The 57,671-nt window shown below is 63.7% G+C and carries 41 protein-coding genes and 7 tRNA genes (1 of these 48 running past the window's edge); 38 read left to right on the plus strand and 10 right to left on the minus strand.

Annotated features, from left to right (window positions below):
* The first annotated feature begins 131 nt into the window (after positions 1-131).
* The gene (locus tag ACT8II_RS01540; protein ID WP_443812864.1) at positions 132-5,576 is read left to right on the plus strand and encodes a glycosyl hydrolase family 95 catalytic domain-containing protein; all 5,445 of its coding nucleotides are present in this window, start codon (positions 132-134) and stop codon (positions 5,574-5,576) included.
* A gap of 81 nt (positions 5,577-5,657) precedes the next feature.
* Here the strand turns inward: ACT8II_RS01540 and ACT8II_RS01545 are convergent, their stop codons facing one another.
* A complete protein-coding gene (locus ACT8II_RS01545) occupies positions 5,658-7,142 on the minus strand; it encodes a glutamate synthase subunit beta (protein WP_443812865.1) in 1,485 nt (494 codons plus the stop codon).
* Positions 7,135-11,856 carry a glutamate synthase large subunit gene (gltB, locus tag ACT8II_RS01550; protein ID WP_443812866.1) on the minus strand — a complete coding sequence of 1,574 codons (4,722 nt, stop codon included), beginning with the start codon at positions 11,854-11,856 and terminating at the stop codon, positions 7,135-7,137. The genes ACT8II_RS01545 and gltB overlap by 8 nt, the downstream gene beginning before the upstream one ends.
* Before the next feature lie 362 nt (positions 11,857-12,218).
* Here gltB and ACT8II_RS01555 point away from each other — a divergent pair, with 362 nt between their 5' ends.
* From ACT8II_RS01555 to ACT8II_RS01565, 3 genes are all read left to right on the plus strand, one after another.
* The gene (locus tag ACT8II_RS01555) at positions 12,219-14,309 is read left to right on the plus strand and encodes a glutamine synthetase III family protein (protein ID WP_294122438.1); all 2,091 of its coding nucleotides are present in this window, start codon (positions 12,219-12,221) and stop codon (positions 14,307-14,309) included.
* 25 nt (positions 14,310-14,334) lie between these two features.
* Positions 14,335-14,411 (plus strand) — tRNA-Glu (locus ACT8II_RS01560).
* A gap of 266 nt (positions 14,412-14,677) precedes the next feature.
* On the plus strand, positions 14,678-15,202 hold the full coding sequence (locus ACT8II_RS01565; RefSeq protein ID WP_118654338.1) for a biotin transporter BioY: 525 nt from the start codon (positions 14,678-14,680) through the stop codon (positions 15,200-15,202).
* A gap of 65 nt (positions 15,203-15,267) precedes the next feature.
* Here ACT8II_RS01565 and ACT8II_RS01570 read toward each other — a convergent pair whose 3' ends face one another.
* The 6 genes from ACT8II_RS01570 to ACT8II_RS01595 form a co-directional block, all read right to left on the minus strand.
* Positions 15,268-17,469 carry a MurT ligase domain-containing protein gene (locus ACT8II_RS01570; protein WP_304292703.1) on the minus strand — a complete coding sequence of 734 codons (2,202 nt, stop codon included), beginning with the start codon at positions 17,467-17,469 and terminating at the stop codon, positions 15,268-15,270.
* A gap of 84 nt (positions 17,470-17,553) precedes the next feature.
* A complete protein-coding gene (locus tag ACT8II_RS01575; RefSeq protein ID WP_199588939.1) occupies positions 17,554-18,348 on the minus strand; it encodes a hypothetical protein in 795 nt (264 codons plus the stop codon).
* 3 nt (positions 18,349-18,351) lie between these two features.
* Positions 18,352-18,804, minus strand: coding sequence for an FKBP-type peptidyl-prolyl cis-trans isomerase (locus ACT8II_RS01580; protein ID WP_118654336.1), 453 nt, complete (start codon positions 18,802-18,804; stop codon positions 18,352-18,354).
* A gap of 75 nt (positions 18,805-18,879) precedes the next feature.
* The gene (locus ACT8II_RS01585; protein WP_443812867.1) at positions 18,880-19,905 is read right to left on the minus strand and encodes a hypothetical protein; all 1,026 of its coding nucleotides are present in this window, start codon (positions 19,903-19,905) and stop codon (positions 18,880-18,882) included.
* Complete coding sequence (locus tag ACT8II_RS01590) at positions 19,905-20,990, minus strand: hypothetical protein (protein WP_118654334.1); 1,086 nt, start codon at positions 20,988-20,990, stop codon at positions 19,905-19,907. Before ACT8II_RS01590 ends, ACT8II_RS01585 begins: the two co-directional genes overlap by 1 nt.
* A 195-nt stretch (positions 20,991-21,185) precedes the next feature.
* Entirely contained in the window at positions 21,186-21,602 is a 417-nt protein-coding gene (locus ACT8II_RS01595) for a NusG domain II-containing protein (RefSeq protein ID WP_302741376.1), read from the minus strand.
* Between the two features lie 280 nt (positions 21,603-21,882).
* On the opposite strand from ACT8II_RS01595, the gene ACT8II_RS01600 reads away from it, so the two are divergent.
* From ACT8II_RS01600 to lysS, 18 genes are all read left to right on the plus strand, one after another.
* On the plus strand, positions 21,883-23,097 hold the full coding sequence (locus ACT8II_RS01600; protein WP_118654332.1) for an iron-containing alcohol dehydrogenase: 1,215 nt from the start codon (positions 21,883-21,885) through the stop codon (positions 23,095-23,097).
* Positions 23,098-23,797: 700 nt separating this feature from the next.
* Positions 23,798-24,751 (plus strand): hypothetical protein, encoded by a 954-nt coding sequence (locus ACT8II_RS01605; RefSeq protein ID WP_443812868.1) that lies wholly within the window; start codon positions 23,798-23,800, stop codon positions 24,749-24,751.
* A 456-nt stretch (positions 24,752-25,207) separates the two neighbouring features.
* Complete coding sequence (argC, locus tag ACT8II_RS01610) at positions 25,208-26,275, plus strand: N-acetyl-gamma-glutamyl-phosphate reductase (protein ID WP_294158139.1); 1,068 nt, start codon at positions 25,208-25,210, stop codon at positions 26,273-26,275.
* A 26-nt stretch (positions 26,276-26,301) separates the two neighbouring features.
* Complete coding sequence (gene argJ, locus ACT8II_RS01615; protein WP_118654329.1) at positions 26,302-27,591, plus strand: bifunctional glutamate N-acetyltransferase/amino-acid acetyltransferase ArgJ; 1,290 nt, start codon at positions 26,302-26,304, stop codon at positions 27,589-27,591.
* A 9-nt stretch (positions 27,592-27,600) separates the two neighbouring features.
* Entirely contained in the window at positions 27,601-28,599 is a 999-nt protein-coding gene (gene argB / locus ACT8II_RS01620; protein ID WP_118654328.1) for an acetylglutamate kinase, read from the plus strand.
* 18 nt (positions 28,600-28,617) lie between these two features.
* Positions 28,618-29,901 (plus strand): aminotransferase class III-fold pyridoxal phosphate-dependent enzyme, encoded by a 1,284-nt coding sequence (locus ACT8II_RS01625; RefSeq protein ID WP_118654327.1) that lies wholly within the window; start codon positions 28,618-28,620, stop codon positions 29,899-29,901.
* A 23-nt stretch (positions 29,902-29,924) separates the two neighbouring features.
* A tRNA-Val gene (locus ACT8II_RS01630) sits at positions 29,925-30,000 on the plus strand.
* Between the two features lie 463 nt (positions 30,001-30,463).
* Positions 30,464-31,387, plus strand: coding sequence for an HAD family hydrolase (locus ACT8II_RS01635; RefSeq protein ID WP_118654326.1), 924 nt, complete (start codon positions 30,464-30,466; stop codon positions 31,385-31,387).
* A 92-nt stretch (positions 31,388-31,479) separates the two neighbouring features.
* Positions 31,480-32,358, plus strand: coding sequence for a glutamate racemase (gene murI, locus ACT8II_RS01640; RefSeq protein WP_294122419.1), 879 nt, complete (start codon positions 31,480-31,482; stop codon positions 32,356-32,358).
* Positions 32,359-32,530: 172 nt separating this feature from the next.
* Positions 32,531-33,265, plus strand: coding sequence for a ribonuclease PH (gene rph / locus ACT8II_RS01645; protein WP_118654324.1), 735 nt, complete (start codon positions 32,531-32,533; stop codon positions 33,263-33,265).
* Positions 33,266-33,359: 94 nt separating this feature from the next.
* A complete protein-coding gene (gene rdgB / locus ACT8II_RS01650) occupies positions 33,360-34,025 on the plus strand; it encodes an RdgB/HAM1 family non-canonical purine NTP pyrophosphatase (protein WP_118654323.1) in 666 nt (221 codons plus the stop codon).
* A 1-nt stretch (position 34,026) separates the two neighbouring features.
* Positions 34,027-34,473 carry a D-aminoacyl-tRNA deacylase gene (gene dtd, locus ACT8II_RS01655; protein WP_443812869.1) on the plus strand — a complete coding sequence of 149 codons (447 nt, stop codon included), beginning with the start codon at positions 34,027-34,029 and terminating at the stop codon, positions 34,471-34,473.
* A gap of 258 nt (positions 34,474-34,731) precedes the next feature.
* On the plus strand, positions 34,732-35,028 hold the full coding sequence (locus tag ACT8II_RS01660; RefSeq protein WP_118654321.1) for a Veg family protein: 297 nt from the start codon (positions 34,732-34,734) through the stop codon (positions 35,026-35,028).
* Complete coding sequence (gene ispE / locus ACT8II_RS01665) at positions 35,029-36,012, plus strand: 4-(cytidine 5'-diphospho)-2-C-methyl-D-erythritol kinase (RefSeq protein ID WP_199588938.1); 984 nt, start codon at positions 35,029-35,031, stop codon at positions 36,010-36,012.
* Positions 36,013-36,048: 36 nt separating this feature from the next.
* A tRNA-Pro gene (locus ACT8II_RS01670) sits at positions 36,049-36,125 on the plus strand.
* Positions 36,126-36,382: 257 nt separating this feature from the next.
* Positions 36,383-36,634 (plus strand): Sec-independent protein translocase subunit TatA/TatB, encoded by a 252-nt coding sequence (locus ACT8II_RS01675; protein ID WP_118654320.1) that lies wholly within the window; start codon positions 36,383-36,385, stop codon positions 36,632-36,634.
* A 97-nt stretch (positions 36,635-36,731) separates the two neighbouring features.
* Positions 36,732-37,202, plus strand: coding sequence for a transcription elongation factor GreA (gene greA, locus ACT8II_RS01680; RefSeq protein WP_443812870.1), 471 nt, complete (start codon positions 36,732-36,734; stop codon positions 37,200-37,202).
* 174 nt (positions 37,203-37,376) lie between these two features.
* Positions 37,377-39,362, plus strand: a complete 1,986-nt coding sequence (gene lysS, locus ACT8II_RS01685) for a lysine--tRNA ligase (protein WP_294158096.1) — start codon at positions 37,377-37,379, stop codon at positions 39,360-39,362.
* Between the two features lie 256 nt (positions 39,363-39,618).
* On the opposite strand, the gene ACT8II_RS01690 is transcribed toward lysS, so the two are convergent.
* The gene (locus tag ACT8II_RS01690; protein WP_118654317.1) at positions 39,619-40,095 is read right to left on the minus strand and encodes a PIN domain-containing protein; all 477 of its coding nucleotides are present in this window, start codon (positions 40,093-40,095) and stop codon (positions 39,619-39,621) included.
* On the minus strand, positions 40,065-40,433 hold the full coding sequence (locus ACT8II_RS01695) for a hypothetical protein (RefSeq protein ID WP_302741393.1): 369 nt from the start codon (positions 40,431-40,433) through the stop codon (positions 40,065-40,067). The genes ACT8II_RS01690 and ACT8II_RS01695 overlap by 31 nt, the downstream gene beginning before the upstream one ends.
* A 191-nt stretch (positions 40,434-40,624) precedes the next feature.
* Here ACT8II_RS01695 and ACT8II_RS01700 point away from each other — a divergent pair, with 191 nt between their 5' ends.
* From ACT8II_RS01700 to tuf, 16 genes are all read left to right on the plus strand, one after another.
* Entirely contained in the window at positions 40,625-42,562 is a 1,938-nt protein-coding gene (locus tag ACT8II_RS01700; protein WP_443812871.1) for an ATP-binding cassette domain-containing protein, read from the plus strand.
* Positions 42,559-42,975, plus strand: coding sequence for a PadR family transcriptional regulator (locus ACT8II_RS01705; protein ID WP_118654314.1), 417 nt, complete (start codon positions 42,559-42,561; stop codon positions 42,973-42,975). Before ACT8II_RS01700 ends, ACT8II_RS01705 begins: the two co-directional genes overlap by 4 nt.
* Entirely contained in the window at positions 42,968-43,813 is an 846-nt protein-coding gene (locus ACT8II_RS01710; RefSeq protein WP_118654313.1) for a hypothetical protein, read from the plus strand. The genes ACT8II_RS01705 and ACT8II_RS01710 overlap by 8 nt, the downstream gene beginning before the upstream one ends.
* Positions 43,814-44,103: 290 nt before the next feature.
* The gene (locus ACT8II_RS01715) at positions 44,104-45,561 is read left to right on the plus strand and encodes an aminoacyl-histidine dipeptidase (RefSeq protein ID WP_118654312.1); all 1,458 of its coding nucleotides are present in this window, start codon (positions 44,104-44,106) and stop codon (positions 45,559-45,561) included.
* 314 nt (positions 45,562-45,875) lie between these two features.
* Entirely contained in the window at positions 45,876-48,506 is a 2,631-nt protein-coding gene (locus tag ACT8II_RS01720; RefSeq protein WP_304292490.1) for an ATP-dependent Clp protease ATP-binding subunit, read from the plus strand.
* Between the two features lie 154 nt (positions 48,507-48,660).
* Entirely contained in the window at positions 48,661-49,725 is a 1,065-nt protein-coding gene (disA, locus tag ACT8II_RS01725; RefSeq protein ID WP_118654310.1) for a DNA integrity scanning diadenylate cyclase DisA, read from the plus strand.
* 57 nt (positions 49,726-49,782) lie between these two features.
* Positions 49,783-50,652 (plus strand): IspD/TarI family cytidylyltransferase, encoded by an 870-nt coding sequence (locus tag ACT8II_RS01730; protein WP_443812872.1) that lies wholly within the window; start codon positions 49,783-49,785, stop codon positions 50,650-50,652.
* Positions 50,653-50,946: 294 nt separating this feature from the next.
* Positions 50,947-51,435, plus strand: a complete 489-nt coding sequence (gene ispF / locus ACT8II_RS01735; protein ID WP_118654308.1) for a 2-C-methyl-D-erythritol 2,4-cyclodiphosphate synthase — start codon at positions 50,947-50,949, stop codon at positions 51,433-51,435.
* 255 nt (positions 51,436-51,690) lie between these two features.
* On the plus strand, positions 51,691-53,163 hold the full coding sequence (cysS, locus tag ACT8II_RS01740; RefSeq protein WP_118654307.1) for a cysteine--tRNA ligase: 1,473 nt from the start codon (positions 51,691-51,693) through the stop codon (positions 53,161-53,163).
* A gap of 436 nt (positions 53,164-53,599) precedes the next feature.
* Positions 53,600-54,574 carry a 23S rRNA (guanosine(2251)-2'-O)-methyltransferase RlmB gene (rlmB, locus tag ACT8II_RS01745; RefSeq protein WP_294158072.1) on the plus strand — a complete coding sequence of 325 codons (975 nt, stop codon included), beginning with the start codon at positions 53,600-53,602 and terminating at the stop codon, positions 54,572-54,574.
* A 75-nt stretch (positions 54,575-54,649) separates the two neighbouring features.
* Positions 54,650-55,348: an NYN domain-containing protein gene (locus tag ACT8II_RS01750; RefSeq protein ID WP_294158070.1), complete on the plus strand. Its 699-nt coding sequence runs from the start codon at positions 54,650-54,652 to the stop codon at positions 55,346-55,348.
* Positions 55,349-55,396: 48 nt separating this feature from the next.
* Positions 55,397-55,471 (plus strand) — tRNA-Thr (locus ACT8II_RS01755).
* A gap of 722 nt (positions 55,472-56,193) precedes the next feature.
* A tRNA-Tyr gene (locus ACT8II_RS01760) sits at positions 56,194-56,277 on the plus strand.
* A gap of 5 nt (positions 56,278-56,282) precedes the next feature.
* Positions 56,283-56,358 (plus strand) — tRNA-Thr (locus ACT8II_RS01765).
* A gap of 3 nt (positions 56,359-56,361) precedes the next feature.
* Positions 56,362-56,438: transfer RNA gene (locus ACT8II_RS01770), tRNA-Met, on the plus strand.
* A 96-nt stretch (positions 56,439-56,534) separates the two neighbouring features.
* A protein-coding gene (gene tuf / locus ACT8II_RS01775) for an elongation factor Tu (RefSeq protein ID WP_118654303.1) crosses the window boundary here: on the plus strand, positions 56,535-57,671 show its 5' portion. 54 nt of this gene lie beyond the right edge of the window; 1,137 of the gene's 1,191 nt are visible here — the first part of the coding sequence; the start codon lies at positions 56,535-56,537; its stop codon lies beyond the right edge, outside the window.

Genomic DNA, 57,671 nt, shown 5'->3' on the forward strand with positions numbered 1-57,671 from the left:
GAGGCCGCTTAGCGGTTATGATTTATCGCGTCCAAGTTTCGGGGCGCAGTTCACAACCGCGCTTTCCCCCCGCTTTTTATTCAGAGCCCCCTGCCTCAAGCAGCTGGGGGAGCGAAAGGTTGGACAGGGTCATGAAGATGACACGAATGATTAAGGGGGCGAAGTTTCCCCTGAAGGCGGCGACCGCGGTGGTCCTAGCGGCGACCGTGGCGCTTCCGGGTGTCGGTTGGGCAGCGTCTCGCAATGCCGACGCGTCCGACGTCACGGTGAATGCCGTGACCGTCGGCAACCCCTTGAGGCTTCGCTATGACGAAGCCGCGTCGGCCGCCGGCGATGCAGCGGGCGATGTGTGGCAGAAGCGCACGCTGCCCATCGGCAACGGCGACATGGGCGCGAACGTGTACGGCGAGGTGCAGACCGAGCACCTCACCTTTAATGAGAAGACGCTGTGGACCGGTGGTCCGAGTGATTCCCGCAAGAACTACAACGGCGGCAACAACGTCTCGAAGGGTGCCAACGGCGCTACGATCAAGCGCATCCAGCAGCTCTTCTCCGAGGGCAAGAACACCGAGGCCGCCAATATGTGCGACCAGCTCATCGGTGACCAGGAAGGCTACGGCGCCTATCAGGCCTGGGGCGACATCTACTTGAAGTACACCGACCTGGGCAATGGCTCCGCGTCCGATTACGAGCGCTCGCTGGATCTTACGACCGGTATCGCGGGCGTCGAGTTCGATGCGGCCGGCCGGCACATCGCGCGCGAGTTCTTCGCCAGCCATCCCGACAAGGTCGTCGTAGGCCGTCTCGAGGCGAGCGGCAAGGCAGGCGTCAACGTCGAGATCACCTTCCCGTCCAAGCAGGCGGGCGCCAAGGTCAGCGCATCGGGCAACCAGATCACCATGACCGGTGCGGTGCAGGATAACCAGCTCAAGTACGCTTCCGTGCTCAAGGTGGTGGCAAACGGCGGCAACGTGAAGGCCCAGGGCGACAAGCTCGTGGTCTCGGGTGCCGACGACCTTACGTTCTACGTTGCAGCGGCGACGGATTTCAGGAATGATTATCCGGTCTATCGCACCGGTGAATCCGATGCCGAGCTCCTGGCGCGCGTGCAGAAGACGGCGGACGACGCCGTGGCGCGCGGCTACGACGCCGTCCGTGCCGACCACGTCGAGGACTTCTCCGCGCTCATGAACCGCGTGGACCTCGACCTGGGCTTTGACGGCGTGGTGTCCGAGCGCGCCACCGACGACCTGCTCACCGCGTATCGCAATAAGACCGCGACCGCGGCCGAGCGCCGTCAGCTCGAGACCATGCTGTTCCAATACGGCCGCTATCTCACGCTGGGTTCTTCCCGCGAGGACTCGCAGCTGCCCAGTAACCTGCAGGGCGTGTGGAACAACGTCAACAACCCGCAGTGGGCGTCCGACTACCACATGAACGTCAACCTGCAGATGAACTACTGGCCCGCGTACTCCACGAACCTCGCCGAGTGCGCCACGCCGCTGCTATCCTACGTGGATTCCCTGCGCGAGCCCGGTCGCGTGACCGCCGCCGTGTATGCAGGCGTCGAGACTCCCGAGGGCGACACCCAGGGGCAGGGCTTCATGGCCCATACGCAGAACACCCCGTTCGGCTGGACCTGCCCCGGCTGGTCCTTCCAATGGGGCTGGTCGCCCGCTGCCGTGCCCTGGATCCTTCAGAACACCTACGATGCCTACCGCTACAGCGGCGACCTCGAGCTCCTGAAGAACGACATCTACCCCGCCCTGCGCGAAGAGGCCCAGCTGTACAGCAAGACGCTCATCAAGGACGAGAACGGCAAGTACATCTCGTCTCCGGCGTACTCGCCCGAGCAGGGTCCGCGTACGGCGACGAACACCTACGAGCAGGTGCTCGTGTGGCAGCTCTTCCACGATGCCATCGAGGCCGGCAAGCTGGTGGGCGAGGATGAGGCGGTGCTCGCCGTATGGCAGGACCGTTTCGACAACCTGCGCACGCCCATCGAAATCGGTTCGGACGGCCAGATCAAGGAGTGGTACATCGAGGACGCGTACAACAAGGACGCTGATGGCAACACCTTGGGCGAGGGCTATGGCCACCGCCATCTCTCGCATATGCTCGGCCTGTTCCCCGGAACGCTCGTGTCCCAGGACACGCCCGAGTGGTTCCAGGCGGCGCGCACGTCCATGAACCTGCGCACCGATTCCAGCACGGGCTGGGGCATGGGCCAGCGTATCAACACGTGGGCGCACCTGCGCGACGGCGACCGTGCGCTCAAGTTGATCGGCGACCTGTTCAACAGCGGTATCTATCCCAATCTGTGGGACACCCATCCGCCGTTCCAGATCGACGGCAACTTCGGTGCGACCTCCGGTATCGCCGAGATGCTGCTGCAGAGCTCCAACGGCTACATCGACCTGCTGCCTGCCCTGCCGAGCGAGTGGGATCACGGTAGCGTATCGGGCCTGGTGGCACGCGGCGACTTCGAGGTCGCGATGACGTGGGCTTCCGGTGCGCTGGTCACGGCCGATATCACGTCGAACAACGGCGGCGTGGCCACGGTGAACGTGCCCGATGCCGCACTCGCCACCGTGACGGATGGCACGGGCGCCCCCGTGGCGTTCACGGCGCTCTCCGCCGATCGCATCAGCTTCGATACCACCGCTGGCGGTACGTACCGGATCGCCCAGATTCCCGCTGTCGAGCGCCCCGCCGTGCCGCAGAACGTCGCCGTCGCCGCAACGGGCGAGGGCGAGGCTACGGTCACCTGGGATGCCGTGGCGGAGGGCGCCCTCTATACCGTCGAGCGCCGCGTCGACGGCGGCGACTGGACGGCCGTGGGCAACAGCGTGTCCACGACCACGTTCGCGGACGAGGCCTGCCCCGCGGGCTTTGGAACGGTTGAGTACCGCGTCCAGGCGATTCTTAACGGCCTGCGCGGTCCCGCCAGCGAAGCGGTCGCGCTGCCCGAGGCGCCCGCCGTGTGCGAGGTGCTCGGCCGCGTCGACGACCAAGACCCGCATGTGATCTACAGCGGCGCTTGGGCCAATTGGAACAACAGCACTGACGGCAACTACGGTGACACCATCAAGTACCTGCAGAATCCGACCGGCACCGAGACCGCGAGCCTCACGTTCCGCGGAACGGGCATCGAGGTCGTCACGGTGACGAACTACGACCGCGGCTACTACGAGGTGACCATCGACGGCAAGGTCGTGGCAGAGCGGGTCGACACCTACTCCGCGACGAGCGTGCGCCAGAAGACCGTCTACTCCAAGACGGGTCTCGAGCCCGGCGTGCACACGATCGTGCTGCGCGCGACGGGCACCAAGAACGCCTCGTCGTCCCTGGCCAAGGTGGAGCTCGATGCATTCAACGTGATCGATACGTCTGCCAAGCCGGTGACGGGCGTGACCGTGCGTTCGGAGAACGGCATGACGCTGCTGGCAAAAGACGGCTCGACGCTCCAGATGGTCGCGGACGTGAAGCCTGCCGACGCGCGCGTGCAGGACATCGCGTGGTCGGTTGCCACGAAGAGCGGTTCCGCCACGGGCACCATCTCCGAGGACGGTCTGCTCGCGGCGAGCGGCGAGGGCGTGCTTACGGTCACGGCTGCGTGCGGCGACATATCCGGCTCGCTCGATGTGACCCTGGCTCCTGCCGGGACCGTGTCCACCGCGGTCGAGGACTGCAAGGGCACGCCTCCCGTGGATGCAAAGGGCACCCTGAACGATGATGAGCGCCTCACCTGGACGGGTGGCTGGTACAGCTGGGGCGAGGCCGGTCACCACGGCGGCTCCAAGGGCGAGAGCAACAACCTGGGCGATTCGGTGAGCCTGCGCTTCGAGGGCACGGGCATCCGCGTGTACTCGGCGTTGAACAACGATAACGTGGCCTTCAAGGTCGAGATCGACGGCGCCGTGGTGAACGAGGCCCTATCGCTGGGCGGCAATGACCAGAAGAACGTGAAGGTCTTCGAGAAGCTCGACCTCAAGAACGGCGAGCACACCATCAAGCTCACCTCCGTCGCGCGCGCGGGCGCCGGCCAGAGCAAGTCGAACGTCGACTGGTTCGAGATCATCGCGCCGAGCGACGCGGCAAACAAGATCGAGCTGCAGGCGCAGATCGAGGCGGGAGCGGGTCTGCTCGAGGGCGCCTACACCGCTGAGAGCTGGGACGTCTATAGCAAGGCGCTCGATGCTGCGGTGAAGGTCATGAACGACGTGAACGCCACGAGCGAGACGGCCGCCGAGCGCGCCACATCGCTGAAGGAAGCGCGCGAGCAGCTCGTTTTGATCGACGACGCTTCCATCGAGTTTGACACCGAGGCACATCTGGCATTTCCCGCGATCGAATCGCGCGCGGTGTGCGCGAGCTGGGACGCCGTTAAGGATGCCGCGACGTATCGGGTGCGCGTCTTTGCAGCCGATGCCGAGGGCGCGCCCACGGGCGACGCCCTGTCCGATATCGTGGTCGACGGCGTGCTCGCGCGCGTGAGCGGCCTCGATCCCGAGACGTCCTACGTCGTGCGCGTCGATGCACGCAACGAGGCGGGCCGCGTTATCAAGCGTATCGAGGGCGCGGTCGACACCCTGCCCGTCGCATCCGAGGATGCCCTTGAAGCCCCCACGGGCCTGGCGGTGCAGCCGAGCGAGACGAAGGGCGAGGCCGTGCTTTCGTGGAACGCCGTCGAGGGCGCTACGCGCTATCACGTATACGTGAACGGCGTGAAGAGCGCGGCGGTCGACACCGCGTCGGTCATGCTGTCCGGCCTGGTGAAGGACGGCGTGTACTCCGTCAAGCTCGTGGCGAGCAGCGACAGCGGCGCCACATCCTTGCCGGCATCCCTCGTGTTCACGTACGAGGGCGCCCAGGAGCCCGCCGTTGACTACGCGGGCAAGATTCGCGACCTGTTGGATGCGAACAAGAACCTGGTCGAGTCCGAGTACGAGGCGGCTGCTTGGAAGCAGTTCGCCGAGGCCCGCGATGCGGCTCAGAAGCTGCTCGACGACGACTCGGCAGACGAGAGCGCTCTGAAGGCGGCGTACGAGAAGCTGGTGGATGCGCTCGAGAATCTGGCGGACCATCCCGCCAAACCCGAGCCGGGTGTGGACTATGCCGAAATGATCCGCAAGGTTCTGGAGGAGAGCAAGGGCCTGGCCGAGGACGAGTACGAGCCCGAGGCGTGGACGCGTTTCGCTGCCGCCCGCAACGCGGCGCAGGCGCTGCTCGACGCGGGGTCGGATGACGCCGAGGCGCTGAAGGCCGCCTACGACGAGCTGCTCGCCTCCATCGCGAACCTCAAGGAGCATCCGGCGCCCGAGCCCGAACCCGAGCCCGAGCCCGAACCCGAGCCCGAGCCGAGCCCCGATCCCGATACCGGCGGCAACGGCGGCGGTAACGCCGACGGCAACGGTGGTAGCGCCGGTGGAAACAATGCCGGCGGCAACGCTGCATCGGGCGGTGGAGCAGGGTTCTCGAACGGTCTGGCCCAGACCGGCGACCCCGCATCCCTCGCCGTGGTGTTCACGGCGCTGGGTGCCGCGGCAATCGCTGCAGCGCGCCGCAAGCGCTAGGACGTCATGCCCGCGGTGCCGGGCCTGTTTGCGTCTGCCTCAGAAAAGTGCCTGTCCCCCTTCTGAGGTCGCGAGCTGAGGCTACAGCGCGAGCTCGCGGGCAACCTCGTCTGCACAGGCCAGGGCGTCGGCGATGGCGTTGACTACCAGTGAGGAGCCGGTGCGCGCATCGCCGCAGGCGAAGACCGCGGCCCCCGGCGCGCCCTGCGTCTTGGGGGCGCAACGGTGGGAAGCCCCCTCCATGACGGTCAGGGCGCGCCCCTGGTCGGAGACGAGCGCGCCGAAGGCGTCGAACGTGCTCGTCTCCGGTCCGGTGAACCCGCAGGCGATGAGCACCAGCTGTGCCGGGATCTCATGCTCGGATCCCTCGATACGGCGGGGGGTGCCGTCGCTCCAATCGAGGTTGGCGACGAGCAGCCCGCGCACGCCGCCCCGTTCGTCCGTGAGAACCTCGATCGTGTCGGCAGCCCACGTGCGCATCTCGGCGCCCATGAGTTCGATGGCCTCTTGCTGCCCGTAGTCGGTCTTCTTCACGTTGGGCCATTGCGGCCAGCCATTGCCCTCGCGCGGGCATGCGGGCGGCTCCGGCAGGAACTCGAGCTGGCGCACTGATTGCGCTCCCTGGCGCACGGCGGTGCCCACGCAGTCGTTGCCAGTGTCGCCGCCGCCGATCACGACGACGCCGAGGCCGCGTGCCGATATGACGCTCGAGTCCGTATCGCCCGCGAGTACCGCGCGGGTCGCCGCCTCGAGGTAGTCGACGGCGTATACGACACCCGCCGCATCGGCGCCCGGGGATGCCAGGGGGCGCGGCGTACGCGCCCCGCATGCGAGGATGACGGCGTCCGACTCTTCGAGCAGCCCCTCGGCGACGTCTGCGCGAGAGGCGTCGACGCCCAGCCGGAATTCAATGCCCAGCGACTCCATGAGGTCCACACGGCGCTGGACGATCGACTTTTCGAGCTTCATGTTGGGGATTCCGTACATGAGCAGACCGCCGGCTCGGTCATCGCGCTCCACGATGGTCACGCGCGCGCCGCGCCGGGCGAGGTCCCACGCCGCCGCGAGCCCGGCGGGGCCGGATCCCACGACGGTGACGCGCGGCGCGTTCCTGCCAGGGGCGGGGAAGCGTGCGGGGCCGCCGTGCTCCCACTCCCAGTCGGAGATGGCGCGCTCGTTGTCGTGGATCGTGACGGGCTGGCCGTCGACGGTCCCGAGGTTGCACGCCGCCTCGCACAGGGCCGGGCATACGCGGCTCGTGAACTCGGGCAGGGGTGAGGTGAGCGCGAGGCGTTCGGCGGCGGCCTCCATACGTCCACGGTAGATGAGCTCGTTCCACTCGGGGATGAGGTTGTGCAGCGGGCACCCGCTCGTGCGTGCGCGCCCGAACGATATGCCCGATTGACAGAAGGCGACGCCGCACATCATGCAGCGGCTCGCCTGCTCACGCCGGACATCCTCGCCGGGTTCGCGATACAGCGGGTCGAAGTCGCGCGTGCGTTCATCGGTCGGCCGCAGGACGTGGGCCTGCCGATCCGTGGTGAGAAAAGCTCCGGGTTTACCCATGGTGGGCCTCCTTGGTGCTCATGGGACTGCAGATGGATGAGGGAATGGTGCTTGCAGCGGATGCTGCGCTTGCTGAGGGCGCGGTCATGATTTCGAAGGCGCGTTCGACGGCCGCCTCGTGGGAGTGTCCGGCGCGTTCCTCCTCCGTCACGATCTCGAGCATGTGCCGGTATTCGGTGGGAATCACCTTGATAAAGGCGTGCTCGATGTCGGAGAAGCAGTACAGAAGCCTCATGCCGCGCGGACTCGCCGTGTACCTGACGTGCTCCTCGATGAGTGAACGGATGCGGGCGAGTTCGGAGGCGTCCGGCCGCTCGAGCGTGAGCGTCTCCGCGTTCACGCGGCTGGCAAGCGTGCCGTACTCGTCGTAGACGTAGGCGACGCCGCCCGTCATGCCGGCGCCGAAGTTGTGCCCGACCTCGCCGAGGATGAGCGCGACGCCGCCCGTCATGTACTCGCAGCCATGTGCGCCCACACCCTCGACGACCACGGTCGCACCCGAGTTCCTCACGGCGAAGCGCTGGCCGGCAAGGCCGTTCACAAAGCCGCGACCGCCCGTCGCGCCCATGAACGCGACGTTGCCCACGATGACGTTCTCGTCGAACTTGAAGGTCGCGCCCTCTGGGGGTGCCACGGACAGGATGCCTCCCGAGAGGCCCTTGCCAAAGTAGTCGTTCGCGTCGCCGCGCACGCTGAGCGTCATGCCGCTGGGAACGAACGCGCCGAAGCTCTGGCCCGCAGAGCCCGTGCACCGTACCGTGATGGAGCCCTCCGGCAGCCCGTTGGGGTGCGCACTGGTGACGGCGTGGCCGAGCATGGTGCCCGTGCAGCGGTTGATGTTGGCAATGTCGACGTCCAGCTGGACGGGGACCATGTGCGAGCGGGCGTGGGCGGTGCGAGGGATGAGCAGCGTGGCGTCGAGCGTCTCGTCGAGGTTCGAATCGGCCGCCATGTAGGGCAGGTAGTGGCGACAATCGGCCCCGGGGATATGGGAGCCGAACTCGCAGCGAGCCGGCGCGAGGACACAGGAGAGGTCGAGGAGGTCGGACTTCCAGTTTCCGGCGCCGCGCACCTGGCGCAGGCATTCGACGTGCCCGACCATCTCGTCGACGGTGGCAAAGCCCAGGCGCGCCATCACGCTGCGGAGCTGCTCGGCAACGAACAGCATGAACCGCTCGACATGCTCGGGCTTGCCGGAAAAGCCGCGGCGCAGGCGGCAGTTCTGCGTGGCGATACCTGCTGGGCACGTGTCCTGCTGGCAATCGCGCTGCATAAGGCATCCCATGGCGATGAGTGGCATGGTGGCGAAGCCAAATTCCTCGGCACCCAGCAGGCATGCCACGGCGACATCGGTGCCGTCCATGAGCTTGCCGTCCGCCTCGAGCACCACGCGGGAGCGCAGGCCGTTGCGCACGAGCGTCTGCTGTGCCTCGGCAAGGCCGAGCTCCAGCGGCAGGCCGGCGTGCCAGATGGAATCACGCGGCGCCGCGCCCGAGCCGCCGTTGTGGCCCGAGATCAAGATCTTGTTGGCAGCGCCCTTGGCCACGCCGGTGGCGATGGTTCCCACGCCCGCCTCACTCACGAGCTTGACGCTCACGCGCGCACGGGGGTTGGCGCACTTGAGGTCGAAGATGAGCTCGGCCAGGTCCTCGATGGAGTAGATGTCGTGGTGCGGAGGAGGCGAGATGAGGCCGATGCCGGGCGTCGACTGTCGGACCTCGGCGATCCAAGGGTAGACCTTCTTGCCGGGCAGGTGGCCGCCCTCGCCGGGTTTCGCGCCCTGCGCCATCTTGATCTGGATCTCGGTCGCCGAGGAGAGGTACCGGCTCGTTACGCCAAAGCGGCCAGAAGCGACCTGTTTGATGGCGGAGTTCACCGAGTCGCCATCCGCGAGCGGCGTCTCGCGGCGCGGATCTTCGCCGCCTTCGCCCGAGTTGGACCGGCCGTGCAGACGGTTCATGGCGATGGCGAGGCACTCGTGGGCCTCGCGGCTGATGGAGCCATAGCTCATGGCGCCGGTGTTGAAGCGCGTGGCGATGGAGCGCGCGTCCTCGACCTGGTCGAGCGGGATGGGCGCGCGATCGGATGCGTCGAAGTCGATCAGGTCGCGCAGGCGCACGACGCGGCCCGGGCGGTGCAGGCGGGCGCTATACGCTTCGAATGCCTCGGCGTCATCTTCGCGCACGGCACGTTGCAGCAGGTAGACGGTTTGGGGGTCGATGAGGTGGTCTTCGCCGCCCAAGGGGCGCCACTTGGTGAGGCCGAGCGTGGGGAGCTGGTCGGGCGCGGGAGAATGCGCGATTCTCTCCGCGGCATCCGCCCGCTCATCGAGTTCGCGCTGAAGTTCGGCGAGGCCCATGCCGCCCACGCGGCTGACCGTGCCCGAGAAGCAGCGGTCGACGAGCTCAGGTGCGAGGCCGACGGCCTCGAAGATCTGGGCGGAATGGTAGCTTTGCATGGTGGAGATGCCCATCTTGGACATGATGGACACCACGCCCGCTGTTGCCGCGCGGTCGAAGCGTTCGATGCCCTCTCGAGCGCAAAGCACACGGCCGCCGGCTTCCACAAGGTCGCCCTCGTGCGCCAGACGCGCGATGTGCGCGTGGGCGCCGTACGGGTAGATGCCACTTGCCGAGTAACTTACAAGCGCGGCGAGGTCGTGCGCCGAGAGCGCGTCGCCGCACTCGACGATGAGGTCGGCGAAGGTTCGCAGCCCCGAGCGCATCAGGTGGTTGTGAACCGCTCCGACGGCGAGGAGCGACGGGATGGAGACCTCACCTGAGCCCGCGCGGTCGGAGAGTGCCACGATGTTCACGCCGTCACGTACCGCCCGCTCGACCTCGCGGCACAGCTCATCGAGCGCGCGCTCAAGCGCACCTTCTCCCGCATCGCGCAGGTAGACGGCGCGGAAGGTGCGGGCATGGAAACCCGTGCGGTCGATTGAGGAGATTGCCTTGAACTGCTCGCCCGTGAGGATCGGGGAATCCAGGCGAATGAGCTGGCAGGCGCTGCGGCTGTCCTCCAGCAAGTTGCCGTGATTGCCCAGGTACAGGATGGTCGAAGTGACCACGTGCTCGCGCAGCGCGTCGATGGGCGGGTTCGTCACTTGGGCGAACAGCTGGTAGAAGTAGTCGAAGAAAGAGCGCGTCTTGGTGGAGAGGCAGGCGAGCGGGGCGTCGATGCCCATGGAGGCGAGCGGCACCTTGCCCGTCAGGGCCATGGGGCGCACGACCTCATCGACGTCATCCCAGTGGTGGCCGAGTTTGGCGGCCTCGACGGCCGACAGCATATCTGCCCCGTCGGTGTCTGCATTGCTGCCAGACTCGTCCGCGATGTCCGCAAGGGTGAGCATCTCCTCGGCAATCCAGTCGCGGAACGGCTTGAGCTTGGCAAGGCCAGAGCGAAGCTCGTCGTTGTAGATCACGCGCGCCTGGGAGAAATCGACCTCGAGCATCTCGCCCGGACCGAGCAGCCCGGAGGTGAGGACGTTGGCAGGGTCGACCTCGATGGTTCCAACCTCGGAGGACAGCAGGAAGCGGTCGTCGCGCGTCACGTAATAGCGAGCCGGGCGCAGGCCGTTACGGTCGAGGGCGGCGCCGAGCGTGCGTCCATCGGTGAACGCGATGGCGGCAGGTCCGTCCCAGGGCTCCATGAGCATGGACTGGTAGGCGTCGTAGGAACGGCGCTCCGGCGTGAGCGCGTCATTGTGATCCCAGGGCTCGGGCATGAGCATCGAGACGGCGCGCGTGAGGGGCCTGCCGTTTTGCACAAGGAATTCGAGCACGTTGTCGAGGATCGCGGAGTCCGATCCCTCGCGGTTGATGATGGGCAGCACGCGTTCCAAATCGTGTTGGAGCACGGGCGAATAGAGGTTGGGCTCACGCGCGCGGATCCAGTTGACGTTGCCCTTCAAGGTGTTGATCTCGCCGTTGTGGATGATGAGGCGATTGGGGTGCGCGCGCTCCCAGCTGGGCGTGGTGTTGGTCGAATAGCGGGAGTGGACGAGCGCGACGGCCGTCTTGACGGCGGCGTCGTTGAGGTCGATGTAGAAACGGCGCATCTGGGTCGCGACGAGCATGCCCTTGTACACGATGGTCCGCGCGCTCATGGAGCAGATGTAGAAGATCTTCCCGTCGAGGGAGGGCTCGGCATCGGCGCGCTTCTCGATGGAGCGACGGCACACGTAGAGGGCGCGCTCGAATTCGTCACCGGCCTCGATCGAGTCGGGGCGTCCCAGGAACGCCTGCATGATGGTGGGCATGCAAGCTTGTGCGGTCGAACCGAGGTCGTGCGGATCGACGGGGACGGTGCGCCAAAAGAGCAGGGGGATACCGCAAGCGGCGCATTCCTCTTCGAAGATGCGGCGTGCGTCCACCACTCCGTGTTCATCGCGCGGCAAAAAGACCATCGCCACGCCGTAGTCGCCCTCTGCGGGCAGGAGATGCCCGCACTTCTGTGCCTCCTTGCGGAAGAATCGGTGGGGGACCTGGAAGAGAATGCCCGCGCCGTCACCGGTGTTGCGCTCGAGCCCCACGCCGCCGCGGTGCTCGAGGTTCACCAAGACGGAGAGGGCGTCGTCGAGGATCTGGTGGCTGCGCTCACCCTTGATGCTCGCCAGGGCGCCGATGCCGCATGCATCGTGTTCGAATTCGGGTTTATAGAGGGTCGGCTGGTCGTCCTTGCCTGTGGCGGGCGATATGGGTGTCTGTTCCATGCCTGCTCCTTTGCTCTTGATGCCAGTGAGAATCGTTCGGCAGGAATGGTACGTTCGGTTGGTTGCGTGTGGTTTGCAGGTGTGTTTCCCGATGGTTTCCGGCATGCGAACATCTGAATACGCACATTTCACACCCATGCTGAGCTGGGATTATCCAAAAACGGACGAAATACGCCGTCGCATGATTTTTTTGCCGCAGGTGTGCTTACGACATTCTTTCCGCAGGCAGCATGCGGTACGCTACGATATGTTTCACGCTTGCAACGCAGCGGTAATTGCATCGAAACGTATGGCGTATAGGCTGCAATCGTCCGCTAGCACCAGCGTCGCTCACGCGCGGCGCGCCACGAAGGGAGCATCTGATGGCCGATCTCACCGACCGCTTCGGCACGATGGTCTTCTCTGAAGACGTCATGAAGAAGTGGCTGCCCAAGGACGTGTACAAAAAGCTCGCGGGAACCATTGAGGAGGGCAAGCCGCTCGACCTCGACGTCGCGAACGCCGTGGCCCACGCCATGAAGGAATGGGCGATCGCTCACGGCGCCACGCATTACGCGCATTGGTTCCAGCCCCTGTCGGGAATCACGAGCGAGAAGCACGACAGCTTCCTTGAGCCCAACCACGATGGCACCGCCATCACCAAGTTCTCGGGCAAGGCGCTCATCAAGGGCGAGCCCGACGCCTCGAGCTTCCCCAACGGCGGCCTGCGCGCCACCTTCGAGGCACGTGGCTATACCGCATGGGACGCCACGAGCCCGGCGTTCATCAAGGACGACGTGCTCTGCATCCCCACGGCGTTTTGCTCCTACACCGGCGAGGCGCTGGATAAGAAGACCCCGCTGCTGCGCTCCATGACCGCCCTCGACGAGCAGGCCAAGCGCGTACTCGCCCTGTTCGGCAAGCATCCCAAGCGCGTCGTGCCTTCCGTGGGCGACGAGCAGGAGTACTTCCTCATCAAGAAGGACGCATACCGTAAGCGCCGCGACCTCGTTATCTGCGGCCGCACGTTGTTCGGCGCGGCTCCGTGCAAGGGCCAGGAGCTCGAAGAGCACTATTTCGGTGCCATTCGCCCAACCGTCTCCGCGTACATGAAGGACCTCGATAACGAGCTTTGGGCACTGGGCATCCCGGCCAAGACGAAGCACAACGAGGTGGCGCCGTGCCAGCACGAACTCGCGCCCGTGTATTCCGAGCTCAACGAGGCCGTTGACAACAACCTCCTCATGATGGAGAAGATGAAGCTCATCGCCAGCCGCCACGATCTGGTGTGCCTGCTGCACGAGAAGCCGTTCGAGGGCATCAACGGTTCGGGCAAGCACAACAACTGGTCGCTCGGTACGGCCGACGAAAACCTCCTCGACCCCGGCGACACCCCGCTCGAGAACTTGCAGTTCGTGGTGTTCCTTACTGCGGTCATCGAGGCCGTCGACAAGTACCAGGATCTCCTGCGCGCCAGCGTCGCGAGCTGCGGCAACGACCACCGTCTGGGCGCCAACGAGGCGCCGCCGGCGATCATGTCCATCTTCCTGGGCGATCAGCTCACCGAGGTCGTCGAGATGCTGATGGACGGCGAGGCGAGCGTCCACGCCACCACCGACACGCTCACCTTCGGCACGGTGCTGCTGCCCAACCTCGAGCAGGACAACACCGACCGCAACCGCACGAGCCCTTTCGCCTTCACGGGCAACAAGTTCGAGTTCCGCGCCGTGGGCTCCGAGGCGAACGTCTCCGACGCGAACCTGGTGCTCGACTGTGCCGTCGCCCAGGCCCTGCGCGACTTCGCGGACGCCCTCGAGGGCACGCCCGAGGACGACTTCCAGGAGGCCGCGCTGGCCTACTGCGCCGAGCATCTGCGTGAGCATCGCCGCATCCTCTTCTCCGGTGATGGTTATTCCGAGGCGTGGGAGAAGGAGGCCGAGTCTCGCGGCCTGTGCAACTTCCGCACCGCCGCCGACGCGCTGCCGGCATTTGTCGCCGAGAAGAACCTCGCGCTGTTCCAGGAGCTCGGCGTGCTTTCCGAGGCAGAGGCCGTGTGCCGCTACGAGGTTAAGCTCGAGAAGTACAACAAGCTCATGAACATCGAGGCCACGACGATGATCCGCGAGGCGCGCCGCACGTACCGCCCGGTCATCACCGCCTACGCCACCAAGGTCGCCAAGGGTCTTGAGGCCATCCGCGCCGCCGGTGCCGAGGCGGCGATGCAGTGCGAGCAGAATACGCTCAATAAGCTCTGCAACGGCATCACCGACATCAACGAGGCCATCAAGGCGCTCGATGCGGTGCACGTCAAGGCGGAGTCCATGGCAGATGGCCAGGAGCAGGCGAATTGCTATGCGCACGAGGTTGCACCCGCTATGGCCGACCTGCGCGCGGCAGTCGATGCCATGGAGGAGATCGTGGCTGCAGATTACTGGCCGGTCCCGACGTATGATGACGTCTTGTTCTACGTGTAGGAACTCTGTTATACTCTTGCGCGCTGTCCCCATCGTCTAGCGGCCAAGGACGCCACCCTTTCAAGGTGGATATCACGGGTTCGAATCCCGTTGGGGGCACCATCGAATTGCCAGCCCGGATCCCTTGCGGGATTCGGGCTTGTTACGTTGACGGGCCGGGGTTCGAACCCATTGGGGTCGCGAGACTGAGGAAACGCGCGAGCGTTTCCCAGCGAGCGTGCGAGGGCGCTATGCGCCCGAAGCCGCGGACGGCGCAGCCGGACGCGAATCCCGTTGGGGGCACCATCGAATTGCCAGCCCGGATCCCTTGCGGGATTCGGGCTTGTTGTTGTAACGGGGCTCGTTCTTTTCATGAATGGGGGAGCAACATGGACGCCAAGCGTATTGCCCGTGCCGGACTCATGGTGGCGCTATTGGCGGCTTCCGCCCAGGTCATGCTGCCTTTTGGCCCCGTGCCCTTCACCTTGCAGACGTTCGTGCTCGCCATGATCCCCGCCGTGCTCGATCGCCGCACGGCGGTCCTTACGGTTGTCGCGTACGTCTTGCTCGGCGCCGTTGGCCTTCCGGTTTTCTCCGGCTTCATGGGAGGCTTCGGTGCGCTTGCGGGCCCCACGGGCGGTTTTCTGTGGGGATTCATCCTGGGCATGGTAGCAGCCGGCGTTCTGGACAGGGCGCTTCCGGCACGTATCCCCGCGTACCCGCGTGCCCTCGCATCCGCCGCTGTGTTGCTGCTCGTTTCGTATGTATGCGGCACCGTCCAGCTCATGGCGTTTCTGTCGATCGACCTGTGGGGCGCGCTTGCCATCGCGGTGGCTCCCTTCATCATCCCCGATGCCGTCAAGCTCGTCTGCGGCGCGCGGGTCGGGGTGTCCGTTGCCCGCGTCTTGCCATAAAAACGCGCGCCACGGGACGTGACGCGCGCATCTTCGAATATGTGCCACAGGGACTGGCGGCTGCGTTAACCAAGCAGTTTCATCGCCGCCTCGTGTGCGGCGTGCTCGCAGGCATCGTCGAGCATGGCGAGTGGCAACAGCTCTCGCGCCTGTATGTTACCGCCGCGCCCGCGGCGCTCGAGGGCTCGCGTGATGAGCCAATCGGCGAGCTCGGGGTTCTTGGAGAGCGCGGGTCCGTGGAGGTATGTTCCCACCAGGTTGCGGTGGAGGCATCCCTCAGAGCCGTCTTGACCGTTGTTGCCGGTGCCCTCGAGCACTGAGGTGCCGAGCGGATGCTCGCAGGCGTCGAGCACCGTGCGTCCGCCGTGGTTTTCAAACCCTACGAACGGGGCGTCGGCGATATCGGTTTTCACCGCGACGTTGCCCGTGAGGCGGCCTTCGCCACGTACCGTGTCGGCGGCGATGATGCCCAGCCCCTCAACCTTTTCATCGCCCATGTAATACGAGCGCCCGAGGAGCTGGTAGCTGCCGCAGATTGCGAGAACGACGCCATCATCCTCAACGTAGCCCTGCAGCTCGTCGCGCTGGTGGCGCAGCTCGTTGGCAACGGCGAGCTGGTCGCGGTCGGCACCGCCGCCTATGAGCACGATGTCCGCCGTGGACAGGTCGAGCACATCGCCCATGTGCACGTCGTCAACCTCGACGGGAATGCCCCGCCACCTGCAGCGGCGTTCGAGGATGATGGCATTGCCGCCATCGCCGTACAGGTTCAAGGCGTCGGGATAGAGGTGGACGATGCGCAACGGACGGCCCAGGTCGAGCATCTTGTCCGAGTGCTGGGTGTCGTCGTCATCGTGGATGGCCGTTACATCGATGGACACGGTTTTCGCATCGCCGGTCACGACGTCCCCGAGCCCCTCGAGCTCCTTGACGATTGGGGGGAACGCGGTGTAGTTGGCAACGGCATGAAGGACCTCGCCGACATCCTCGCCCGCCAAGGTATCGATGACATCGCCGATGCTATTAACGAGCGAGGCGTCGATGCCGGCGTACTTGAGGCGAACCTGCAGGTCGTGCGCGCGCGATCCGCCCGCAAAGGCATGTACGCCGGGAGCGCTCAGACATTCGAAGTCAACGTCCCAAATCCACGAGACGTCGCGTCCGTCCGCATCTGCGTCGTTGAGGTAGAAGGCCATGAGTTTGCCGCCCGAGGCCTTGACCTGCTGGATCTGACGATCGAAGCCCACGGGATTCTTGGCCAGGTCGGTCGCGACGATGCGCCCCTTCGCCTGCCAACGCGTCATGCGCCCTCCGGTGGGCACATAAGTGTCGAGGACGCCCTGGAAGCGGCTGGAATCGCCGTCGAGCGCGTCGAGGACCCAGGCGGCGGTCCAAGCGGCGGTGATGTTGTAGACCATGTACAGGCCGTTGTATCTGGTGGAGAGGGGCGCGGTCTGCGAGGACCCGTCTTGCTGCGCCTTCAATTCGAAGGAATAACCGGTGCTGGTGAGGTGCACGTTCGAGGCCCCCGAGGCGAGGTCGGGGCGCCTCCAGCCACAGGCGGGGCAGTGGTAGGAGCCCAGCTGACCGTATTGGATGTAGTCGTATTCGAGTGGGGCGTTGCAGTGGGCGCAGAAGCGCGACTCGGCGATGTGCGAGGCCTCGCCGCCGGTGGGGCCATCGAGCCCAAAGGGAAGCGAGGGATTGGGCACGCGGTCGGCGATGGAGGCGCACAGCGGGTCGTCGGCATTGAAGATCAGCGTGGTCGTTGGCGACAAGGCGAGCGCCTGCGCGATGACGTCCTGGGTATGGTCGATCTCCCCATAGCGGTCGAGCTGGTCGCGGAACAGGTTGAGCAAGACGAAATACGTGGGCTTGAGGCGCGGCAGGATGCGCACGGTGTACAGCTCGTCGCACTCGAACACGCCCACGCGGCGCTTGCCGGCGGTTCGACGTCGATTGGAGTTCGCCTCGAGCAGGGTGCCCGTGATACCGGTCTCCATGTTGTTTCCCGCTCGGTTGCACACGCAGACGGCTCCGCTCGCCGCCACGGCATCGGCTATGAGGTTCGTCGTGGTGGTCTTGCCGTTCGTGCCGGTGATGACCACGCTTGCGTCCAGGAGGCCGGCAAGATCGGCGACGAGTTCGGGGTCGATGGAAAGGGCGAGCTTGCCGGGCAGTGCACCGCCGTTACGATGGAGGACGGAGCGGAGCCCCCAGCGGGCAAGGTCGGCGGTGACGGTTGCGATGTTCGATCTGATGCTCATGAGAGCTCCTATCGTGATGGGGATGTCATGTGCCTGGCGTTCGCTCCCGCCTTCCATGGTGGAGGGCCGGGGAGAACGACGGGCTTACTGGCTGGCAGCTGCGTATCGGGCGCGGCTGCGCTCCTCGGGTGTCATGCGGCTGCGCGGGGAGTAGATGACGTGTGTGCGGCAGCACTCGACGCACAGATCGCATCCGGCGCAGGCATCTGCGTCGATGCGGAACACGGGCGGCTCAAAGCTAATCGCCGGGCAGCCGGTGATTTGCTGGCAGCGGTGGCAGCTCATGCAGGCGTATGCATCGATCTCGGCGGGCTCCGCCTCGTATTCGCCGCGCTGGATTTGGGCGCAGGGCGAGGCGAACACCACGGCGTGGACGCCGGGGCGCGCCAAGGCACCGCAGAGAACGCCCGCGGCGCGTTGGCTGTCGAACGGATCCACGATCACGGCGTCGCCGCAACCCAGGGCGAGGGCACGTTCCGCCAGTCCTTCGATGGCCTCACGCGTGAGGAATGCGCGGCTGGATGCGAGCACGGCAAGGATGGTGACCCGTCCCTCTGCGGAAAGCCCCGCGAGTTCGGCTGATTCGTCATCACGGGCGAGCGCGGCGTCGGGCACGAAGTGGATGCACGCCTCGCAGGAGGGTTCCTGCGGTGTACCGCCCTGGGGCACAGGCACCTTGTAGCGGTCGAGCAGCGCCTCTTCGCCGCCTACGCACGTGCAGGCGGCCGGGTGCATGGAGCCAACGGCGGCGCAGCCTGCGTCGCCGCAGATAACGCGGGCGCGTCCACGCCCAAGTGCCTCCCTACATGCCACGTATGCCGCGCGGTGGGGGCAACCCGGGCACGCCACGCCGCGCCGGATGGGATGGGACGTCACCATGGTCTACGCCTCCTCATCGGTATAGGGCTCACGGCTCACGAGCGAGAGTTCGAAGGTGAGGGTGTGCCCGGCCATGGGATGGTTGAAGTCAAACAGCGTGTCGCCGTCGTCGGCCACGCGCATCACGCGTGCGAGTTGCTGGTAGCCCTCGCCGTTCATGAGGTAGATGAGTTGCCCGGGTACCAGTTCCTCATAGTTTGGAATCTCGATCGTGGGCATGACGTACAGAAGGCGCGGGTCGTGCTCACCGTAGGCGTCCCTGGGCGCAAGGGTCACGGTCTTCTTCTCGCCGGGCTCCATGCCGAGCACCGCGACCTCGAAGCCTGGGACGACCTCGTGGTTTCCCTCGACATATGTGAGCGGCGTGCGGCCCTCGGTGGTATCGAAGACCTCGCCGTCCTCAAATGAGCCGGTGTAGTGCACGGTGACGCGGTGCTTGAGCGAAAAATCCTGCACGGGCGGTTCCTCCGGAATCGATTGGCAACCCGATAAGCGTATCACGGATGGCCCGGTGCCCGGCGCGCATGGGGGCTAGAACCCATGCCGTAACGCGAACTCCTCGGCACGCTCTCGGATTCCCTCGACGCCCTCCGCCCATGCGGCGAAATCGGGCGTGTCGGCGATGATGCCGTCGGCCTCCCACACGGCTTGGTGCGACAAGTCCCATGCCTCGAGGGCCGCGGGCCGCACGGGCAGGTACGGGTCGTGGTAGGTCGGGTTGATGAGGAAGAACGCCCCGCCGTCGCAGCGCGCCGCGAAATCACGGAGCGCACGGCGCGCGCTGCGACGCTGTCCGAGCTTGTAGAGCAAGATGGTGCGTCCCAAGAGGAACCACGGCAGGTCCTCGGCGCCCTCACCCGCATCGCGCGCAGCCGCGAAGAACCCGTCTTCGTCCTCCAGACGCGCGAGTGCGAGGAAGAGCGTGCCCACGGCGAGGTTGGGGTAGCCGTGCGCGCGCATCACCGTGCGGGCGTACGAGGCGGCGGCGCGGTAGCGGGCTGTGAAGATGCATCCTTGGGCGAGCGCCTCAACGGTGTGAAGCCAGCCGATGACCTCGGGGTCGCGTGCGGTGAGCTCCCCGGCATCCTCGCTTGCCGCGAGTGCGCTTTCACGCCATAGCCCCTCGATATCGGGGTCGAATCCCGGACGGGACATCACGAGTCTCTCCCGAGTTTCACGTTCGAGCTGGAGCATATCGCCCAGGCAGGCATCGAGGGGCACCTCGGCGAGCTGTATGGCGACGAGCCTCGCGTCGACGCAGTGGGGGTCCGTTCGCATGATCGCCGCGAGCTGGGCGCGGGCACGCTCGAAGAGCGCGCTGCGGTCGCGTTCGAAATCTCCGTCGGGCAGGTCCTCCATGCGGAGCAACCCGTCGAGGAGCTCCTCCTGCACGCGCGTGTACGACACGAGGGCCCGCGCGCCGTCATCGGTTGCATAGCGATCGGGATCGCGCTCGATCTGTTCGTGAACGAGTTCGCGCGCCGCGTTCGTGAGCTCGGGATGGGCGAGGGCGTAGCGATGTTCAAGGTACGCGGGAACGTATGCACGTGGATTCATCAGTTCTCGCCTCCGGGTGCGTTGCCGCGCGTCTCGGTGTGGGGGAGCGGGTCGCGTGCGTCGAGGGAACGCTGCACCAGGTCGTGTTCGGCGATCCACAACGCAAAGCTCGCCGAATCGGGCGTGCCCATCCCTTCTTGCAGGAGCGGCGTCGCCTCCGAGAGGGCCAGCACCAGCTCATCCTCGCTGCCGGGTTGCACATTCACGCGCGAGAACACGCCGTCGGGGAATTCTGCCTGGAAGTAGAGGGATTGGGCACTGCGAGGGTACACGCGCATGAGCGTTCGCAACGCCGTCGTGGCCCCTGCCATGTCGAAGGAGCGGTATGCCAGGCTCATCTGCGCGATAAGGCTCCACGCGTCCGGTGCGTGGCCGCCGGGTTGTGTGCGGCGCGAGGCGCTCTTGCCCGCAAGTTGATAGGCGGCTGCATGGCGCGAACGGTAGCGTTTGAGTTCCTCGGGCGCCACCTCGAGCTTGGCGAGCGCGAGCATGCCGGTGTGGCGAATGCCCGCCATGTCGAGTGGGTAGGCTCTCAGGCCCTCCTCGGCGCACATGAGGGCCATGCGGTACTGCCCGGCGATGAACAGCCGCGAGGCGAGCATGGCAATCCAGCGTTGGAGGGGCCGCTGCCCCAAATCGCGCGCGAACTCCTCTTCGTAGGGGTTCGATGCGTCCTCGAGGAGGTGCTCGACGTCGCGTTCGACATCTGCGCGATGGTCGAGCAGATAGGAGATGAGTTCGTCGTCCGATTCCGATTGCAGGGTGGCGAGCATGCGCTGGGCATCCCAATTGCGCGGGTCGAGCTCGGTCGCCTCGCGCAGGTAGTTCTCCGCAATGTCGAACTGCGCCTCGGCGTCCTGTTCGGTCGGTGCGAACGGCGCACGGTAGTCGACGACCTCCGTTGCCTTGGATACCAAGTGAAACGAGCGCTCACGATCGGTGTGGATGAGCGACGAGGGGTCGTTTTGGAACGCCTCGGAGGCACGATCGATGTACAAGGGGTCTTGGAGGAGCTGAACGCCTTCGCGTTCCATATTGGCGAGGATGAGGCGAAGGCAGTCCTCCTGGATGGGGTCGAATGCCATGGGTCTCTCCTTTCCGGTTGACTGGTGGCGTGGGCCTGGTCGTTCGTGATGGTCGCGGGACGTGGCTCCGGGGCCCGAGGTATATATCCGCACGTACGGCTCTTATTCGTTATCGAACTAGTGTAGCCGTTTTCTTCTTGCCCATGGCGTGCGTCCCTTTGGGCTCACGCCATTGGCTTGCAGGACGTTGACGCGTCAATGAAGGACGGTCGCCTGTGACTCGTCTTGAACGATTTCGACGACGAGTCCGTGGGGAAGGCATACGATTTCTTCTCCAACGCCCGCAATGGGGTCATGCTCGACACAGACCTGGTTGTTGCAGTTGGCGCTCTCGACCTTTACGGTGCCGTTCGCGATGCGAATGGTGTTGAGGCCTTCGTGCGCATCGGGCCCCGTTCCCGTCCCGGGCGTTTCGACCACATATGTCGTCTCCGTGGAGAGCGGGTCGGTGCGGCGGAAGCCCTCTTTGGTCTGGGTAACCACGAGCGCGCCGCTCGCCGAAAAATCGCCAGCGTTTGCGGAGTTTGCCAACCACCAGATTCCACCTATGACGGCTGCCAGCAAAAGACCAGTAAAAAGGAGGATATCCCCCGTTTTGATGCGCGTTTTCATACACGTTCCCTTTCGCGACCTGCTGCTAAGAGGGCGAAGTATGCAAGAAGCCTAACAGATTTCGAACCTAGTCGGATGGGCGCACGCGATATGATGTGAGCGTCTGTGATTGAACGATTTACCACGCTCTCGTTAGGCACTCGGGAATCCGCGGGGGGCGCCCCCTCGGGCACCTGTTTGGGCCCGAGCGGTGAAACCGGTCGATCTGCGGGCATAGTCCATGTGGGGCTAACGGTGCCCCGCGCAAACGCGGTTGATTCCGCGAAATGGGAGGTAAGTAATGGGACGTTTCACCAATCCTCGCGACCTGTATTTTGGTGAGGGTGCTCGCCACGAGGTCAAGAACCTCAAGGGCTCCAAAGCCATGATCGTGACTGGCGGCGGCTCCATGCGCCGTGGCGGCTTTTTGCAGGACGTCGAGGCGGACCTTAAGGAGGCCGGTTTCGAGGTCGAGATCTTCGAGGGCGTCGAGTCCGACCCGTCCGTCGAGACGGTCATGAAGGGCGCCAAGGCCATGGAGGCCTTCCAGCCCGACTGGATTATCGGCATCGGCGGCGGTTCCCCGATCGACGCCGCCAAGGCCATGTGGCTGTTCTACGAGTACCCGGAGGAGACCTTCGAGCAGGCCGTCGTGCCCTTCTCCTTCCCCGAGCTCCGCACCAAGGCCAAGTTCTGCGCCATCGCCTCCACCTCCGGCACCGCGACCGAGGTCACCGCGTTCTCCGTCATCACCGACTACGAGAAGGGCATCAAGTACCCGCTGGCCGACTTCAACATCACGCCCGATGTCGCCATCGTCGACCCCGAGCTCACCTACACCATGCCGGCCAAGCTCTGTGCCCACACCGGCATGGACGCGCTGACCCATGCCATCGAGGCCTACGTCTCCACCGCCGGCTCCATGTACACCGACGGCAACGCGCTGCACGCCATCCGCGAGATCGTCGAGTGGCTGCCCAAGTCCTACCAGGGCGACCATGAGGCCCGCGCCCACATGCACGACGCCCAGTGCATCGCCGGCATCGCCTTCTCCTCCGGCCTGCTTGGCATCGTCCACTCCATGGCCCACAAGACCGGCGCCGCATTCTCCGGGGACCACATCATCCACGGTTGCGCCAACGCCATGTACCTCGGCAAGGTCATCCAGTTCAACGCGAAGGACGAGCGCGCCAAGAGCCGCTACGCCTTCATCGCCAAGGACATCCTGCATCTCGAGGGTGAGACCGAGGACGAGCTCGTGGAGGCCCTTGTCCAGAAGATCCGCGACCTCAACGACGCTCTCGACATTCCGCAGGGTATCAAGAACTACGGCCAGTACGGCGTGAAGGCCGATGAGTCCATCATCGACTACGATGAGTTCGAGGCTAAGAAGTCCGAGGTTGCCGCCAACGCCATCCTCGATGCCTGCACCGGTTCCAACCCGCGTATCCCCACGCAGGAGGAGATGGAGCAGCTGCTCGAGTGCGTCTACACGGATACCCCGGTCACGTTCTAGTCTCCCTTGGCGTGCGCGCTGCGTGATTCGCGGCGTGCACGTGCGATGTCATCGCACACATGAGCCGCCCTGGGCAGTTTTGAACTGTCCCAGGGCGGTTTTTTTGATGCTTGTTCTTACGATCGCCCGATTTCCGCGCTTGCGTCCCGGCCGATGCCGCTGTTGGTCGGCCCCCGGCCTCCTTCACTCGACGACGCGAAGAAACGTGGGTTTGAAACGAGTGCATTATTTCAAACCATTGATTTCTCACATAAACGGCCTTGGTAATGTGATTTATCACGGGTTTGAAATGAACGCGCTCATTTCAAACCCGTGTTTCCTCACAATCCAGCAGGACGAGCGGGCGGCCAAGGAGGGTTTGATCGATTTGTCAAGCCCCGAATAGGTCGTACGGCCATATTGGGGGTACAGACGGTCGAAAGAACTTTCAATGTGACGCAAGTCGAGCTCTGATGATGCGATTTCGACCTTTGACCCGACCGTTGGCCGATGAATTGCCACCGCCCATGGATAAAAATGCATCGGCTGTGGCGCTGAGCTGGGTGTCAGATAATCCCCAACCACGTGCAAGACTCATTCCGTCGTCTCATTGATACCGTAGAGGTTCCGAGGTGTGCGGATGACGGGACGACATATGGGGGACGCAAAACAGCGAGTTTTGGATAAGTTCGACCGGTGTGACCGGAAGGGACTGTGGCTGATGCCGGAGTGCCACGCAGAAGAGGCCTTGCTGCATCGGCTTCGCGCGGCAGGCGAAGTGACCTGCCCCTGTCGAGGCATCTTCGCACGGACCGCGGCGTATGGGTCTGCCCCGCCGCGCGTGCGTTCCTACAAGCTCGTCCGCACTTTGGGCAAAACGCACCCGGAATGGATATTCTGCCTGTATTCCGCTGCGATGGTGCACGGATTGCAGGTTCCGAACCGGCTGCTCGACAAGGCGCACGTGGTGTCGGCGCTCCCAAACAGCCCTGCAAGTCCAATCGCGCGCCACACGTGGGCGCTACGCGATGGCGACGTCGTCAAGGTCATGGGAGTGCAGGTGACGTCCTTTCGGAGGACTCTTATCGATTGCCTCTGCGCGGCGCCGTTTAAAGAGGGTCTGGCGATTGTCGACTCCGCATTGCATTGGGGGATGACAAGTGAGGAAGAGCTGAGTCAGTGGCTGGCGGAGGATGGCTTCCGTAAACGGGGTGTTCGCCAGGCACGCGAGACGCTGTTGTGGGCGGATGGGAGAAGTGAGAACGGAGGAGAGTCCATCGCGCGCGCCACGATGATCGAGCTCGGTTTCCAGCCGCCTGAATTGCAGGTGGAAATAATCGACCCCATGGAACCGGACAACCCGAAGTACGGTGACTTTGGCTGGTGCTTGAGCAACGGCCACTGGATCATCGGCGAGCTGGACGGGCTGGAGAAGTACCGGGCGAGAGCGGCGAATGCCGGCGATATCGATGCGGTGATTCATGCCATGGCGAAGGAGCGCCGTCGGGAGGCGCATATCAACATGGCCAATGCAACGGTGATTCGGTTCTCCATGGAGGAGGTCTACAACGTCGAGTACTTCGAGAACCTGTTGACGACGGCGGGCGTTCCTCGACGGGATTACGTCGACCGGGCGTCACGACAAGGTGTTGTGCGCGGCGGGACATCGCGCTGATATGGCGAATTGAAACAGCGGGGACGATTTCAAACCCATGATTTTTCACATTTTGAGGCTTGGTAATGTGATTTACCAACGGTTTGAAATTGTGGCGTCATTTCAAACCGTTGATTTCTCACAGAAAGCAGCTTGATAATGTGATTTATCAGGGGTTTGAAATCGGGACCCTCGTTTCGGAGCTCGCGTTTCGAAGCGCGCGTGTCGGCTTTGTTACGAATGTATAAAAGTGAATGAATCAATCAGAAATGATAATATTTACTGTCAAACTTTCGCAATATTGCAAATGTTTTGATGGGCAATGCATATGGAAGCGACGAACGGCCTCGGGTCGGACAACGGTCCCGGAAGCGGCAGCGGACCAGGGCTCGGCAACGGCCCCGGGAGCGACGCACGGCCCCGGGTCCGGCGGGCGGAGCTGCATCGCAGCGTATACATGGCAGAAGGGCGGAACACATGGCGTATCAGGTAGGAGTCGTTGGCGCAGCGGGGTACGCCGGGGCGGAGCTCGTCCGCTTGCTCCTCGCACACCCGGATTTCGAGCTCAAGGCGATAACGTCCAACGCCGATGCCGGTGTGCGGCTCGCGGACATCTACCCCGCGTTTACGGGAGAGACGGACCTCGTGTTCACCAGCCATGACGATCCCGCGCTGATGGCCCTCGATGCGGTGTTCCTTGCCGTCCCGCATACCGCAGCCATGGGGATGGCGCCCAGCCTCTTGGCGCACGGCGTCTCGGTGTTCGACTTGTCCGCGGATTACCGGCTGGCGAGCGCGGAGGTCTACGAGGAATGGTATGGGGTCCCGCACGCCTCGCCCGAACTGCTCGCAGGGCGCGCATTCGGGCTTCCGGAGCTGTTCGCCAAAGATCTCGCCGATGCCCGTGCCAGTTTGGAGACGGGGGAGCCAGCCCTGGTGGCATGCGCGGGGTGCTATCCCACGGCCACGTCGCTGGCGGCTGCTCCGGCGTTGCGCATGGGCTGGTGCCGCGAGGATACGATTGTGGTGGTGGATGCCGTCTCTGGCGTGACGGGCGCGGGAAAGGGCTGCAACGCCCGCACGCATTATTGTTCGGCCGATGAAAATGTCGAGGCATATGGTGTGTGCAAACACCGTCACACGCCGGAGATCGAGCAGATCTTGCAGGCGAAAGACCGTGTGGTGTTCACGCCGCACCTCGCGCCGCTCAAACGCGGACTGCTGTCCACCGTGACGCTGAGGCTCACGCAGGAGGCGGCAGCTATGGATGTTGAGGAGGCCGTCGAGGCGTACCGCTCGTTTTACGAGGATGCGCCCCTTGTCACCGTGCTCGATGCGGGCGCCATGCCGCGAACTGCCTCAGTGGCGGGCACGTGCCGGTGCCAGATCGGCCTCGCCGTGGACCCGCGCACGGGAGTGCTGGTGGCAACGGGAGCCATCGACAACTTGTGCAAGGGGGCTGCCGGTCAAGCTGTGCAGTGCGCCAATATCGTCTTTGGGCTCGAGGAGCGACGAGGTTTGCCGCTTGTCGCCATGCCAGTCTAGCCAAAACGAGTCCTAAGGGATGCATTATGAACACGACCTTCAACACGACCTCGACATCTTCCGCCGTATCGTTGCGCCCCATCGCTCGGGGCGGCGTGACGAGTGCGCAGGGCTTCACCGCCGCCGGCGTCCATGCCGGTTTTCGAAAGAACCCGGGCCGCGCCGACCTTGCGCTCGTGGTCGCCGACCGCCCCGTTGCCGCAGCCGGCGTCTTTACCACCAACCGGTTCTGCGCAGCCCCCGTGCAGGTGAGCCGCGAGCAGCTCGGCGGAATCGAGCACGGATATGGCACGATGCGCGCTGTGGTCATCAACTCCGGTAACGCCAACGCTGCGACGGGGGAGCCCGGTCTCGCCATCGCACGGGAGACCTGTGGCGTCGTCGCGGATGCCCTAGGTTGCAAGGCAGGTGAGGTGCTTGTCGCCTCGACGGGGGTCATCGGTGTCCCCCTCGATATCGAGCCCTTCGAGCAAGGGGTCCCGCAAGCGGCGGCGGCGCTTTCGCGCGAGGGCGCCCATGATGCGGCCCGCGCGATCATGACGACTGATACGCATGCCAAGGAGTACGCGGTTGCGTACGAGAGCACGGCGCCGGGTTTTGAGGGCTGCGCGTTCACTGTGGGCGGTATGTGCAAGGGCTCGGGCATGATCATGCCGAACATGGCGACCATGATCGCCGTCATCACCACCGACGCCCCCGTTCAGCCCGCCGCCCTGCACGAGATCTTGCTCTCGCAGGTGCGTGTGACATTCAACAAGGTGACCGTCGATTCGGACAGCTCCACCAACGACACGTGTGTGATATTCGCCTCGGGTGACGCGGCACCGGGCGTTGCGCTCATCGAGCAGGGGACGCCGGCCTACGCCGAGCTGTGCCAAGCGGTCCATGCCGTGTGCGAGAACCTTGCCCGTGCAATCGCCGCGGACGGCGAGGGTGCCTCGAAGCTCGTGACCGTGAACGTTCACGGTGCCGCTACCAAAGCCGATGCCGATACCGCCGCCCGTTCCGTTGCCAATTCGCCGCTGGTCAAGACTGCGATCGCCGGTCACGATTGCAACTGGGGGCGCATTGCGGCGGCCCTTGGCAAATGCGGGGTGCCGTTCGATCAGAGCCGGGTCGACATCGACATCATGGGGATGCCCGTGTGTCGTGCCGGCCTCACCGTGCCCTTCGATGAGGCCGAGGCCCTGCGACGATTCGAGGAGCCCGAGATCGTCATCGAGGCCAACCTGGGCGCGGGCACGTGCTCCACGACGGTGTGGACCTGCGACCTCACGCACGAATACGTGTCCATCAACGCCGATTACCGTTCCTAGGAGCAAGTCATGAAATACGCACGCGACAGCAGGACCTCGCTTTCAAGCGAGGAGACCGCGCAGCTGCTCTTCGAGGCGCTGCCTTGGATGAAGAACCTGACGGGCAAGACGGTCGTCATCAAGTACGGCGGCGCCGCGATGGTGGACGAGCGCCTGCGTGCCGATGTGATGAGCGACATCGTGCTGCTCAAGATCATGGGGATGAAGCCGGTCATCGTCCACGGCGGTGGTAAGGATATCAACGCCGCGCTCAAGCGGCACGAGATCCCCGTGGAGTTCCGCGGCGGCCAGCGCGTTACGAGCAATGAGGCGATGGAGCTCGTGCGCGAGGTGCTCGTGGGAAAGGTAAACGGACAGCTCGTGTCGGCGGTCAACCAGCACGGCAATCTTGCCGTGGGCGTGTCGGGCTCCGATGCGGGAACGATTGTGGCCGAGCAGCTCGCGCCCGAGTTGGGCCGTGTGGGGCGCATTGTCCGCATCAACGGCGGCTACCTTAACAACCTGGTCGAGAACGACTACATTCCCGTCGTCGCGACCGTGGGCGTTGGCGAGGACGGCGGTTTTTACAACATCAACGCCGATGTCGCCGCAGGGCACATAGCCGCTGCGCTTGGCGCCCACAAGGTGATCTTCCTCACGGACGTCGACGGCCTGTACGAGGACTTTTCCGATAAGTCCTCCCTCATATCGAACCTCACGGTCGACGAGACGCGCGCCATGTTGAAGGACGGTGCGATCGACGCGGGCATGATCCCCAAGCTCGAGAGCTGCATCGCCGCCCTCGCCGGCGGCGTGCTGCGCGCCCACATCATCAACGGGACCATGCCGCATTCGCTGCTGCTGGAGCTGCTCACCGACGCGGGCATCGGCACGGTGATTCACGCGTCCCGCAATGCCTACGAATACGACCGCCATCCCGATCCGTCGGCGTATGACGCCGAGGCCTGCGCGCCGTCTTCGCCAGCACCGCTTGACGCGTTTTCCGCGCGCTTGACCGAGAACAGCTAAACGAGAAAGGGGAGGCGTATGTCGCTTGCGGCTCAACAGACGCTCGAGTCTTCATATGTAATGCACACCTTCGGCAGGTCGGAGGTAGAGTTCGTCGGCGGTCACGGCATGACGCTCGTCGACGACGCGGGACGCGAGTACCTTGATTTTCTCGCGGGAATCGGCGTGTGCTGCCTGGGTCATGGGCACCCGGCGGTTTCGCGTGCCGTGGGGGAGCAGGCGGATCGGCTGGCGCACGTGTCGAACTACTTCTATATCGAGCATCGAGGCGAGGTGGCGGCGCTCATCTCCAAGCTTGCCAACGGCGATGTGGAGGGTGCGCGGGCATTGGCTCATGCCATGGATGCAGGTGATGAGGAGGCGGTGCGCGCCGCGTCTGCCCCGGCGGAGGGCGAGCAGGTGTGGAAGACATTCTTTGCGAACTCGGGTGCGGAGGCAAATGAGGGTTCGATGAAGCTCGCTCGCCTGTACGCCAAGCGTGTCGGCAACGGCGGTAACACGATCGTGTGCCTGCGCGGCGGTTTTCACGGGCGCACGCTCGAGACCATCGCGGCGACCATGCAAGATTGGCTGCAGGATAGCTTCCGGCCGTTGCCGGGCGGCTTTGCGGCGTGCACGCCGAACGACGTTGATGAGCTGAGGGCCATCTTCGATGCCCTGGGCGATGAGATCTGCGCCGTCATGCTCGAACCCATCCAGGGGGAGAGCGGCGTGCATCCGCTCACGCGCGAGTTCATGGAGGCAGCGCGCGACGTGGCGCATGAGCATGGAGCGCTGCTCATTGCCGATGAGGTCCAGACGGGCATCTTCCGCTCCGGCAAACCGTTTGCGTTCCAGGTTCTCGGGGTAGAGCCCGACATCATGAGCCTGGCAAAGGGTATCGCCGGCGGCGTTCCGGCGGGGGCGTGTGTGGCCAAGAAGGAGATTGCCGACGTGTTCCGTCCCGGCGACCACGGGTCGACGTTCGGCGGGAGCTGCTTGGCAGTTGCGGCGGCGGCAGCCGTGCTTTGCGAACTCACGCTCGGCGCATATGACGACCGCGCCGCCGAGGTGGGAGCCTATTTTGCGGAGCGTCTTGGCAGCTTGGATGCGGTTCGCGAGGTGCGTGGCATCGGCCTCATGGTGGGCTGCGATATCGCCGAGGATGTGGGAGATGCCCATGATGTGGTGGCGGCGATGCTCGCGGAGGGCTTCGTGATCAACGCTACGGGCCCGCATACGCTGCGGTTCCTACCCCCGCTCATCTGCGGTACTGCGGATATCGACCGGCTCATTTCCGCTCTCACTCGCGTTTTGGCCTAGTTGCCGCTATACTGTTCACCCACGGGCGATTGGCGCAACGGTTAGCGCAGGTGCTTTACACGCACAAGGCTGGGGGTTCGAATCCCTCATCGCCCACCATAGAACGTCAACGCGGGGGTCACGGCGCCCCCGCGTTTTCGTTTGAATTGCGTGGATTCGAACCCCGTTCGGGGTGCGGAGCTGAGGAAACGGCGCGAGCCGTTTTCCAGCGCAGCCCGCAAGGCGCGCGAGCGCCGCGGCGGGAGGAGGGCGGCGCCAGCCGCCCGGCGAATCCCTCATCGCCCACCATAGAACGTCAACGCGGGGGTCACGGCGCCCCCGCGTTTTCGTTTGAATTGCGTGGATTCGAACCCCGTTCGGGGTGCGGAGCTGAGGAAACGGCGCGAGCCGTTTTCCAGCGCAGCCCGCAAGGCGCGCGAGCGCCGCGGCGGGAGGAGGGCGGCGCCAGCCGCCCGGCGAATCCCTCATCGCCCACCCATGTTTTTGAACGCGGGGGCAGAGAGTGCCCTCGCATTTTTGTTTATGATGGTGAGGACGAACCTGCATCGCGAGAAAGGCTGCCATGAGCGACTTCGACCTCTCGAACTATCCCGTCCTGCCGTGCGAACCCACGGGTGGGCTGCACGACAAGCTCGCCCGCGTGAAATACGTCTTCACCGACCTCGACGCCACTATGCTGGCGCCTGGCTCCTGCGCCCTCTCGGACAACGACGGCAACCCGTCAACCACACTCGTCGAGGCCATCGTCGCCCTCAAGCGCGCCGGTATCGAGATCATCCCGTGTTCCGGCCGTGCCCGCGTGATGATGCACGAGGACTCCCGCATCCTCGGTTTCAACTCTTACATCGGCGAGATGGGCGGCCTGCTCATGCTCGACTTGAAGGCGAACCGGTGGGAGTACTTTACCGGCGACATGCCCTACGACCCCGATTGCGGCCTCACACCGCATCAGGTCATCGAGCGGGCAGGCGTGTGCCAGGGCATCATCGATCGCTGGCCGGGGCGCATCGAGTACCACAACGACATGGCCAACGGCATCAAGTACCGCGAGGTCACCGTCGGCATGCGCGGCGAGGTGCCGGACGATCAGGCACAGGCGATGATCGACGTCGCCGGGCTCGGTCTCGTGTGGGGCAACAACGGCTATCTCACCCACGTGTCCAAGCCCACCACCCTCGACCTCGGCGAGGACGGTCCCGGTCGCGCCTTCAACATCATGCCCGCCGGCCTCAACAAGGGCCGCGGCATCGAGCGCTTTTGCGAGCTGTGCGGCATCGACCGCTCCGAGACCCTCGCCATCGGCGATTCCGAGTCCGACTTCCTCGCCGCCCCCTACGTGGGGACCTTCGTGTGCGTGGAAAATGCGCTCAAGGACCCGGCTGCGCCCGCGCTCATCGAGGAGAACGACAACGTCTACATCACGCGCGGCAAAGTCGTCGAGGGTTGGATCGCGATGGCGAACGCCCTGCTGGCGGCTAAGGCGTAGAAAGACCACGCGGGATTGCCCCGTATCGCGCAGGCGAAATATCACACGGTGCCGCTCCGCACGGTGGGCACGGCAAGAGGGGAGAGCGTTTGATGCTCGATAGCGAACGACCGATCGGTGTATTCGATTCCGGTTTGGGTGGGCTCACGGTGGCACGTTGCATCGCCGAGGCGCTGCCGCATGAATCGATCTATTACGTGGGTGACACCAAGCGCTGCCCGTATGGCGTGCGTTCCGAGGAGGAGGTCCGCTCGTTCGTCCTCCAGGCGGGGCGCTGGCTGGCCGAGCGCGACATCAAGATCATGGTGATCGCCTGCAACACCGCGACGGCGGCGGGTCTGCGCATCGCACAGCAGATCCTGCCCGTACCCGTGATCGGCGTGATCGCGCCCGGAGCGCGCGCCGCCATCAATTCGACCCGCACCCGCAAGGTCGGCGTGCTCGCCACGCCGCTCACCGTGCGTACCGGTGCCTATACGCGCGCCATTCAGGACTTGGACGCGGGCGTCGACGTGTATGGCTGCCCCGCTCCCAGCTTCGTCGAGATGGTCGAGCGTGAGCTTGCCACCGGGGCCCACCTGCAGGAGCGCTGGCTCCAAGACGGCGACATCTTCGACACGCCGGAGAACCGCGTGGAAGTGGAGCGCACGTTGGCGCCGATTGTCGATGGCGGGGCCAAGGTGGATACCGTGGTCTTGGGCTGCACGCATTTCCCGCTGCTTGCAGGACCCATTCGTCATGCGCTCGGCCCGGGCGTGCGCGTTGTGTCCTCTGCGGAGGAGACCACGCGTGAGCTCGAGGACATCTTGCGTCGCCGCGACCAGCTGGCGCCGGAGCCCGTCCGTCCCGAGCATCGCTTTGCCACCACGTCCGACAACATTGCCGAGTTTGCCGCGGCCGGCAGCTTCATCTTCGGTCAACCGCTCAAGAGCATCGAGCATATCGCACTCGACGAGCTTCGCGGGCTGTAGGGACCGCTGCGGGGACCGCCCCGTGGGCAAGACCGAGGCGGGCCGCGAACGTTGAGTGCCGTTCGCCCGTCAGCCTGAAGTCGGCTGCCCGCGTTTGGTGAGACCCCAACCCATATACGACTCACAGGTACGTGTCGCGCCATGCGCGCTCAGATCGAAAGGAACGAAATCCATGGACCGCATGCTCATCGACCGCTCATACGGCCGCGCAGCAAACGAGATGCGCCCCGTCAATCTCACCCGCGACGTCATGAAGAACGCACTGGGCTCCTGCCTGGTTGAATTCGGCGATACGAAGGTGCTATGCGCCGCCACGATCGAGGAGGGCGTGCCCGGCTGGCGCAAGGCGAGCCGCCAGGGTTGGGTCACTGCGGAGTACGCCATGCTTCCCGCGTCCACCAATCGTCGTACTCGTCGCGAGACGAATAGCCGCAAGGGCCGCTCCATGGAGATCGAGCGCCTGATCGGCCGCAGCCTGCGCACCGTGGTGAACATGAAGGCCCTCGGGGAGTGCACCGTCACCGTGGACTGCGACGTTATTCAGGCCGATGGCGGTACGCGCACGGCCAGCGTCACCGGCGCCTGGGTCGCGCTCCACGACGCGCTCATGGCCTGGGTGGAGGCGGGGAAGATCTCCCGTCTACCCCTCACCGGCCAGGTCGCCGCCGTTTCCATGGGCCTCGTGGACGGCTGCGAGCTGCTCGACCTCGATTATTCCGAGGACAGCCATGCCGAGATCGACATGAACCTCGTCGCCACGGATTCCGGTCAGATCATCGAGATCCAGGGCACCGGAGAGCAGACGCCTTTCGACCGCGCGCGCCTCAACCGGCTGATCGACCTCGGGGAGCTCGGCATACGGGAGCTCATCGACCTGCAGAACGACGTGACGGCCTTCCGCGACTGAGGAATGCGGGGCGCCCAGGTTCCCACTCGACCCATCAGACGCCCGTCCGGGCGCACGTAAATCGACAGAGCACATGAGAGGACAGGAGGCGCACATGGCGCTGGATAAGATCGACATCGATACCCTCGACTCCGAGCGCACCATCGTGGTGGCGACGGGCAACGCCCACAAGCTCACGGAGATCGAGGCGATTCTGGGCGCGGTCCTGCCCGAGGTCCGCTTCGTCGCCCTGGGACAACTCGGGGACTTCGAGGACCCGGAGGAGAACGGGACGACCTTCGTGGAGAACGCCATCATCAAGGCCGAGGCCGCCGTCGCGGCGACGGGGCTCGCCGCTATCGCCGACGACTCCGGCCTCGTGGTCGATGCGCTCGACGGAGAACCTGGCGTCTATTCCGCCCGCTATGCCGGCGTTCACGGTGACGATGCCGCGAACAATGCCAAGCTCCTGAGGAATCTCGGTGATACGCCGGATGTGGAGCGCACCGCACGGTTCATGAGCGTCATCGCCCTCATCGAGCCCTCGGGTGCCGTCCTCACCGGCACGGGAGCCTGCGAGGGTACTATCGGCCATGAGGGCCGCGGTGACCACGGCTTCGGCTACGACCCGCTGTTCCTGCCGGACGACACGCCCGGCAAGACCATGGCCGAGCTCATGCCAGAGGAGAAGAACGCCATCAGCCATAGGTTCCACGCGTTGCAGGACCTCTCGCGCCAGCTCGTCGGCTCGGCGGGCGACGCCGCGGCGGAGGGCCGCTGACGTGCGCGCCGTCGTCCAGCGCGTGTCTCATGCCCGTGTGAGCATTGGCGGCGAGCTCGTGGGGTCCATACGCCGCGGGTACCTCATCTTGCTCGGCGTTGGTCATGCCGACACGCGTGAGACTGCCGAGAAGCTCTGGGGCAAGATCTTTGCCCTGCGCATCAACGATGACGCGGAAGGCAAGACCAACCTCGCCCTCGACGATGTAGCGGGCGAGGTTCTCGTCGTGTCGCAGTTCACGCTGTTCGCCAACTGCAAAAAGGGCCGCCGCCCGTCCTTCACCGAGGCCGCGCCCCCGGCGCAAGCAACGGAGCTCTACGAGTACTTCGTCAGTCTCGCCCGAGCCGATGTGCCGCACGTCGCGACAGGCCGCTTTGGAGCCAACATGCAGGTGGAACTCGTCAACGACGGCCCCTTCACCATCGTCCTCGACACCAACGAGCTGTAACTCGCAAGACGAATCGACACCCACCCCGGCACACCGATTGCCGGGATTGCCTATGCCCACCGGGAGATTGCCTATGGAAAACATCCTTTTCGCAAGTCCAAAGGGACGAACGTCATAGGCAATCTCCCCCGTGCCATAGGCAATGTTGTGCCCATGGCCGGCGTGACCTTGAGGGACACGCCGTCTCCCTGCTATACTTCCAGCGTTTGTATATTTTGGGTGCAATCTGTACTTTTGCGCCCCAACGGAGGCTATAGCATGGAAGAGCTGGAAGTTAACCACGTCGCGGAGATTCAGGATGCGCTTGCTGGAATGGTCGGCGACCGTGTGAAGGTTAAGGCCAACATGGGCCGAACCCGCGTTATCGAGCGCATGGGCGTCATCAAGGGCGTGCACCCTGCCGTGTTCATCATCGAGGTCGACGAGCGTCGTGGTCGCAAGTCCCGCCAGTCGTATCAGTACGTCGACGTGCTCACGGGTACGGTCGAGCTGTTCGACCCCGAGAGCGGCGAGCACATCTTCACCCCGCTTGGCACGCAGCTCGAGGAGCACTAGATGTCGGCGACCGGTCAAATGACGGGCACTGTGCCCAACCCGGCGTTCGACCCGTATCGCGCAACCGCTCGTGCGCAGGGCACCATAGCCCCGCAGGGCCGGTTCATGCTTATCACCGCGCCCGCCAAGATCAATCTGTACTTGGGGGTTCATGAGGGCACTGGCGAAGACGGCTACCACCGTGTCGATACGGTCATGACGACGCTCGACCTCACGGACACCTTGGCCATCGCGCCGTCCGATCGCCTCATGGTCAAGACGGTGCCCGAGGCCGATTTTCCGCAGGAGAGCAACACCGCCTACAAGGCCGCAGTCGCGATGGGCAAGGCGTTCGATCGCGAACCGAACTTCGCCATCCTCATTGACAAGCATATTCCCATCCGCGCAGGACTCGGTGGTCCGTCCACCGACGCCGCTGCGACTATCATGGGTATCTGCCGCTATTGGGGTGTTGACCCGCGTGATGAACGCATCGATGCCGTGGCTCGTTCCATCGGCGCCGATGTGCCGTTCTTCCTCTACGGGCCACCCGCCCACCTGGATGGACGCGGAGATCGCATGAGCGAGTTGTTCCGCCCGCTCACCGGCACTCCTGTGGCTCTGGTCAAACCCATGACGGGTGGCGTGTCCACGGTCGAGGCATACCGCCGATTCGACGAGGCCCCCGTTGCGGCCAGCCCGCTCGAGCCCATGCTCGAGGCGATGCGGTCCCACGACGAACAGGCCATCTTCGAGCATGTCTCGAACAACCTTGCACCGATCGCGCGCGAACTGTGCCCCCAGATCGGCGAGATCGTGGACTGGATGCGCGAGCAACCCGACGTCCGCGCGGTCGATGTCTGCGGTTCCGGCGCGACCGTCTTTGCCGTGTGCAACACGCAGATGGCGGCCGAAAAGATTGGCATCGCGGCCATGAAGGAGCATGGTTGGTGGGCGCAAGCTGCGAAGATGGAAAAAACTGGACCAATTATCGCTGTGGGCTAGATTTTCATCCGAGGCTTTGATACTATAGCGAAGCTTCGGGTTGTGGCTCAGCTTGGTAGAGCACCGCGTTCGGGACGCGGGGGTCGCTGGTTCAAATCCAGTCAACCCGACCATCGATTTTTACAGGGTCGCCTTCGGGCGGCCCTGTTGCGTAAGGGGCTCTGCGAATGCTGGCATATGGCAAGAAGCGTGCAAGGCCCCATAGATTGTCTAGAAGCCGTTTACCGAGTCCTTACGAAGGGCCTCGATCGCCCGTGTAAAATAGGCGGATGTTGTGCAGAGCCATGGCGGCGGGTTATACTCATTCGAGCTGTAACGCGCACGGTGTTTCGCCGTTCACGCCAAACGGAAAGTTTCTGGGAGGAAATGTATGTTCCCTAAAGGTTTTGAGTGGGTTGTCATCCTGATCGTCGCCCTGCTGATCTTCGGTCCCAAGAACCTGCCTAAACTCGGCAAGTCCCTGGGCAAGACCGTCAAGAACATCCGTGAGGGCATGTCTGGCGAGGAGTCCACCACCGAGGACGCCGAAGTCGTCGAGGAGGACGACGAGGTCGCCCAGCTCGAGGCTCAGCTCGCCGAGGCCAAGGCCAAGAAGGAAGCCGCTGCCAAGGACGCCGAGTAACCCGCTCGCAAAAGGGTTGATCGCGGCCGGTTGACCCGCTTTGGGTTCACCGGTCGCTTTGCTGTTATTCTGCACAATAAGAAGAGGAGTTCGACGCATGGATGCAAACCAGATCGTACTGACCGCCGAAGGCCGCAAGAAGCTCGAAGAGGAGCTCGCCTATCTCGAGGGTGAGAAGGCCAAGGAGATCGTCGAGCACATCAAAGAGGCCCGTGCGTTCGGCGACCTTTCCGAGAATGCCGAGTACGATGCGGCCAAGGAAGACCAGGCCCGCAACGCCGCCCGTATCGCCGAGATTCGCGCCACACTCGCCAACGCTCAGGACGCCGTCGCCGGCTCCAATGCGATCGTCTCCATTGGCAGCATCGTGACGCTGATTGACGGCGACGGCGAGGTCTCCGACTTCACCATCGTCGGTACCACCGAGACCAACGTGCTTGAGCACAAGATTTCCAACGAGTCTCCGGTCGGCCGTGCCATCATCGGTCATGCCGAGGGCGAGAGCGTTGAGGTCGTGCTTGCATCTGGCAAGAAGCGCGTTTTCACCATCGCCAAGATCACGCGCTAGGGTTCGCGCTCCGTATTTCCGGTAGAACCCTAGCGCTCGTTCCGCTCCCTGGCGCCTCATGGCGCTGGGGGCGGTTTTCGTTTACGTTGCTTATGGCGGGGACGATGTCCGCGTCTCCCGTTGACCATCACTGTCCGACGGACCCGATTCCGTCGTATGAGAGGAGCTGTTCGCATGGCCGAGAACCTCGTTGCCACCGAGGCCGTCAACACGCTGAATGACGAGCGAGCCCGCCGTCTCGCCGACCGCGCCGCCCTGTACGCCGCCGGCAAGAACCCCTATCCCGAGCACTCCAGCGTGACCGACCACGCGGCCGATTTGCTCGAGCGCTACGAGGGGCTTGCCAATGAGGAGTTTGCTCCCGAGGTCGTCACCATTGGCGGCCGCGTGGTCGCCAAGCGCGGCCAGGGCAAGATCATGTTCATCGTCGTGCGCGACCCCTCCGCCGATATCCAGCTTTTCTGCCGCGTGAACGATGTGGAGGAGGAGTCCTGGGAGGTGCTGAAGGAGCTCGACCTCGGCGATATCGTCCAGGCGACCGGCCAGGTGACCCGCACCAAGCGCGGCGAGCTCTCCGTCGCCCCGCGCACGGCGCAGCTGCTCTCCAAGGCCGTGCGTCCGCTGCCCGAGAAGTTCCACGGTCTCTCCGACAAGGAAACCAGGTATCGCCAGCGTTATGTCGACCTCATCGTGAACGAGGGTGTGCGCGAGACCTTCCGCAAGCGCTCCGCCATCGTCTCCGCGTTCCGTCGCTACATGGAGGACAACGGCTACATGGAGGTCGAGACCCCCATCCTGCAGTCCATCCAAGGCGGCGCCACCGCCAAGCCGTTCATCACGCACTTCAACGCGCTCAACCAGGAGAACTACCTGCGTATTGCCACCGAGCTGCACCTCAAGCGCCTGCTCGTGGGCGGCTACGAGCGCGTGTTCGAGATCGGCCGCATCTTCCGCAACGAGGGCATGGACCTCACCCACAACCCTGAGTTCACCACCATGGAGGCCTACCGCGCCTACTCCGATCTCGAGGGCATGAAGGAGCTCGCCGAGGGCGTCATCAAGGCCGCCGCGCGCGCCATCGGCCTCGAGGGCATGATCGACTACCAGGGCCAGGCCATCGATTTGTTCTCCCCGTGGCCGTCTCGCCCCATGACCGACGTCGTGTCCGAGGTCCTCGGCCGCGAGGTCACCATCGACACTCCCGTCGAGGAGCTCCGTGCCGCCTGCGACGAGCACGACATCGAGTACAAGCCCGAGTGGACCGCCGGTAAGCTCATCGCCGAGCTCTTCGACGAGCTGGGCGAGGCCATCCTCATCAACCCGACCTTCGTCGTGGATTACCCGGTCGAGGTGTCCCCGCTGGCCAAGCGCCACGAGGACGACCCGCGTCTCACGCACCGCTTCGAGCTGTTCATCGCCGCGCACGAGTACGCCAACGCGTTCTCCGAGCTCAACGACCCGGTCGATCAGGCCGAGCGCTTCGCCGCGCAGATGGAGGAGAAGGCCGGAGGCGACGATGAGGCCATGGAGTACGACGAGGATTACGTGCGCGCCCTCGAGTACGGTATGCCCCCGGCGGGCGGCATCGGCATCGGCATCGACCGCGTGGTCATGCTGCTTACCAACTCCACGTCCATCCGCGACGTCCTGCTGTTCCCGCACATGAAGCCCGAGAAGGGCTCCAAGTCCGGCGCCGCTGCCGCCAAGGCCGCCCAGATGGCCGAGGCCGCGGGCGCCGCGAGTCCGTTCCTCACACCCATGAAGCCCACGGTCGACTACTCCAAGGTGGTCGTCGAGCCGCTGTTCGAGGACTTCGTCGACTTCGACACCTTCGCCAAGAGCGACTTCCGCGCCGTGAAGGTCAAGGACTGCGTCGCCGTGCCCAAGTCCAAGAAGCTGCTGAACTTCACCCTGGACGACGGTACCGGCACCGACCGCACTATCCTGTCCGGCATCCACGACTACTACGAGCCGGAGGACCTGATCGGCAAGACGCTCATCGCCATCACCAACCTGCCCCCGCGCAAGATGATGGGCATCCCGAGCTGCGGCATGATCATCTCCGCTGTCCATGCCGAGGCAGAGGGCGACGAGACCCCCGAGCGCCTCAACGTGCTGATCGTGGATGACAGCATCCCCGCCGGCGCCAAGCTGTACTAGGCTTTCCCAGGCACCCGATCTTGCCGTTCAAGCGGGGGCGCGCCACCCTAAGGTGTACGCGCCCCCGCTTTCGCGTCAATATCGGGCACTTGGAAAACCCTAGCTTCGCACGGGGCACCCCGCCTTCGGGTTCAATCGTCGGGCGCCGCACGCAAGGTGTGCGCCCTCCTCTTTCGCACGAAATGGTGCAGTTGGGGACGTACCCCAACTGCACCATTTTGTGAAAGGCCGTTCGAGCTGCTCGAGCGGCCTTTCGCTATGAAATGAGCTCCAGTGCTCGGTCGGGGGTGATGCATGCCTCGGGGAAGCGTTGCAGCAGCGGGGCATCGCGCGTGACGATGTAATCCGCTTGCGCGGATTCGCCCGATGCGAGAACCAGATTGTCCTCCAGGTCTCCGAACTTATCTCGCAGAGACCGCGCCATGGTGCATTCAAAAAGACCGAGGGGCGTTGGCGTGGCGAGCTCAAGGATGCGCTCGACGCATGCCCATGCGACGGGTTCGTATGATGGGCCCGCTTTGCCCTCACGCATATCCTGCTGTCGAAATCGCCTCGGCAGGATGTAGAACACGTCCTTTAGGGTGGTGGGGCAAACGAGCAGGGTCGTCTCGCTCAAGATGGCGGCCTCGAGCAAGCGCTCTGATGCGCCTGCGTCGACTTCGCTTCGCATGAAGTAGTCGATCCACACGTTGGTGTCGATTATCAGGCTGAGGTTTTTGCCGGATACACGCATCGGGCCTCCATCTCGCCGATCATGTCGTCGTACATCTCGTCGCGCAGCTGATGCCAGGTCTTTTCCCCTAACAGGTCGCCGGTGGGACCCGTGTAGCCGTGTTGTCGTGCGGCCCTGATTGCCAAGCCGGCGCCGTCATGGATGAGAGATAGCTTCCTTTGTCGGTCTGCGTCTATATCGCATGCCTCGGCCTCCTTCATAAACGGGGGCACATCCTGGTGGTCACATAGATATGTCCAAAGCGCCCGAACGGCCTGGCTGGGGCTATAGCCGCACTGGCTCAAGACCGCGTCGCCTCCGACTTTTATCGAGCGTGCTAGGCGTGTGTTCATTTGCATTGTCGCTTCCATGGCTCCTCCTGACGCTATACGTATAGCATAAGTGTATCAGGTAACGGACCATACGCTTCGCCGTCTGCCGAGCGGTGAACGGTTTCGCGCCCGCCATAAGCTACTTAGCGTTACTATGTAGCTACTACCTAGTAAGGCAAAGTAGCTTTGCGGAAGAGCGGCTCAAGGCGGTGGTGCACATGTTGCGTTACATGCAGGCATTGGTAAAAGTCATGGTGAAGAATCCTGTTTTGTGGTTGGTTATCCTGGTGTGCCAACTCATGTTGGCGGCTCCGTTTATCAAAGGCGACGACACGATGGGCTACTTCCTGGGAGCGGAGCAGCTCGATACCGCGTTGCGAGAGAGGCGCAAGAGCATTGAGGAAGGTGCGTACGACTCCGCTCCGCCCGAGTTCCGCGAGCAGATGAAAGAGGAACTGAGCCTCATGACGCGGGCGAGCCTGACCGATGATCCGGCGGAGTACGCCCGTCTACGCGCCCAACTTCTCGCGAGTGACCTCGAATCATTCAGGGCGGGCAATCTGATCGGCCCCACCGAGAAGAGTCTCGAGTCGGAATACCAGTTCTTCACCCTGCTCTCCCAGCAAGAAGACTCGCGCATATTCGAAACGTACCGCGAGGCTCCTGCGTTGTTCTATTTCGCTGCGGCATACAGCTCGCTTCCCCTGCTCATGTGGGTGTTGCCTTCGGTTGTGCTGGCGGTACTGCTCAACCGCTCGGTGAGTGGCAGATGCCTGCTCGCTCAAGCTCCCTTGGGGTGCTTTACCGCGATGGCGGGTCAGATCCTTGTGCTCTCGGTGCTCTCGGTAGGCGCAATCATCCTTATCGCCCTTCCCTCGTTCATTATCCCCATGCTCGTCAATGGTTTCGGCGAGGCGAGTTATCCAGTAGTGAATGTGTTGGGCGAGGCCCAGACAGCGGTGCGCGAATGGTCGGTGGGAGAAATTGTTCCCCGTGTCCTACTAATGCTGCTTCTAGCGGCCATGTTTTCCACGCTTCTCACTCATGCGATAGCCCGTGTCGTGCCGAGGCGAATCTTGTTTGTCGCCCCTGTGACGGTTTGCTTGCTCCTGGCTTGGCCGATGGTCGAGGCGTATATGGCGATGGGGTCGCTCCCCGGCGTCGAAAGCGTGAATAATGAATCTGCCATGCTCGAGGTAATCGCGCCATACAATCCGCTTTCATATTTGAACGACTTTATGGACGTGGCGGGTCGTGCGAACTATTGGCCCAATCAGGTTCAGCTGAACGACGAGCGCCTTACGCTTGGATTGGCGGCTGTCGTACTGTTGGGGTGGGCGTTCGTGGCCCTTGCAATTGCCTTTGGCGCTGTCGCTGTGCGAGGCCGGGCGCTTGCTCGCAAGGATGCCCACCGCCCCGCTTCGTCCGGTAGCGGCATGGTCGTCCAGGGAGTCTTGTTATCATACGGAACCCATGTGGTGATTGACAACGCCTCATGCGAGCTGCCCCCGGGCACGATCACGGGACTCATAGCGCCGAATGGCAAGGGCAAGACGACGTTGCTCGAGGCCATGGTGGCGTTGAGCGGGACGCGACGTGCGGGAAGCGTGCATGCCAACGGCATTGCATCGGCGCAAGCGGCGTTTCGCAGGCTGGTGCTGTACGTTCCCTGCGATGCAGGACTGCTGTACCCCAACCTTTCGGCGGCGGACCATATCAAGCTCGCCGCAGCACTGTGGCCCGATAAGGTGGACACGCGCAAGCTCATCGAGCTGTGCGGTCTTACGGGTTATCTCAACAAGCCCGTCCGCGCGTATTCCTCGGGCATGAAGCAGCAGTTGGCGCTTGCGGTGGCGTACTGTACGGGTGTTCGTTATCTGGTGCTTGACGAGCCCATGAACGCATTGGACCCTGGTAACGTGGCACTCAATACGTACATCATGAAGCGCTTGGCGTTGCAGGGAATGAGCATCTTACTCTCATCGCATATTCTGTCCAACCTCGACGAACTCTGCGATACCATGCTGGCCATCAAAGACGGCTCGCTCATTCGTGCTGCACTCGATGCGGAGAGCGGGGGCGCGCGAGAGGTGTACGAGCGGTTGTTTGGAATGCCTCGCACATACGGGAGCGAAGGGAAGGATGGCACTCCATGACCTCATCGCAGATGTTGAAAGGCGTGCTCGAGGGGTGCGTGCTGGCGCTTGTCGGGCGAGGGGAGACCTACGGGTACGAGCTTGTGGGCACACTTGCATCGTGCGGGCTTTCGGGTATTGCCGAGGGCACTCTGTACCCGCTGCTCATGCGCCTGGAAAAGAAGGGCTTCATCTCCTCGACGTACCGCGAGTCCGAGATGGGCCCGCGTCGCAAGTACTACCGCATCACGCCCGAGGGCGCGGCGGAGATCGACGCGTTCGCCGAGGAGTTCGCGAAGCTGTCCGACGTGGTGGAGAGCGTACTGGGGGAGGAGCCCGGCAGCGCAGCTGGGAAAGCGCTCGGCAGCGTGTCCAGGCCAACATTCGAAATGAGCGAGAGTATCGAGGAGAAGGCGGGGAAGACCCATGCGTGAGACCATCATCACCCTGCGTGTGCGCAATGCAAAGCTCGAGTGCGCCTTGGCATCCAAGTCGGCGCAAAACGCGATTCGGCGCATCCGGACCGAGCTCACCCGCCGTGGCCTCACCACGGCTCAACGCGAGGGCATCTTGCACGACAATCTGCTCATGCTGGCGGAGTGCGAGTCCTCGGGCGGCGATCCAGTCGAAATGCTGCTGGGCACCGCCAGCGTGTCGTCCTTCGATGCGGCGATCAACGCGTTTTGTGACGGCGTCGCGCCCGAGTGTCCGCGGCTGCCTACGGCGCTCGTCGTCGTGAGGTTTTTCGCCCTGATGCTCGTAGCGCTTGCCGTGGTGCTCGCCGCGCACTTGGCGTACCGGGTTGGCAGCAAACCCCCGGGAGGCTGGCTGCCCTGGTACATGGTGAATCTGCGGACCTTCGACATGCTTATGTTCAACATGGAGGTCGTCCTGGTGGCGACAGTCTTTCTTATCGTGCAAATCGTCTCAGCACGTGCTCGCCGTAATCCATGGCCGCATGCGTTGCCTGCAGTTGCGGCACCTTTACTGCATGCATTGCTCATGTGGTATACGTCAGTAGTCGGCGTCATCACGCTGCCCGGAGGTGTCATCATCTTCAATCCTCTCGTATTGGATTCCATCGCTCCGATTGTCCAGGCGCAGGCTTCGATGCGAGCGATGTTACCGGGGGAATTTGGCTCAATTGTGTATACGAGTGACCAGCCGTGGATGAACGTCAACTACCTCATTTTATTTGCAGCGATTGCAATCGTGCTTGTCTTGAGCGCACTCGTTGTATACCTCATCGAGTCGCGCAATCCACGTACGTAGTCCGTTCATCGTGGCACATGCACGCCAAAGCGCGCTAAAGGGGCACGTCCCCCTTTGGCGCGCGGTCGTCCCATGCGGCTGTCGGAACATTGATACCGTCGATTTCTCACAGAAAACGGCCTAAAACTGTGAGGAATCAGGGGTTTCAACGTACGCGAGGAGATTCCGCTGCCGCCGTCTAGCGACATCACGGAAGCGTCTGCGGGCGCGTGCTGGTTTGGCGCGTTGATCTTTGGGAATATACAAAACCGTATGTGAAGTATTCACTGACGTTGTTCCAAGGAGGCACCATGGACTACAAGATCACCGGTTACGAACCAGCCAAGCTATTCCATTACTTCGAGGAGATCAGCGCTATCCCGCGCGGCTCCGGCAATGAGAAGGGCATCAGCGATTACCTGGTGGCGTTCGCCAAAGACCGCGACCTATGGGTGTACCAGGACGACGTATATAACGTGATTATCAAGAAGCCCGCCTCCGCAGGCGCCGAGGACAAACCCGCCGTAATGCTGCAGGGCCACATCGATATGGTGTGCGACAAGCTCGGGTCCGTCGAGCACGATTTCGAGAAGGACGGCATCGACCTGGTTGTCAAAGACGGCATCCTTACTGCTAACGGCACCACGCTCGGTGCCGACAACGGTATCGCCGTCGCCCTCATGCTCACCGTGCTCGATGATGATGCGCTTGCCCATCCGGCACTTGAGTGCGTCTTTACCACCGATGAGGAGTCCGGCCTCGTGGGCGCCGAGACCCTCGACAAGTCCCAGATCGACGCTCGCATCATGATCAACCTCGACTCCGAGGAGGAGGGCGTTGCCACCGTGAGCTGCGCCGGCGGCGTCGTGGTCACCTACACCCGTCCCATCACGCGCGAGCACAAGTCCGGCAGCACCCTCACGCTCGAGATCTCCGGCCTGTTGGGCGGTCACTCCGGTGCTGATATCCACCTTGAGCGCGGCAACGGCAACCTCATCATGGCCCGCATCGTCGAGCGCCTCATGGCTGCCGGCGAACCCGCCCTTGTGAGCTTCAACGGCGGTACCAAGGACAACGCCATCAACCGCGAATGCAAGGCGGTCCTTGTCTACAAAGATCACGCCGCCGCCGAGGCGGGCGCCGAACTTGCCCGGAGCATCGCCGATGCCGTCTCCGCGGAGCTCGAGGTCTACGACCCCGGCTTCTCCTGCGCCCTCGCCATCGCCGACGACGCCGAGGTCGAGGCCATCAACGAGGACACGGCGCTCGCCTTCGTGCGCACCCTTCGCCTCGCGCCCAACGGCGTGATGCGCCGCAACCTCGCGGCGGGCGGTGCCGTGGACGTTTCTTCCAACATCGGCGTGGTCGCCACTTCCGACGACGAGGCCACGATTCTGCTGTCCCCGCGTTCCTCCATCACTTCCCTGCAGGAGGAGTTCAAGGACCGCCTGCAGACGCTCGCCGACGTTCTGGGCTTCGACGCCAAGTTCGAGTACGAGTATCCGGGCTGGAGCTATGCCGAGCACTCGCCCGTGCGCGACGTTTTCCTCGAGAGCTACCGCACGTTGTTCGGCACCGAGCTGCGCATCGAGTCCATCCATGCCGGCCTTGAGTGCGGTCTGTTCGCCGAGGCCCTCGACGGGCTGGACGCCATTGCCGTGGGCCCAACCCTCAAGGACGTCCACACGCCCGACGAGAGCATGGAGCTCGCCTCCTCCGAGCGCTTCTACACGTTGCTCGTCGACGTGCTCAAGCGCCTCGCCGCGTAGCGCGGATTTTCAGTTGGGGACGTATTCCAGTTGCAACAGAAGAGGACGTCCCTACCAACTTCATCATCGCGCCTCCGGTAAGCCCACGGGCTACCGGAGGCGTTGATTCGTTTGGCGTCATGTTGCGCGGCTCCAAAAGGAACGGTGCTCGCGCAAATGGGCTCGCCCCCCGTTGATCTTGAGGTTTCGTTACGAAGCGCGTTGCGTCCGTGTGTGTCACTTCAACGATTGAGCTGCTATCGGGTATGATGGTGAACCTTAAAGGGTACAGACCAAAACTAATACGTCTGAGATAGCACGTAAGAGGTACACGCATGTTGGATCGATTCACCGACCGCGCACGCAAGGTCATGTCACTTGCGAAAGAGGAGGCCAAGTCCCTCAAGACCACCAAGGTCGGCACCGAGCACCTGCTGCTCGCGCTCGCCAAGGAGCAAGAGGGCATTGCCGCCGAGGCCCTGCGCGACCTCGAGATCACGTACGATGACGTCCTGGAGCAGCTTAAGGAAATCCGCAGTTCGAAGGCGGATGAGCAGGAGACCGAGGATGCCAAGCTCGCGTTCACGCCGCTTGTGATCTCGGTTATGGAAAAGAGCTTCCGCCTGGCGCGCGAGAACAACCAGACCTATGTTTCCACGGAGCACCTGCTGCTCGCCATTGTGAGCGAGGGCGACGGCGTCGCGATGGACATCTTGCGCCGTTTGGGCGTTTCCGCCGCGAGTGTGCGCACCGCTGTGGAAAAGCTCACGTCAAACGACCAAGGCAAACAGCGCCCCCTTGCGGGCGCCGGTTCCGGTCGCCCGGGCGCGGGGCTGCCGTTTTTTGGCGGAGGAGCGCAGGGGCAGGCGGGCGGCAAGACCGAAAGCACGCTCAAGCAGTTCGGGACCAACCTCACCGAGGAAGCGCGCGCCGGCAAGCTCGATCCGGTCATCGGGCGCGAAAAGGAGATCTCCCGCATGATGGAGATCTTGTCCCGCCGAACCAAAAACAACCCGCTCATTCTGGGTGATCCGGGCGTGGGCAAGACCGCGATCGTCGAGGGGCTGGCACAGGAGATCGCGGCGGGCAACGTGCCCGAGAACCTTATGAACCAGAACGTCTGGACGCTCGACCTGCCCGGGCTCGTCGCCGGCGCCAAGTATCGCGGTGAGTTCGAGGAGCGCCTTAAGAACGTGATCGCCGAGGCAACCGAGGCGGACGACATCATCCTGTTCATCGATGAGATGCACACGCTCATCGGCGCGGGTTCGGCGGAGGGCTCCATCGACGCAAGCTCCATGCTCAAGCCTGTGCTCGCCCGCGGCGCCTTCCAGATCATCGGTGCTACCACGGCCGAGGAGTTCCGCAAGTACCTCGCCAAGGATCCTGCTTTCGAGCGCCGTTTCCAGGCGATTGATGTGGATGAGCCGAGCGTCGAGGACACGGTGGCGATTCTCGCCAAACTCGCCCCCAAATACGAAGAGCATCATCATGTTCGGTACACGACCGCGGCGCTCGAGGCGGCCGCGAGCCTGTCTAACCGCTACGTCCAAGACCGCTTCCTGCCCGATAAGGCGATTGACCTCATGGACGAGGCCGGCGCCCGCGCGCGCATTGCCCGCAACAAGGCCCCCGAGGCGGTTCGCGAGGCGGAGGCGCGCGTTGCCGAGCTCAGGGCGGGCATGGATGAGGCGACCGCTGCCGACGACATGAACAAGGCCGCAGAGCTCAAGGAGCGAATGCAGGCTGCTGAGATTGCCCTGGGCGAGGCCCGCGCCGCTTGGACTGCGGAGCTCGACGCGAGCCCCATCGTCATCGATGTGCCGCAGATCGCCGACATCGTGTCCGTGACTTCGGGCGTTCCCGTCTCGTCGCTCACCGAGGACGAGAGTCGTCGCCTGCTTGCGTGCGAGAGCGCCCTCAAGACGCGCATCATCGGCCAGGACGAGGCCGTTGCCGCCGTCGCAAAGGCCATTCGCCGCAGTCGCAGCCCGCTCAAGGACCCCCGCCGCCCGGGCGGCTCGTTCATCTTCCTCGGCCCCACGGGCACGGGCAAGACCGAGCTCGCCAAGACGCTCGCCGAATATCTGTTCGGCAGCAAGGATGCACTCATCAGCTTCGATATGTCCGAGTTCGGCAGCCAGTACGAGGTCTCCAAGCTCATCGGTTCGCCTCCCGGCTATGTGGGCCACGAGGAGGGCGGCCAACTCACCAAGGCAGTCCGCCGCAGCCCGTACTCGGTCGTCCTGTTCGACGAGATCGAGAAGGCGCACCCGGACATCTTCAACATACTGCTGCAGGTGCTCGATGAGGGACGCCTCACCGATAGCCAGGGCAAGACGGTGGACTTCCGCAATACGGTCGTCATCATGACGAGCAACGTCGGCGCACGCGAGATCGCGCAGGACGCGAGCGTGGGCTTTGGCACCACGGGCGAGGCCGGTCTCACCGCCAACGAGATCAAGAGCCGGGCGATGGGCGAGCTCAAGCGTTTGTTCCGGCCTGAGTTCATCAATCGCGTGGACGACATCGTGGTATTCCAAAAGCTGCAGGGCGAGAGCCTGACGCGCATCGCCGAGCTGCTCGTTGCCGACCTGCGCGAACGTCTGATTGCCAACGGCATGAACATCGTGCTCACCGACGAGGCGCTCGACAAGATCGTGCGCGAGGGTACCGATCTGTCCAACGGGGCCCGTCCGCTGCGCCGCGCCATCCAGCGGCTGATTGAGGATCCGCTCTCCGAGGAGCTGCTGGCGGGGGAGTGGAATGCCGGTGACACGGTGCTCTGCGATGTGGCGGATGGCAAGTTCGTGTTCAGCCATACGACGGGCGAGATCCCCGCACCCCGTGCGGTTGGCGCGTTGGGTGCCGGTTTTGGACCTTCCGCTCCGCGTCGCGCCACGAGTGCTCCGCGCAAGACCAATAGCGCCGGTGGCCTCACCAGCGTCGGCGCGGGCGCGCAGTAAACGCAAGGATGCGATTTGGACCCGTGTGCCAAAGGGGTGTTCCCCAAAGGCGCACGGGTCCAGTTTTTCGCGCTGAGTAGCTTTTCTGCAAATCCTTCGGACACTGCGCGATTCATGCGACAATGGGACAAGCGTGTAATCGAGGAGGTTCGTCGTGGAACAGAAGAGCACAGAAGATCGCATGAAGGAGGCCGTACGCCTCACTGCGCCCGGTCAGCCGCTGCGCACCGCGCTCGACATGATCATCGCGGGTCACATCGGCGCCCTTATCTGCGTGGGCGACACTGAGGCCGTCCTCGCCGCCGGCAACGATGGGTTCCCGCTCAACATCTCCTTCACGAGCAACCGCCTGTTCGAGCTTTCCAAGATGGACGGTGCCATCGTCATCGACGGTGGGCTCAACAAGATCCTGCGCGCCAACTTTCACCTCAATCCCGATCCGTCGCTCGCCACGAGTGAGACGGGCATGCGTCATCGTACCGCCGCACGCATGAGCGTGCTCACCAACGCTACGGTCATCTCGGTCTCCGAGCGCCGCGGCGTGGTGAATGTGTACGTTGACGGCCGCTCCTACCAGATTCAGCCCGTCACCGAGATCATGAGCTCGGTCAATCAGCTCGTGTCCACGCTCCAGACCACGCGCTCCTCGCTCGACCGTGCGCTGCTCCGCTTGACCGCCCTCGAGTTGGACGACTACGTCACCCTCGCTGACATCACGAGCATCTTCTCCAGCTTCGAGATCATGGAGCAAGCGAAGGTCGAGCTCCAAAGCTGCATCACCAAGCTCGGCAACCAGGGCAAGCTCGTGCAGATGCAGCTCGAGCAGCTCGCCGGCGCAAGCATGGAGACCGAATACAACCTGATGATCCGCGACTACGCCGCCGATGCTTCCGAGGAGAACAGCGAGCGGATCCGCGTGATGTTCTCCGACATGTCGGCCCAGGACCTTACGAGCCCCAGCAAAGTCGCCGCCGCTCTGGGGTACGAGGACCTCGACGAGGATTCCGTTATGTCGCCGCTGGGGCTGCGTACGCTTTCTCGTGTCTCGGTTGTTCGCGATGGCGTTGCGGAGCGGATCGTGGACGAGTACGGCTCGCTGCAGGACCTCATGGACGACATCAAGAAGGACCCCGATCGCCTGGGAAGTTTTGGCGTGAACAACCCTGCCATTCTCGCGGACTCGCTCGCGCGCATGCATGGCGGAAAGCGCGAACCGTAACACGATACCTTGGACGAGGCGGCGCGGCTTTGCGCCGCTTTGCATGTAGGGGGATGCATGGATACAAATACGCGCGCCCGCGGCTGCGCCATCATCGTCGCCGGCGGGTCCGGCACGCGGTTTGGAAACCCGGGCGGCAAGCTGTTGATTGATGTGGCGGGAAAGCCGCTGATCACCTGGACGCTCGAGGCGTTCGATGCCGCAAGCCGGGTCGAGCGCATCGTCGTGGTATGCCCACCCGAGAAGACGGACGAGATGCATCGGGCGGCCGTCGCGCCGTTCGGATTCGCGACGCCCATCGCATTCGCGCCCTCTGGCGCTGAGCGGCAAGATTCCACGCGTAACGGTTTGGACTCTGTTCCCACAGACTGCGATATCGTTTTGGTGCACGATGCCGCCCGCCCGTTGATCCTCCCGGAGACGATCGATGCGGCGATCGACGCGCTGGTATCCGCCGATCAGGCCCCAGCATTCGGCGACCCGGGTGGGAACGTTTCTGGCAAACGCGAGCTTGGAGCAGACTGCGCACTCCATGGTGATGCGCCCAGTCCGACTCGGTGCGAGGACGCATCGATTAGCTCCATATCTGCCTCCGATGACCTTCATGCACTCGATGGCGTCGTGTGCGGCCAGCCCGCGGTCGATACCCTCAAGGTCATCGATGCAGGAGGGTGTTTTGTCGAAACTCCTCCTCGCGCTCAATTCTGGACGGTCCAGACCCCGCAGGTGTTCTGGGCCGATTCCCTGCGCCGCGCGTATGAGTGGGCCGATCGCACGGGCTTTGTGGGCACTGATGATTCGTCCTTGGTCGAGGGCATGGGCGGCCGTGTGCGCGGCTTCAAGGCTCCTCGCGACAACCTCAAGGTGACGCTGCCCGAGGACCTTGCCCAAGTGGAGGCCGCCCTGCACGCCCGGCTTCAAGGCTGACCATCGTGATACAGGTGCTTCCTTAGCGTTGAGTGCCGCATTCGGGAACGCATCTTGAGGTTTTTCGTACTGGATTTCGATTCCTTCGAGTAGAGCTTCTGTTTCCAAGACAAAAGCGCAGCTCGGCGTTGCTTGAAAACGCGGTCTATTCGGGCTTTTCCGAAAACGATACGAAAAAGCTCGAGAAGATGTCCGAGAAGGTGCCCAGTGGCCAGTCAATTCCGCGCTATGGGGCGAAAAGAGCGTTGCAGGGTATATGCTTAGCCCGTGCACACAGTTGGAACAGGGGGTCGCATGGCATCGAATCTGCGCATTGGGCATGGATATGATGTGCATCGGTTGGTTGAGGGCCGCCGCTGCATTATCGGCGGTGTGGATATCCCGCACAGCAAGGGGCTGCTCGGGCACAGCGATGCCGACGTGCTTGCCCACGCCCTGTCTGACGCTATCTTGGGAGCCTGCCGTGGAGGGGATATCGGTAAGCTATTCCCCGATACCGACCCGGCGTATGAGGGCGCGGACTCTTTGACGCTACTTTCCAAGGTGATGGAGTATGCGCGGCAGCTCGGATATGAGCTCGTAGATGCCGACTGCACCATCGCCTGCCAAGAACCCAAAATCGGCCCGCACCGCGAGGCTATGCGCGAGAACCTCGCTCGCGCCATCGGCTGTTCGGTAGAGAACATCGGCGTCAAGGCCACCACTACCGAAAAGCTCGGCTGGGAAGGCAAAGGCGAAGGCATCGGTGCCTGGTCCGTCTGCCTGCTGGAGCGATGTATCTAAAATGATTGCCCTTGGGCGATTCGCCATCTTGCTTTGCATCCTGAGCGGACCTATACCCGGCGGAGCGGAACTCCCCGCTTCTGCAAGGTCACCCGCTCGTATAGACTGTCACGTATACGGTTCCAAGGTCGCTCGGGGGCGGTTAATCCGCCGCGTGTTCCGCACGCAAAGCAGTGTCCTGCGGACTCTGCGTCTTGCGCAGGACTGTCCGAGCGCCGGATGAAACGCCCCCGAGCGACCCAGGAGGAGTTGCTTATGAAGATCTACAACAGCGCCACCCATCAAAAAGAAGAGTTCCGCCCCATCGAGGAGGGCAAGGTCCGCATGTACGTGTGCGGCCCCACTGTCTACGACAACATCCACATCGGCAACGCCCGCACGTTCATCAGCTTCGACGTGATTCGCCGCTGGCTCATCGCGAGTGGCTACGAGGTCACGTTCGCCCAGAACCTCACGGACGTCGACGATAAGATCATCAACCGCGCCAACGAGCAGGGCCGCACGGCCGAGGAGGTCGCGACTGAGTTCTCGGACAAGTTCATCGGTGTCATGCGCGCCGCCAACGTGCTCGACCCCGACGTGCGCCCCCGCGCCACCAAGGAAATCGGCGCGATGATTGGCATGATCAAGACGCTCATCGAGGGCGGCCACGCCTATGCGGCCGACAACGGCGACGTGTACTTCTCCGTCCGCAGCGATCCCGCGTATGGCGAGGTGTCCGGCCGCAACATCGATGACCTCATGGTCGGCGCCCGCATCGAAGAGAATGAGGACAAACGCGATCCGCTCGACTTCGCCTTGTGGAAGGCCGCCAAGCCCGGCGAGCCCAGCTGGAAGAGCCCCTGGGGCGAGGGCCGTCCCGGGTGGCACACCGAGTGCGCCGCGATGGTCCACCGCTATCTGGGCACCCCGATCGATATCCACGGCGGCGGCTCCGACCTCGCCTTCCCGCACCATGAGAACGAGTGCGCTCAGGCCACCTGCGCCTGGCACGAGGGTTTTGCCAACACCTGGATGCACACGGGTATGCTGCTCGTTGACGGCGAGAAAATGAGCAAGAGCCTGGGCAACTTCTTCACGCTGGCCGAGGTGCTCGAGAAGCACTCCGCTGCGGCCCTGCGCCTGCTCATGCTGCAGACCCACTACCGCAGCCCGCTCGACTTCTCCTGGGAGCGCCTCGAGGGCGCCGAGAACTCGCTCGCGCGTATCGCGGGCACGGTCCGCAACCTCAAGTGGGCTGCCGACCATGCCGAGGGTGAGCCGAATGCCGAGCTCGCCGAGGCCCTGACCGCCGCCATGAGCAAGGCTGCAGCCGATTACGAGGCCTGCATGGACGACGACTTCAACACGGCCGGGGCCGTCGCCGCGTACTTCCAGCTCGTGACCGAGGCGAACAAGTACCTTGAGCAGGCGGCTGGTGCTGTTGACGAGGACGCCTCCCGCGTGTGCGCTGCCGTGATCTCCGGCGCGCTCGCGCAGCTGGGCGTCGAGCTTCCCGTGATCGAGGAGCCGCTTCCGGTTGGCCTGCTTGGCGTGGCCGCTGGCCTTACGGGCTATACGGGAGACGATATTGACGAAGCCGCCGAGAAGATCCTCGAGGCCCGCGCCGCCGCTCGCGCCGCGAAGGACTGGGGCACCGCTGACGCCATCCGTGACCAGCTGCGCGACATGGGGCTGGCGATAGAGGATACCGCCTCCGGCTCCCGCATCAAACACCTCGCTTCCTAGGGCACCCCACCTTGCCCCTCACTCGTCGGTCGGCGCCCTAAGGCGTCCTCCCTCCTCCTTCGGGGCAATCTGGGGCACCCTAGGAAGCGAGGATTTGGGCACGCCGTCTTGCCGTTCAATCGTCGGGCGCCGCACACCAGGCGTACGCCCTTCTCTTTCACGGCAATACGACGCACCTCAGGAACCGAGGATTTGGCGGGCACCCCACCTTGCCCCTCACTCGTCGGTCGGCGCCCTAAGGCGTCCTCCCTCCTCCTTCGGGGCAATCTGGGGCACCCTAGGAAGCGAGGATTTGGGCACGCCGTCTTGCCGTTCAATCGTCGGGCGCCGCATCCGACCCCGGGTGCGGCGCTCGTGTGTAAATTGGGGATGGGTGCAGTTTTGCACGCCGGGATGTGACAATGTCGCTGAATGATTCATAGCGAAGGGGGCCGAGATGGCACAGGGGAAGCGCCCGCAAAGGGGCGGAGACTATCAGGGCAAACCGAAGCGCGTCAATGAGAGCCACTCCAAGACGCCGCGTAGTCACGATCAGAAGTCCGCGGGGCAGCAGCGTCCCGTCAGGGCCCGCGGCCAGCAGTCCCGCGATGTCCAGCGAACCACGCAATCCCAGGCGGCTCCTCGACGCCGCGACGTCCATGTTGCAGAGGGGAACTACATCGAGGGCCGTCGCGCGGCATTCGAGGCGCTGCGCACGGGCTTTCCCATCAAGCGTGCCCTCATCGCCCAGGGAGTGGAGGGCGAACCGGCTATCCGTGAGTTGCTCGCGGGCCTTGGCGAGGCAGGCGTGAACGTCAAGAGCGTCCCCCGCGCACAGCTTGACGCCATCTCCAGTCACGGGGCGCATCAGGGTATCGTGTTCGAGGTGGGCAGGTTCCCCTACGCGGACCTTTCCGATATCATCGCCGCCGCCCCCGCCGACCGTCCGGCGCTCGTTGTGGTGCTCGACCATGTGACCGATGCCGGTAATTTCGGCGCCATCGTGCGTTCCGCCGAGGTCGTGGGTGCCTCTGGCGTCGTCATCCCCAACAAACGCGCTGCCGAGGTGACAGTCGCCACCTACAAGACGTCGGCTGGCGCGATCATGCACCTGCCGATCGCGCAGGTTCCCAACATAGCCCGCGCGCTCGAAGACCTCAAATCCGCTGGCTTTTGGGTCGGTGGTGCCACCGAGCATGCCACCGATGTGTGCTGGGATGCGCCATTCGAGGGCCGCGTGGCGCTCGTTATGGGATCGGAGGGCGATGGCATCTCGCGTCTGGTCCTCGACACGTGCGACTTCACCACTAAGCTCCCCCAACTCGGTCAAACCGAGAGCCTCAATGTGGCCCAGGCCGCCACGGCTTTGTGCTTTGAATGGCTGCGTCGCAATCGCACGACGTTGGTGGATGCACCGGCGATGGGGGAGTAAGAGGTCATGCACATCAAATTCACGGCACTGCCACGTACAATGCGCTGCGCGGCACGGAATGCGGGGGAGTAGGACATGACCAAAAAGAACCGCCAAAAGTCAAAGGCCAAACGCTTTGGCGAGGGTTCTGCAAAGCCCATTGTCGATGCCAGCACCTACGGCGTGGGGAACGCGTTCGCCGGGTTCAATGCCACCAACACGGCGGGCCCCGTAGTCCCTCCGCGCGGTGTGCGCTCGGGCAAAAAGGAGCTGCTCGTCGTCGACGGCTACAACGTAATTCATGCCACGCCCAAATACGAGGGCCTCATGTTCGATCGTGGTGACCATCCGTACTCCACAGATCTCTACGACCGTGCCCGTGAGGCGCTCATCAACGATGTCGCCGCATTTGCAGGCCGCCAGTACGAGGCAGTCGTGGTGTTCGACGCCGCGGGCAACGTGTCTCCCGAGCGGCCGAATCTACCCCAGGGAGGCGTGCGAATCGAATTCTCCCCCACGGGCGTCACAGCCGATACGGTCATCCAAGACTTGTGCACAAAAGCGCGCGAGGAGGGGAGGGCATGCTCGGTGGTTACCAGTGACGCCATGATCCAGGCCACGGTCATGGGGCATGGCGTCACGCGTATTTCCGCCCGTATGCTCGTTGAAGAGATTGGCGATATGCAGCGCGACTTCGAGCGCGCACGTGAGGAGAATGTGGACATAAAGCTCACGCTTGGCAGCAGGCTCAGCCCCGAGTCCCTCGCCAAACTTAAGTCCTTGCGCGGCAGGTAGAGCTCGGCTATCCTAAAACGGCTTTGCATGTGCGAACGTGCCAAGCGTGCCAGCGTGGCTCAACGGTAGAGCAACTGATTTGTAATCAGTGGGTTGCGGGTTCGATTCCTGTCGCTGGCTCCATTGAGGTGAGAAGTCCGGTGCCATTTGCGGTGCCGGGCTTTCTGCTATGACGGGCCGGAATCGAACCCGGTTGCGGGCGCGGAGCTGAGGCAATGCGAAGCGTTGGCCAGCGCAGCGCGCAAGGGCCGTGAGGCCCGCAGCGGAAGGAGGGTGGCGCTAGCCGTCCGGCGATTCCTGTCGCTGGCTCCATTGAGGTGAGAAGTCCGGTGCCATTTGCGGTGCCGGGCTTTCTGCTATGACGGGCCGGAATCTGTCCCGTTGCCCGGGCGCAGTGTGAGGAATCCGCAGTTTGAAACAGCTGGGACATTTCAAACTGCGGATTCCTCACATAAAAGGGCCTGGTAATGTGATTTATCATGGGTTTGAAATACCAGGGTCATTTCAAACCAACGTTTTCTCACACCGAGCACGAGATCCTACCGAGCACGGGATTCGGCCGAGCACGGGATCCTATCGAGCCGAGCACAGATCTGTACGGACATCACGCCCCAGCGCTGCATCCTCCTAAAGTGCTTGCACGGAACATGCGTGCACATGAGCTGAGAGAGAGACAATCACAGGTCCAACACATCAAGAATATGGCCATTGACCTGCAATGCGATACGCCCGGACACGTGTATATAAAAGCTTTTGTTGACATGGCCGGTTTTCACGTTTTATTATTCCATTCGCTCGAGCACGCAACGAGGGAAACCAAGGACCGTGGTTGAGTTTGACAGACTGGGGATGTGGCACAGCGGCAACTGCGGCGGACTGTAAATCCGCTCCCTCTGGGTTCATAGGTTCGAGTCCTATCATCCCCACCAGTCAGGCCTGTATAGCTCAGTCGGTAGAGCACTTCGTTGGTAACGAAGAGGTCACCAGTTCAAGTCTGGTTGCAGGCTCCATCTGGCGGTGTAGCTCAGTTGGTCAGAGCGCACGGTTCATACCCGTGTTGTCACTGGTTCGAATCCAGTCACCGCTACCAGGTAACTAGGGCGGCTTCCGAGGAAACGAGGGGGCCGCTTAAGTTAAGTAGGGACTTGCTCCAAAAGGGGGCAACCTTTTCCAGAAGGAGGGCTTCATGGCCAAGGAAAAGTTTGAGCGCACTAAGCCGCATGTTAACATCGGCACCATCGGTCACGTTGACCACGGTAAGACGACCCTGACCGCTGCCATCACCAAGACTCTGTCTGAGACCGAGGGCTGCAAGGCCGACTTCACCGCCTTCGAGAACATCGACAAGGCTCCCGAGGAGCGCGAGCGCGGCATTACGATCTCCGTTTCCCACGTTGAGTACGAGACCGCCACTCGTCACTACGCTCACGTTGACTGCCCCGGCCACGCCGACTACGTCAAGAACATGATTTCCGGTGCTGCCCAGATGGACGGCGCTATCCTCGTTATCGCCGCTACCGACGGCCCGATGGCCCAGACCCGCGAGCACATCCTGCTCGCCCGTCAGGTCGGCGTTCCTTACATCGTCGTGTTCCTGAACAAGTGCGACATGGTCGACGACGAGGAGCTCATTGACCTCGTCGAGATGGAGACCCGTGACCTCCTCTCCGAGTACGAGTTCCCGGGAGACGACCTGCCGATCATCCGTGGTTCCGCTCTCGGCGCCCTCAACGGCGAGGAGAAGTGGATGGATTCCGTCCGCGAGCTCATGAAGGCTGTTGACGAGTACATCCCGACGCCTGAGCGCGACAACGAGAAGCCGTTCCTGATGGCCGTTGAGGACGTCATGACCATCTCCGGTCGTGGTACCGTCGCTACCGGTCGTGTCGAGCGCGGTGAGCTCAAGCTCAACGAGAACGTTGAGATCGTCGGTATCAAGGAGACCAAGTCCACGGTCTGCACCGGCATCGAGATGTTCCGCAAGTCCATGGACTTCTGCGAGGCTGGCGACAACGTCGGCCTGCTGCTCCGCGGCATCAAGCGTGAGGAGATCGAGCGCGGCCAGGTTCTCTGCAAGCCGGGTTCCGTTACCCCTCACACCAAGTTCACTGGCGAGATCTACGTCCTGACCAAGGACGAGGGTGGCCGTCACACCCCGTTCTTCGATGGTTATCGTCCCCAGTTCTACTTCCGTACCACCGACGTGACTGGTACCGTGAAGCTGCCTGAGGGCACCGAGATGGCTATGCCTGGTGACCACATCACCATTACCGGCGAGCTCATTCACCCGATCGCCATGGAGGAGGGCCTGCGCTTCGCTATC

The sequence above is a fragment of the Collinsella sp. genome (assembly GCF_052346665.1).
In the GTDB taxonomy this organism is placed as follows: domain Bacteria; phylum Actinomycetota; class Coriobacteriia; order Coriobacteriales; family Coriobacteriaceae; genus Collinsella.

Excerpts from the sequence above, each read along its gene's own strand:
- ACT8II_RS01540 (WP_443812864.1), top strand. The coding sequence starts at position 132 with ATGAAGATGACACGAATGATTAAGGGGGCGAAGTTTCCCCTGAAGGCG.
- ACT8II_RS01545 (WP_443812865.1), bottom strand. The coding sequence starts at position 7,142 with ATGGGTAAACCCGGAGCTTTTCTCACCACGGATCGGCAGGCCCACGTC.
- gltB (WP_443812866.1), bottom strand. The coding sequence starts at position 11,856 with ATGGAACAGACACCCATATCGCCCGCCACAGGCAAGGACGACCAGCCG.
- ACT8II_RS01555 (WP_294122438.1), top strand. The coding sequence starts at position 12,219 with ATGGCCGATCTCACCGACCGCTTCGGCACGATGGTCTTCTCTGAAGAC.
- ACT8II_RS01565 (WP_118654338.1), top strand. The coding sequence starts at position 14,678 with ATGGACGCCAAGCGTATTGCCCGTGCCGGACTCATGGTGGCGCTATTG.
- ACT8II_RS01570 (WP_304292703.1), bottom strand. The coding sequence starts at position 17,469 with ATGAGCATCAGATCGAACATCGCAACCGTCACCGCCGACCTTGCCCGC.
- ACT8II_RS01575 (WP_199588939.1), bottom strand. The coding sequence starts at position 18,348 with ATGGTGACGTCCCATCCCATCCGGCGCGGCGTGGCGTGCCCGGGTTGC.
- ACT8II_RS01585 (WP_443812867.1), bottom strand. The coding sequence starts at position 19,905 with ATGAATCCACGTGCATACGTTCCCGCGTACCTTGAACATCGCTACGCC.
- ACT8II_RS01590 (WP_118654334.1), bottom strand. The coding sequence starts at position 20,990 with ATGGCATTCGACCCCATCCAGGAGGACTGCCTTCGCCTCATCCTCGCC.
- ACT8II_RS01595 (WP_302741376.1), bottom strand. The coding sequence starts at position 21,602 with ATGAAAACGCGCATCAAAACGGGGGATATCCTCCTTTTTACTGGTCTT.
- ACT8II_RS01600 (WP_118654332.1), top strand. The coding sequence starts at position 21,883 with ATGGGACGTTTCACCAATCCTCGCGACCTGTATTTTGGTGAGGGTGCT.
- ACT8II_RS01605 (WP_443812868.1), top strand. The coding sequence starts at position 23,798 with ATGCCGGAGTGCCACGCAGAAGAGGCCTTGCTGCATCGGCTTCGCGCG.
- argC (WP_294158139.1), top strand. The coding sequence starts at position 25,208 with ATGGCGTATCAGGTAGGAGTCGTTGGCGCAGCGGGGTACGCCGGGGCG.
- argJ (WP_118654329.1), top strand. The coding sequence starts at position 26,302 with ATGAACACGACCTTCAACACGACCTCGACATCTTCCGCCGTATCGTTG.
- argB (WP_118654328.1), top strand. The coding sequence starts at position 27,601 with ATGAAATACGCACGCGACAGCAGGACCTCGCTTTCAAGCGAGGAGACC.
- ACT8II_RS01625 (WP_118654327.1), top strand. The coding sequence starts at position 28,618 with ATGTCGCTTGCGGCTCAACAGACGCTCGAGTCTTCATATGTAATGCAC.
- ACT8II_RS01635 (WP_118654326.1), top strand. The coding sequence starts at position 30,464 with ATGAGCGACTTCGACCTCTCGAACTATCCCGTCCTGCCGTGCGAACCC.
- murI (WP_294122419.1), top strand. The coding sequence starts at position 31,480 with ATGCTCGATAGCGAACGACCGATCGGTGTATTCGATTCCGGTTTGGGT.
- rph (WP_118654324.1), top strand. The coding sequence starts at position 32,531 with ATGGACCGCATGCTCATCGACCGCTCATACGGCCGCGCAGCAAACGAG.
- rdgB (WP_118654323.1), top strand. The coding sequence starts at position 33,360 with ATGGCGCTGGATAAGATCGACATCGATACCCTCGACTCCGAGCGCACC.
- ACT8II_RS01660 (WP_118654321.1), top strand. The coding sequence starts at position 34,732 with ATGGAAGAGCTGGAAGTTAACCACGTCGCGGAGATTCAGGATGCGCTT.
- ispE (WP_199588938.1), top strand. The coding sequence starts at position 35,029 with ATGTCGGCGACCGGTCAAATGACGGGCACTGTGCCCAACCCGGCGTTC.
- ACT8II_RS01675 (WP_118654320.1), top strand. The coding sequence starts at position 36,383 with ATGTTCCCTAAAGGTTTTGAGTGGGTTGTCATCCTGATCGTCGCCCTG.
- greA (WP_443812870.1), top strand. The coding sequence starts at position 36,732 with ATGGATGCAAACCAGATCGTACTGACCGCCGAAGGCCGCAAGAAGCTC.
- lysS (WP_294158096.1), top strand. The coding sequence starts at position 37,377 with ATGGCCGAGAACCTCGTTGCCACCGAGGCCGTCAACACGCTGAATGAC.
- ACT8II_RS01690 (WP_118654317.1), bottom strand. The coding sequence starts at position 40,095 with ATGCGTGTATCCGGCAAAAACCTCAGCCTGATAATCGACACCAACGTG.
- ACT8II_RS01695 (WP_302741393.1), bottom strand. The coding sequence starts at position 40,433 with ATGCAAATGAACACACGCCTAGCACGCTCGATAAAAGTCGGAGGCGAC.
- ACT8II_RS01700 (WP_443812871.1), top strand. The coding sequence starts at position 40,625 with ATGTTGCGTTACATGCAGGCATTGGTAAAAGTCATGGTGAAGAATCCT.
- ACT8II_RS01705 (WP_118654314.1), top strand. The coding sequence starts at position 42,559 with ATGACCTCATCGCAGATGTTGAAAGGCGTGCTCGAGGGGTGCGTGCTG.
- ACT8II_RS01710 (WP_118654313.1), top strand. The coding sequence starts at position 42,968 with ATGCGTGAGACCATCATCACCCTGCGTGTGCGCAATGCAAAGCTCGAG.
- ACT8II_RS01715 (WP_118654312.1), top strand. The coding sequence starts at position 44,104 with ATGGACTACAAGATCACCGGTTACGAACCAGCCAAGCTATTCCATTAC.
- ACT8II_RS01720 (WP_304292490.1), top strand. The coding sequence starts at position 45,876 with ATGTTGGATCGATTCACCGACCGCGCACGCAAGGTCATGTCACTTGCG.
- ACT8II_RS01730 (WP_443812872.1), top strand. The coding sequence starts at position 49,783 with ATGGATACAAATACGCGCGCCCGCGGCTGCGCCATCATCGTCGCCGGC.
- ispF (WP_118654308.1), top strand. The coding sequence starts at position 50,947 with ATGGCATCGAATCTGCGCATTGGGCATGGATATGATGTGCATCGGTTG.
- cysS (WP_118654307.1), top strand. The coding sequence starts at position 51,691 with ATGAAGATCTACAACAGCGCCACCCATCAAAAAGAAGAGTTCCGCCCC.
- rlmB (WP_294158072.1), top strand. The coding sequence starts at position 53,600 with ATGGCACAGGGGAAGCGCCCGCAAAGGGGCGGAGACTATCAGGGCAAA.
- ACT8II_RS01750 (WP_294158070.1), top strand. The coding sequence starts at position 54,650 with ATGACCAAAAAGAACCGCCAAAAGTCAAAGGCCAAACGCTTTGGCGAG.